Annotated in this window: 49 protein-coding genes (1 of these 49 only partly in view); 17 read left to right on the forward strand and 32 right to left on the reverse strand. The window is 67.4% G+C overall.

What is annotated here, in order from left to right; genetic code table 11:
• On the forward strand, window positions 1-1,501 hold the 3' portion of the coding sequence (locus tag ACIA76_RS28335) for an ATP-binding cassette domain-containing protein (RefSeq protein WP_397155888.1). Its footprint begins 734 nt before the window's first position; only the last 1,501 of its 2,235 coding nucleotides appear in the window; its start codon lies off the left edge, out of view; its stop codon occupies window positions 1,499-1,501.
• A gap of 3 nt (window positions 1,502-1,504) precedes the next feature.
• Here ACIA76_RS28335 and ACIA76_RS28340 read toward each other — a convergent pair whose 3' ends face one another.
• Window positions 1,505-2,185, reverse strand: a complete 681-nt coding sequence (locus ACIA76_RS28340; protein WP_397155890.1) for a TrmH family RNA methyltransferase — start codon at window positions 2,183-2,185, stop codon at window positions 1,505-1,507.
• Between the two features lie 139 nt (window positions 2,186-2,324).
• Here ACIA76_RS28340 and ACIA76_RS28345 point away from each other — a divergent pair, with 139 nt between their 5' ends.
• From ACIA76_RS28345 to ACIA76_RS28355, 3 genes are read left to right on the forward strand one after another with little or no spacing between them, the layout of a single operon-like run.
• Window positions 2,325-3,698, forward strand: coding sequence for a sensor histidine kinase (locus ACIA76_RS28345; RefSeq protein ID WP_397155892.1), 1,374 nt, complete (start codon window positions 2,325-2,327; stop codon window positions 3,696-3,698).
• Window positions 3,695-4,357, forward strand: a complete 663-nt coding sequence (locus ACIA76_RS28350; RefSeq protein ID WP_397155893.1) for a LuxR C-terminal-related transcriptional regulator — start codon at window positions 3,695-3,697, stop codon at window positions 4,355-4,357. Before ACIA76_RS28345 ends, ACIA76_RS28350 begins: the two co-directional genes overlap by 4 nt.
• Window positions 4,358-4,414: 57 nt before the next feature.
• Entirely contained in the window at window positions 4,415-4,861 is a 447-nt protein-coding gene (locus tag ACIA76_RS28355) for a hypothetical protein (protein WP_397155895.1), read from the forward strand.
• Here ACIA76_RS28355 and ACIA76_RS28360 read toward each other — a convergent pair.
• From ACIA76_RS28360 to clpB, 7 genes are all read right to left on the reverse strand, one after another.
• Window positions 4,858-5,556, reverse strand: a complete 699-nt coding sequence (locus ACIA76_RS28360; protein WP_397155896.1) for a lysoplasmalogenase family protein — start codon at window positions 5,554-5,556, stop codon at window positions 4,858-4,860. The two genes, ACIA76_RS28355 and ACIA76_RS28360, sit on opposite strands and share 4 nt — an antisense overlap.
• Window positions 5,557-5,563: 7 nt before the next feature.
• Window positions 5,564-6,580 (reverse strand): beta-ketoacyl-ACP synthase 3, encoded by a 1,017-nt coding sequence (locus tag ACIA76_RS28365; protein WP_397156160.1) that lies wholly within the window; start codon window positions 6,578-6,580, stop codon window positions 5,564-5,566.
• 172 nt (window positions 6,581-6,752) lie between these two features.
• A complete protein-coding gene (pyrE, locus tag ACIA76_RS28370) occupies window positions 6,753-7,298 on the reverse strand; it encodes an orotate phosphoribosyltransferase (protein ID WP_397155898.1) in 546 nt (181 codons plus the stop codon).
• 2 nt (window positions 7,299-7,300) lie between these two features.
• Window positions 7,301-8,107 (reverse strand): SDR family NAD(P)-dependent oxidoreductase, encoded by an 807-nt coding sequence (locus ACIA76_RS28375; protein ID WP_397155900.1) that lies wholly within the window; start codon window positions 8,105-8,107, stop codon window positions 7,301-7,303.
• On the reverse strand, window positions 8,104-9,174 hold the full coding sequence (locus ACIA76_RS28380) for a hypothetical protein (protein WP_397155902.1): 1,071 nt from the start codon (window positions 9,172-9,174) through the stop codon (window positions 8,104-8,106). Before ACIA76_RS28380 ends, ACIA76_RS28375 begins: the two co-directional genes overlap by 4 nt.
• Before the next feature lie 66 nt (window positions 9,175-9,240).
• A complete protein-coding gene (locus ACIA76_RS28385) occupies window positions 9,241-10,065 on the reverse strand; it encodes a DUF5666 domain-containing protein (RefSeq protein ID WP_397155903.1) in 825 nt (274 codons plus the stop codon).
• A 136-nt stretch (window positions 10,066-10,201) separates the two neighbouring features.
• Complete coding sequence (clpB, locus tag ACIA76_RS28390) at window positions 10,202-12,757, reverse strand: ATP-dependent chaperone ClpB (RefSeq protein WP_397155905.1); 2,556 nt, start codon at window positions 12,755-12,757, stop codon at window positions 10,202-10,204.
• Window positions 12,758-13,022: 265 nt separating this feature from the next.
• Between clpB and ACIA76_RS28395 the strand changes: the two genes are divergently transcribed.
• The 3 genes from ACIA76_RS28395 to ACIA76_RS28405 all read left to right on the forward strand — a co-directional run bounded on the left by ACIA76_RS28395 (window position 13,023) and on the right by ACIA76_RS28405 (window position 16,048).
• Window positions 13,023-13,961, forward strand: a complete 939-nt coding sequence (locus ACIA76_RS28395) for an NADP-dependent oxidoreductase (protein WP_397155907.1) — start codon at window positions 13,023-13,025, stop codon at window positions 13,959-13,961.
• Window positions 13,962-14,091: 130 nt separating this feature from the next.
• Window positions 14,092-15,252, forward strand: coding sequence for an FAD-binding oxidoreductase (locus ACIA76_RS28400; protein ID WP_397155909.1), 1,161 nt, complete (start codon window positions 14,092-14,094; stop codon window positions 15,250-15,252).
• 13 nt (window positions 15,253-15,265) lie between these two features.
• A complete protein-coding gene (locus tag ACIA76_RS28405; RefSeq protein WP_397155911.1) occupies window positions 15,266-16,048 on the forward strand; it encodes an FAD-binding oxidoreductase in 783 nt (260 codons plus the stop codon).
• 19 nt (window positions 16,049-16,067) lie between these two features.
• Here the strand turns inward: ACIA76_RS28405 and ACIA76_RS28410 are convergent, their stop codons facing one another.
• The 6 genes from ACIA76_RS28410 to ACIA76_RS28435 form a co-directional block, all read right to left on the reverse strand.
• Window positions 16,068-17,237 carry a globin domain-containing protein gene (locus ACIA76_RS28410; RefSeq protein ID WP_397155913.1) on the reverse strand — a complete coding sequence of 390 codons (1,170 nt, stop codon included), beginning with the start codon at window positions 17,235-17,237 and terminating at the stop codon, window positions 16,068-16,070.
• A gap of 629 nt (window positions 17,238-17,866) precedes the next feature.
• Window positions 17,867-18,253 carry a heat shock protein transcriptional repressor HspR gene (locus tag ACIA76_RS28415; RefSeq protein ID WP_397155915.1) on the reverse strand — a complete coding sequence of 129 codons (387 nt, stop codon included), beginning with the start codon at window positions 18,251-18,253 and terminating at the stop codon, window positions 17,867-17,869.
• Entirely contained in the window at window positions 18,253-19,428 is a 1,176-nt protein-coding gene (dnaJ, locus tag ACIA76_RS28420; RefSeq protein WP_397155916.1) for a molecular chaperone DnaJ, read from the reverse strand. The genes ACIA76_RS28415 and dnaJ overlap by 1 nt, the downstream gene beginning before the upstream one ends.
• Before the next feature lie 21 nt (window positions 19,429-19,449).
• Window positions 19,450-20,145 (reverse strand): nucleotide exchange factor GrpE, encoded by a 696-nt coding sequence (gene grpE / locus ACIA76_RS28425; protein ID WP_397155917.1) that lies wholly within the window; start codon window positions 20,143-20,145, stop codon window positions 19,450-19,452.
• Window positions 20,142-21,983, reverse strand: a complete 1,842-nt coding sequence (gene dnaK / locus ACIA76_RS28430; RefSeq protein ID WP_397155918.1) for a molecular chaperone DnaK — start codon at window positions 21,981-21,983, stop codon at window positions 20,142-20,144. The genes grpE and dnaK overlap by 4 nt, the downstream gene beginning before the upstream one ends.
• 181 nt (window positions 21,984-22,164) lie before the next feature.
• Window positions 22,165-22,326 (reverse strand): hypothetical protein, encoded by a 162-nt coding sequence (locus ACIA76_RS28435; RefSeq protein WP_397155919.1) that lies wholly within the window; start codon window positions 22,324-22,326, stop codon window positions 22,165-22,167.
• A 43-nt stretch (window positions 22,327-22,369) separates the two neighbouring features.
• Between ACIA76_RS28435 and ACIA76_RS28440 the strand changes: the two genes are divergently transcribed.
• Window positions 22,370-23,530 (forward strand): zinc-binding dehydrogenase, encoded by a 1,161-nt coding sequence (locus ACIA76_RS28440; RefSeq protein ID WP_397155920.1) that lies wholly within the window; start codon window positions 22,370-22,372, stop codon window positions 23,528-23,530.
• Window positions 23,531-23,536: 6 nt separating this feature from the next.
• Here the strand turns inward: ACIA76_RS28440 and ACIA76_RS28445 are convergent, their stop codons facing one another.
• Genes ACIA76_RS28445 through ACIA76_RS28455 form a run of 3 tightly spaced genes read right to left on the reverse strand, consistent with a single transcriptional unit; the run spans window position 23,537 to window position 28,894 of the window.
• On the reverse strand, window positions 23,537-25,063 hold the full coding sequence (locus ACIA76_RS28445; protein ID WP_397155921.1) for a dynamin family protein: 1,527 nt from the start codon (window positions 25,061-25,063) through the stop codon (window positions 23,537-23,539).
• Between the two features lie 41 nt (window positions 25,064-25,104).
• Window positions 25,105-26,931: a dynamin family protein gene (locus ACIA76_RS28450; protein WP_397155922.1), complete on the reverse strand. Its 1,827-nt coding sequence runs from the start codon at window positions 26,929-26,931 to the stop codon at window positions 25,105-25,107.
• Between the two features lie 34 nt (window positions 26,932-26,965).
• The gene (locus tag ACIA76_RS28455) at window positions 26,966-28,894 is read right to left on the reverse strand and encodes an IniB N-terminal domain-containing protein (protein ID WP_397155923.1); all 1,929 of its coding nucleotides are present in this window, start codon (window positions 28,892-28,894) and stop codon (window positions 26,966-26,968) included.
• A 255-nt stretch (window positions 28,895-29,149) separates the two neighbouring features.
• Between ACIA76_RS28455 and ACIA76_RS28460 the strand changes: the two genes are divergently transcribed.
• From ACIA76_RS28460 to ACIA76_RS28485, 6 genes are all read left to right on the forward strand, one after another.
• Complete coding sequence (locus tag ACIA76_RS28460) at window positions 29,150-30,754, forward strand: Hsp70 family protein (RefSeq protein ID WP_397155924.1); 1,605 nt, start codon at window positions 29,150-29,152, stop codon at window positions 30,752-30,754.
• Window positions 30,755-30,763: 9 nt separating this feature from the next.
• Window positions 30,764-33,292 (forward strand): LuxR C-terminal-related transcriptional regulator, encoded by a 2,529-nt coding sequence (locus tag ACIA76_RS28465; protein WP_397155925.1) that lies wholly within the window; start codon window positions 30,764-30,766, stop codon window positions 33,290-33,292.
• 58 nt (window positions 33,293-33,350) lie between these two features.
• Window positions 33,351-34,484 (forward strand): hypothetical protein, encoded by a 1,134-nt coding sequence (locus ACIA76_RS28470; RefSeq protein WP_397155926.1) that lies wholly within the window; start codon window positions 33,351-33,353, stop codon window positions 34,482-34,484.
• Between the two features lie 173 nt (window positions 34,485-34,657).
• On the forward strand, window positions 34,658-36,016 hold the full coding sequence (locus tag ACIA76_RS28475) for a S1 family peptidase (RefSeq protein WP_397155927.1): 1,359 nt from the start codon (window positions 34,658-34,660) through the stop codon (window positions 36,014-36,016).
• Between the two features lie 77 nt (window positions 36,017-36,093).
• On the forward strand, window positions 36,094-37,434 hold the full coding sequence (locus tag ACIA76_RS28480) for a S1 family peptidase (protein ID WP_397155928.1): 1,341 nt from the start codon (window positions 36,094-36,096) through the stop codon (window positions 37,432-37,434).
• A 99-nt stretch (window positions 37,435-37,533) separates the two neighbouring features.
• Entirely contained in the window at window positions 37,534-38,376 is an 843-nt protein-coding gene (locus ACIA76_RS28485) for an NRDE family protein (RefSeq protein ID WP_397155930.1), read from the forward strand.
• Between the two features lie 64 nt (window positions 38,377-38,440).
• Here the strand turns inward: ACIA76_RS28485 and ACIA76_RS28490 are convergent, their stop codons facing one another.
• Complete coding sequence (locus ACIA76_RS28490) at window positions 38,441-39,244, reverse strand: hypothetical protein (RefSeq protein WP_397155932.1); 804 nt, start codon at window positions 39,242-39,244, stop codon at window positions 38,441-38,443.
• Window positions 39,245-39,693: 449 nt separating this feature from the next.
• On the opposite strand from ACIA76_RS28490, the gene ACIA76_RS28495 reads away from it, so the two are divergent.
• The 3 genes from ACIA76_RS28495 to ACIA76_RS28505 all read left to right on the forward strand — a co-directional run bounded on the left by ACIA76_RS28495 (window position 39,694) and on the right by ACIA76_RS28505 (window position 45,505).
• Window positions 39,694-42,582, forward strand: coding sequence for a heterodisulfide reductase-related iron-sulfur binding cluster (locus tag ACIA76_RS28495; RefSeq protein ID WP_397155934.1), 2,889 nt, complete (start codon window positions 39,694-39,696; stop codon window positions 42,580-42,582).
• Between the two features lie 439 nt (window positions 42,583-43,021).
• On the forward strand, window positions 43,022-43,792 hold the full coding sequence (locus ACIA76_RS28500; protein ID WP_397155936.1) for a lytic polysaccharide monooxygenase: 771 nt from the start codon (window positions 43,022-43,024) through the stop codon (window positions 43,790-43,792).
• Between the two features lie 840 nt (window positions 43,793-44,632).
• Window positions 44,633-45,505, forward strand: coding sequence for a glycosyltransferase (locus ACIA76_RS28505; RefSeq protein ID WP_397155938.1), 873 nt, complete (start codon window positions 44,633-44,635; stop codon window positions 45,503-45,505).
• Between the two features lie 31 nt (window positions 45,506-45,536).
• On the opposite strand, the gene ACIA76_RS28510 is transcribed toward ACIA76_RS28505, so the two are convergent.
• The 14 genes from ACIA76_RS28510 to ACIA76_RS28575 all read right to left on the reverse strand — a co-directional run bounded on the left by ACIA76_RS28510 (window position 45,537) and on the right by ACIA76_RS28575 (window position 57,203).
• A complete protein-coding gene (locus ACIA76_RS28510; protein WP_397155940.1) occupies window positions 45,537-45,941 on the reverse strand; it encodes a hypothetical protein in 405 nt (134 codons plus the stop codon).
• 59 nt (window positions 45,942-46,000) lie between these two features.
• A complete protein-coding gene (locus tag ACIA76_RS28515; RefSeq protein WP_397155942.1) occupies window positions 46,001-46,456 on the reverse strand; it encodes a hypothetical protein in 456 nt (151 codons plus the stop codon).
• Window positions 46,456-47,760 carry a hypothetical protein gene (locus ACIA76_RS28520; protein ID WP_397155944.1) on the reverse strand — a complete coding sequence of 435 codons (1,305 nt, stop codon included), beginning with the start codon at window positions 47,758-47,760 and terminating at the stop codon, window positions 46,456-46,458. The genes ACIA76_RS28515 and ACIA76_RS28520 overlap by 1 nt, the downstream gene beginning before the upstream one ends.
• 40 nt (window positions 47,761-47,800) lie before the next feature.
• On the reverse strand, window positions 47,801-48,844 hold the full coding sequence (locus ACIA76_RS28525; RefSeq protein ID WP_397155946.1) for a hypothetical protein: 1,044 nt from the start codon (window positions 48,842-48,844) through the stop codon (window positions 47,801-47,803).
• A gap of 32 nt (window positions 48,845-48,876) precedes the next feature.
• Window positions 48,877-49,959 carry a hypothetical protein gene (locus ACIA76_RS28530; RefSeq protein ID WP_397155948.1) on the reverse strand — a complete coding sequence of 361 codons (1,083 nt, stop codon included), beginning with the start codon at window positions 49,957-49,959 and terminating at the stop codon, window positions 48,877-48,879.
• 10 nt (window positions 49,960-49,969) lie between these two features.
• Window positions 49,970-51,016, reverse strand: coding sequence for a hypothetical protein (locus tag ACIA76_RS28535; protein WP_397155950.1), 1,047 nt, complete (start codon window positions 51,014-51,016; stop codon window positions 49,970-49,972).
• Window positions 51,017-51,040: 24 nt separating this feature from the next.
• Complete coding sequence (locus tag ACIA76_RS28540) at window positions 51,041-52,663, reverse strand: phage tail protein (protein ID WP_397155952.1); 1,623 nt, start codon at window positions 52,661-52,663, stop codon at window positions 51,041-51,043.
• A complete protein-coding gene (locus tag ACIA76_RS28545; RefSeq protein ID WP_397155954.1) occupies window positions 52,663-53,559 on the reverse strand; it encodes a phage tail protein in 897 nt (298 codons plus the stop codon). The genes ACIA76_RS28540 and ACIA76_RS28545 overlap by 1 nt, the downstream gene beginning before the upstream one ends.
• Entirely contained in the window at window positions 53,556-54,872 is a 1,317-nt protein-coding gene (locus ACIA76_RS28550) for a hypothetical protein (RefSeq protein WP_397155956.1), read from the reverse strand. Before ACIA76_RS28550 ends, ACIA76_RS28545 begins: the two co-directional genes overlap by 4 nt.
• 70 nt (window positions 54,873-54,942) lie before the next feature.
• Complete coding sequence (locus ACIA76_RS28555; protein WP_397155958.1) at window positions 54,943-55,356, reverse strand: DUF5361 domain-containing protein; 414 nt, start codon at window positions 55,354-55,356, stop codon at window positions 54,943-54,945.
• The gene (locus tag ACIA76_RS28560; protein ID WP_397155959.1) at window positions 55,317-55,607 is read right to left on the reverse strand and encodes a hypothetical protein; all 291 of its coding nucleotides are present in this window, start codon (window positions 55,605-55,607) and stop codon (window positions 55,317-55,319) included. Before ACIA76_RS28560 ends, ACIA76_RS28555 begins: the two co-directional genes overlap by 40 nt.
• A 114-nt stretch (window positions 55,608-55,721) precedes the next feature.
• The gene (locus ACIA76_RS28565) at window positions 55,722-56,315 is read right to left on the reverse strand and encodes a hypothetical protein (RefSeq protein ID WP_397155961.1); all 594 of its coding nucleotides are present in this window, start codon (window positions 56,313-56,315) and stop codon (window positions 55,722-55,724) included.
• Between the two features lie 75 nt (window positions 56,316-56,390).
• The gene (locus tag ACIA76_RS28570; RefSeq protein ID WP_397155963.1) at window positions 56,391-56,870 is read right to left on the reverse strand and encodes a hypothetical protein; all 480 of its coding nucleotides are present in this window, start codon (window positions 56,868-56,870) and stop codon (window positions 56,391-56,393) included.
• 15 nt (window positions 56,871-56,885) lie between these two features.
• On the reverse strand, window positions 56,886-57,203 hold the full coding sequence (locus ACIA76_RS28575) for a hypothetical protein (protein ID WP_397155965.1): 318 nt from the start codon (window positions 57,201-57,203) through the stop codon (window positions 56,886-56,888).
• Window positions 57,204-57,671 lie beyond the last annotated feature (468 nt).

The raw sequence follows: 57,671 nt of genomic DNA on the forward strand, positions 1-57,671 counted from the left end.
CCTGGACCGCTTCACCCATTCCCAGCCCTGCCCGGACTGCCACGGCGACCGGCTCGAACCGGCGGCCCGCGCGGCACGGGTGCTGGACCGCACGATCGGCGAGATGACCCGCATGGAGGTCGAGGAGCTGGCCGAACTCGTTCTGGGCGTCCGCAATCCGGAGGTCGCCCCGGTGGTGTCGGCGCTGCACGACAAGCTCGCCGCGATGACCGCGATCGGACTGGGCTACCTGTCGCTGGCCCGCCCGACCACCACCCTGTCCGGCGGCGAATCGCAGCGGATCAAGACCGTGCGGCACCTGGGCAGCAGCCTGATCGAGATGCTCTACATCTTCGACGAGCCGACCGTCGGCCTGCATCCACACGATGTACGTGCCACGACCGGACTGCTGAAATCCCTGCGGGACAAGGGCAATACCGTACTCGTGGTCGAACACGATCCGGATGTGATGCGGGTGGCCGACCATATCGTGGAGGTCGGCCCGGGCGCCGGAGCGGCGGGCGGGCGGGTGATCTTCGAGGGCGAATTCGCCGGTCTCGAGGCGGCCGACACCCCGACCGGACATGCGCTGCGCTCCCGCCGCACCCCGCGCTCGGCACACCGCGTCCCCACCGGAAAGGTGCGCATCGAGAACGCCACCCGCAACAATCTGCGCGATGTGAGCGTCGACATCCCGACCGGCGTGCTGACCGTGCTGACCGGCGTCGCCGGCTCGGGCAAGTCGAGCCTGGCCGCCGAGCTGGTGGCGCAGCATCCGGCGACGATCGTCGATCAGCGCCCGGTCACCACCAATCGGCGCTCCACCCCGCTCACCTACTCCGGCATCGCCCCGGCCATTCGAAAGCTGTTCGCGCGCACCAACCATGTCAGCGCGCAGCTGTTCAGCGCCAACTCGGCGGGCGCCTGCCCGGTCTGCAAGGGCCTCGGCGTTATCTTCACCGACCTCGCCTTCATGGACGGTCAGGAGACGGTGTGCGAGACGTGTGGCGGCCGCCGCTTCATCCCCGAGGTGCTCGCCTACACCGTCGACGGCCTGAGCATCGCCGACGTCGACGATCTCACCGTGGCCGATGCCGTGCGCCGCCTGTCCGATCCGGCCATCGCCCGCGGCCTGCGGCACCTCGAGGAGGTCGGCCTCGGATATCTGCGCCTGGGCCAATCGCTGACCACGCTGTCCGGCGGCGAATGTCAACGCCTGAAGATCGCCAAGGAACTGGCCCGCCCCGAGCGGCACGACCTCTACGTCCTGGACGAGCCCACCACGGGCCTGCACCTGTCCGATATCGACACACTGCTCGGCGTTCTGGACCGGCTCATCGATCAGGGCAACACCCTGGTCGTCATCGAGCACAACCTCGACGTCATCCGCGCCGCGGATCATGTGATCGATCTCGGCCCCGGGGCGGGCCGCCGGGGTGGCGCCATCGTGTACGAGGGCACACCGGAAGACCTTGCCCGGCAGGAGGATTCGCTGACCGGGGCCGCGCTGCGCAGGGACTGACCGCTACCAGGCCGTGGTCAGATCCGCATGTTGCCGTATCCAGGCATGCATCGCGATTCCGGCCGCCACGCCCGCGTTGATGCTGCGCGTCGAGCCGAACTGGGCGATCGACACGGTCATGACCGCGGCCCGTTTCGCATCGTCGGTGACGCCCGGACCCTCCTGCCCGAACAGCAGCAGACAGTTGCGGGGCAGCCGGGCGGTCTCCAGCGGGATCGAGCCGGGCACGTTGTCGACCGCGACCACCAGCAGATCCTCGCGTTCGGCGAATTCGAGCAGATCGGCGACCTCCGCATGGTGCACGATGTGCTGATAGCGGTCGGTGACCATGGCGCCCCGGCGATTCCAGCGGCGGCGGCCGACGATGTGGACCGCGGCCGCGGCGAACGCGTTGGCCGTGCGCACGACCGTGCCGATATTGGCGTCGTGTCCGAAGTTCTCGATGGCGACGTGGAAGGTGTGGCGGCGGCGATCGATATCCTCGACGATCGCGTCGCGCCGCCAATACCGGTAGGCGTCGACCACATTGCGCCGATCGCCGTGCGCGACCAGTTCCGGATCCAGCCGCGGATCCTCCGGCGGCGGCGCGCCGAACTCGTCGAGCCACGGCCCTACTCCGTGCGGATGTTCACCCCATTCGGTGGGGCCGGGCAGCTGGTGATCCTCGGGCACGGCTGTGCTCATGACGGCCGGGGCTGGGGATGACTCACGGGCGTCATCGTAGCGGCGGGCTAGGCTCGTGCCCGGGGTGTGGCTACCTCTACCACCGATTCGGTGGGCTGCTCACTCGATCGCGGCCCCCGCCCAGACCAGCATGGAAGCTATGACCGAGACGTATACCGAGCCGATCGTCGCGCCGACACCGGCCGAGGGGTCGACCGCGGGGCGGGTGACGCGCGCCGTATTGCTCGCCCCGCTGCGCGCGCGGACCTGGAAGGAGTTCATCTTCCTGGTGCTCGCCGCGCCGCTCGGTTTCGTGGCCATGGGTTATGTGGTCCTCGGATACGGCGGTGCGAGCCTCGCGTCGATATTCCTGTTCGGACTGCCGGTGCTGGCGGGTGTGCTGCTGTCCGGACGGATCTGGGGCATCCTCTATCGAGGTCTGGCCCGATTCCTGCTGGACGCCCCGATTCCGGCGCCGCCGCCGTTCGCGCCGAAGCCCGGCCTCGTCGCCTGGCTGCGCGGCGCGTTCACCGACCTCACCGCCTGGCGGGCGCTGGCGTTCCTGGTCTGCGAGGTCGCGCTCGGACTGTTCGGCGGCTACTTCGTTCTCATCGGCATCGCGATCACCGGATTCGTCGCCCTCTCGGTGATCCCGTGGGCGCTGTTCCATCCGACGAACGTGGATCCCCAAGGGCAGATACATTATTCGCTCGCCCAGTTCGGCGACTACTACATCGACACGTGGCCGAAGGCGCTGGGCTTCTCGGCGATCGGACTGCTGGCCTGCTGGTTCGTGCTGCCCTGGGTGATTCGCGGCGTGTGCTGGGCGCATCGGCAACTGGCGCTGGCACTGCTCAGCCCGACCGGCAACGATCGCCGCATGGCCGAACTGCAGGAGAGCCGCCGGGTCGCCGTCGAGGATTCCGCCCTCACCCTGCGCCGACTCGAGCGCGATCTGCACGACGGCACCCAGGCCCGGCTGGTGACGATCGCCATGACCCTGGGCCGCGCCGAGGAACGCATCGCCGACGGCACCGACGCCACCGCGCTGATCGCCGACGCCCGGGCCAGCTCCAAGGAGGCCCTCACCGAACTGCGCGAACTCGTGCGCGGAATCCATCCGCCCGCACTGGAACTCGGCCTGGAACCGGCGCTCGAGACGCTCGCCGCGCGCTGCGCCGTGCCGGTCGAGCTGCGGGTGTATCTGCCGCAGCGCCCGACGCCCGCGATCGAGGCCATCGCCTACTTCTCCGTCGCCGAACTGCTCACCAATGTCGTCAAACACTCCGGAGCCGACCGGGCATGGGTCACGGTGCTGCCCGCCGGTGCGGGCGCCATGACGGTCGGCGTGCGCGACAACGGCCGCGGCGGCGTGCTGCAACCGGCCGTGCCGCACGGGGAAGCCGTTGCGGCGGGCGGCCTTTCGGGTTTGGCCGCGCGGGCTCGGGCGGTCGACGGCGGCCTGCTCGTGGACAGTCCGGTGGGCGGTCCGACCTTCATCACCATGACACTGCCGATTGCGGGACCACAATGAACGCACCGAATCCTGCCCTGCGCATCGTGATCGCCGAGGACAGCGCGATCCTGCGCGACGGCCTGGCCGGACTGCTCACCGATCGAGGACATCAGGTGGTCGAGATGGTCGGGGACGCAACACGTTTGAGTGAGGTCATCGCCGAACATCGACCGGATGTGGCGGTGGTCGACGTGCGGATGCCGCCGTCGTTCACCGACGAGGGCCTGCTGGCCGCGATCGAACTGCGCCGGAAGTTCCCCGACACCGGGGTGCTGGTGTTCTCGCAGTGGGTCGAAACCCGGTATGCCACCGAACTTCTCGCGGGCGGCGCGAGCGGGGTCGGCTATCTGCTCAAGGATCGAGTGGCCGACGTCCGGGAGTTCGTCGACGCCCTGCACCGGGTCGCGACCGGCGGCACGGCGCTGGATCCGGAGGTGGTGAGCCAGCTGATGGGCGCGGCACGACAGCAGGATTCACTGACCCGGCTGACCCCGCGCGAACGCGAGGTGCTCGAGCTCATGGCCCAGGGGCTGTCCAACGGCGCGATCGCCCGGGGCATGACCGTCACCGAACGCGCGGTGGAGAAGCATATCGGCAACATCTTCATGAAACTGGAACTGCCGCCCTCGGATACGCATCACCGCAGAGTGCTCGCGGTACTGCGGCTCAAGTCGTAACCATATCCCGCCCCCACGCCCTATCCTGGAATTCCGGAAGCGGCGGCGGAGGCGGTCATGGACCACACGCGCATTCTTCGCACCGTACTCGGCGTGACCGCCGGGTACCTGATCCTTCTCGGGCTCTGGCTGGGGTGGATCGTGCGCCACACGCCGCCCGGCTCGCTGCCGTATCAGCTGGTGGCGCTGGTGGGGATGTTCGGCTCCTGCGTCGGATTCGGGATGGTGCTGGCCCAGCGCCCCTCGCGCGCCGATCGCCGGTTGCTGCGCCACGGCCTGGAGGGCTGGGCCAGGATCGAGGCGGTGCATCCGCTCGAGCCGACCGACCACCACACCGAATTGACCGAACTGGATCTGCAACTGACCGTCCCCGGCTCGGAACCCTACCGCGGCACCATCGTCTTCGATGTGGCGCCGATCGATCAGCCGAGAATGGTTGTGGGCGAGACCATTTCGATCCGCGTCGATCCGGCGGACCGGGACCGGATCATGCTGTGCCTCTAGGTCCCCCGATTCGCGTGGACGCGCGGATCGGTCAGAAAGTATTGGGCCGCAGCGTATGTCGACAGAATGACGCCCTCGGTGACGCGCCGCGAACGGGCGCCGCGAGCGAACAGCCGACGCAGCACGATCAGCGCGTCCGAGAGGGTGAACAACAGCGCGCCCACACCGAGGCGGCTGCGCGGATCGCGAGACGGAACAGCGGTTCCCGCAACGGTTCTCGCACCGGGCGCCAGTTCCGGATCGGAGGCGAGCACGGCCGCGGTCCCGAGCGTCACACCATAGAACGACAGCGGCACGACCAGATTCGGCGCCTGGGCCCGCAGCAAGGCCGCGACGGCGAGCCAGGCCGACACCCGCGGCACGAGCACCGCCGACCGCGGCCGGGCCCCACGCCGCAACCACAGCGCCGAATACCCGGACTGCATCACCGCGAAAGCCGAAGCGCCCGCGGTCAACCGGCGATCGTCATCGGGATCGATGAGCAGCATATCCCCGACCGTCGCGGCGGCCAGCGCGCCGAGCAGCAGCGCGCGATCGGTCGGCGCGAGCGCGCGGCCACTGTGGCACATATCGGCCGCCAGCAGCGGCATCAACAGCGGCTTCGAGATCCATTGCAGCCGTTCGCGACCGCTCACCGCGCCGTAGACCGTGACCGCCGCGGCGCCGACATAGGCCGCGCGGAAGGGACGAGGCATCGGGCTTTTAGAAACTCGGCTCGGCAGGAGCGGGCGGCAGCGTGACCACCTGACCGGCATAGCTGAGCCCGGCGCCGAAGCCGAGCGCGAGCGCCAGCTGCCCGCCCTTGGCCTTGCCGGTCACCAACATCTCCTCCATCGCCAGCGGGATCGAGGCGGCCGAGGTGTTACCCGTGTTCTCGATATCGTTGGCCATCGGAATATCGTCGGCGAGGCCGAGATTCTTCTTCATCAACTCGTTGATCCGGGCATTGGCCTGATGCGGGATGAAGATCTCGATGTCCTCCTTGGCCACTCCGGACATATCGAGCGCGGTCGACAGGGCCCGCGGCAGCGTGACCGCCGCCCAGCGGAACACCCGTTGCCCCTCCATCCGCAGCGACATCCGGCCGACCGGATCGACGGCCGGATCGGTGCCCTGCATGGCCTGCGCCTTGTTCATGAACTCGAGGAAGTCGACATCCTGTGAGATCGCCCCGGCGTTCTCGCCGTCGCTACCCCACACCGTCGGGGAGATGCCGTTCTCCTCGCTCGGCCCGACCACGACCGCGCCCGCGCCGTCACCGAAGATCATCGCGGTGCCGCGGTCGGTCGGGTCGAGGCCGACGGTCATCGTCTCCGCGCCGATCACCAGCACATACTCCGCGGATCCCGCGCGGATCAGATCCGCTGCCACGCCGAGGGCGTAGCCGAATCCGCCGCAGCCGGAGGTCAAGTCGAAGGCGGGAATGCCGTTGATGCCCAGGTCGTAGGCTACCGAGGGGGCGCCGTGCGGGGTCAGCATCAACCAGCTGGAGGTGGCCAGGATCAGGGTGCCGACCTTGGATCGATCGATACCGCTGTTGGCCAGGGCCCGCTCGCCCGCGGCCGCCGCGATCGAGCGCAGTGTCTCATCGCCGCTGATCCAGCGCCGGTTGCGGATGCCGGTGCGCTCGAAGATCCACTCCGGCGTCGAATCCAGCACCTGGCAGACATCGGCATTGCTGACGATGCGCTCGGGGCGGTAGGCGCCGATGCCGAGCATCGCCACGTTCTCGTGACCCCTGCGTTTTGCAATGCTCACCACGGTGTCTCACACGACCCTTCACCACTGACGGACCAACAGCGTCCAGGCTAACCCAGCATGGGAAATCGGCCCAGCACATGATGGGTTTCTCACGCCCGCCACAGACGCTGTCGGCTCAGCTGAGGCGGGTTCAGCCCAGCGCCAGATCCTTCAGGCTGAGGATCGACCGGTATTCCAGACCCTCCGCGGCGATCACCTGATCGGCGCCGGTCTCGCGATCCACCACGGTCGCCACGCCGACCACGGTTGCCCCCGCGTTGCGGAGCGCGCGCACGGCGGTCAGGGGCGAATTGCCGGTCGTGGTCGTATCCTCCACCACCAGTACGCGTTTGCCGGATACCTCGGGGCCCTCGATCTGGCGCTGCATGCCGTGGGTCTTGGCGGCCTTACGCACCACGAACGCGTCCAGCGGACGCCCCGGCGCATGCAGTACGGCCAGCGCCACCGGGTCGGCGCCCATGGTCAGCCCGCCCACGGCGTCGAACTCCCAGTCCGACACCAGCTCTCGCAGCAGCTTGCCGATCAGCGGGGCGGCCTGATGCTGCAGGGTGGCCCGGCGCAGGTCCACGTAGTAGTCGGCCTCCTTGCCCGACGACAGGATGACCTTGCCGTGCACGACGGCGAGCTCGCGGACGAGCTCGGCCAATCTATCTCGGTCAGCGGTCGACTCGATCATGTTTATATCCTTCCGGATGCGTTGAACATGCCTCGGTTGAGGCGGCCCTGGACGGACCGCGGGAGCAGTCCGGCGACCGCCGTCAGCGCTTTGTACTGCATACCGGGCACGCTGATCACCCGGTTCTTCTCCAGGTCGCGCAGTGAACCGGCCACGACCCGATCGACGCCGAGCCACAACGGTTTCGGCAGCGACGAGACCTCGATACCGGCACGCCGGTGGAATTCGGTGTGCACGAATCCGGGGCACAGTGCCTGCACCCGAACCCCGGTCCCGGCCAGTTCCCCGGCCAGGCCCTCGGTCAAGAATATGACGTAGGCCTTGGACGCCGAATACGTCGCGGCGCGTCCCGGGACCAGGCCCGTGGCGCTGGCCACATTCACGATCGTGCCCCGCGCGGCCGTGACCATCGGGGGCAGCGCGGCGCGCGTGAGTTCCATCACGGCGGTCACATTCAGATCCAGTTGGGCGCGCAGCGCGGCGGGTTCGGCCGAGCGGAACTGTCCGGCCGATCCGATTCCGGCGTTGTTGACCAGGAAGTCGACGCCCTCGGTCAGGCGTGCGGTGACCCGATCACGGTCGGCGGCATCGATGAGGTCGGCGCGCAGCACCTGAGCGCGGGTGCCGAGGTGCAGTTCGACGTCGGCGGCCAGCGCGGTCAGTCGCTGTTCGTCGCGGGCCACCAGGACGAGGTCATAACCCAGGGCGGCGAGCCTGCGGGCATAGGCCTGCCCGATGCCGGAGGTGGGACCGGTGACGAGGGCGACGGGACGGGCGGTGCCGGGCAGACGCGCGGCGGGGTGGGTCACCGGGGTGTGGGGCCCTGATACGGGCGGAATCCGGGATGGAACGGGCCGCCGGGTCGATCGGGCACCTCATCCTCGACGAAGGTGTCCTCGAATTCGCCTGCGGCCGAATCGTCCCGCTCATCCGGCAGCTCCTCGGCCGGCGGCCAGTTGCGCCGGACGCGGCTGCGGGGATCGGGTACGACGGCCAGAGCGGGGCGGCGCGGCGGCTCCGAATCGGACTCGCCCGCAATGTCTTTGACCAGCGGGGTGTAGTCCTCGGCGTCCTCGTCGCGGTATTCGTAGCGATAGTTGGTGTCGTCGTAGTCGGGTTCGGGCTCCTCCGACCGCGGGGGCAGCACGCGGGCGGCACCGACCGCATGGGCCGGGGCCTCGTCCTCCTCGGCCGCCGCGGCGGCGCGGGTGCGCGGGCGGCCCGGATCGTGGCCCTCGGCCTCGACGCGGCCCTGATCACCGGCCACCGGCGGGAGCACATGCAGCAGACCCGACAGCCGCAGCACCACATCGACTGCGGCCTCCCAATCCTTCGAGGAGGTGCCCACGGGGAGCATGCCCAGGGTCCAATTGCCCTCGCTCCACAGCTGCTGCACCGTCTCCGGCAGGGTTTCGATGAATGCGACCATGCGCTGATCGACGGCGTGGCGGGCGATATCGGGATTGGTGGCGAAGACGACCCGATCACCGATCGCGCCGAGCAGTTCCAGATCGGCGTCCTTGGGCGGCGAGGCGGTCTTCAGGCGTAGGTCGATATCGATATCGGAGCCGATCTGGCGGCGCACCGCGACCAGTGTCGCGGCATCCTCGAGATCGAACAGCACGAACTTCTCGCCGCGGCGGTTACCCGAGACCACGTCGACCGCGGACAGATAGCCGAGTTTGGCCATCGCGCCCCGCCGCCAGGTCGAGGCCAGCGACGGCTCGACCGAGACATAGGTGTAGCCCTGCGATTTCGCCCACACCTGACGCACATGACCGGTCCGCTGCCGCTGGAGCCGATCGAAATACAGCAGCACGATCGCACCAACCAGTGCGATCGCCGCCAGCCCGAACCACATCGCCGTCATCGCCATCACCGACGAGTCTAGATTGCGTGGTGACAGCAGGGGGCCTCGCGGCACCCCGTGTTCGAGCCGGAACTAGCGGGGCCCGGTCAAGGCGGTGCTGATGATGATCTTGGCGAGGATGGAACCGTCGGGCGACTTATCGCCCTGGACCACGACCATATCGCCGGGATGCAGGTCGGCGACCTTCGCCGAAGTCGAGGTGATCACTTGGGTTTTCGAATCGGTGTGCACGGTGACACTCGCGCCGAGCAGCGAGTCGATGACCAGCGTCGAGCCGTCGTTGGACCTGATCGTGCCCATCGTGGCACCGAGATTATCGATATCGCCGAGGCCGGGCAGCGGCGGAACGGTCGGCTGCGAGCCACCCGGGCCGCGCGGCGGGATGATCGGAACCCGAGTCGTCGGAACGCGGGTGGTGGTGCCCGAGGCCGACGACGAGGAGGTCGAATCGTTACCGGCCAGCACCAGACCCACGGCGATGCCACCCAGTACGACCAGCGCGAAGATGCCCAGCGTCAGGCCGATCCACAGCCCCGTGCGACGGCGCCGGGGCGGCTCCACAGGCAGCCCCGTCGGCCCGTACGGACCGCCCGGACCGACCGGCCCACCGCCCCCGGGCGAATTCCATTGCTGTTCATACCCTCCGGGCGCGCCGTAACCACTCTCGTAGGCGCCCCACTGCGTGTCGTACGGCGGCAGCTCGCGCGTGGCATTGGGCCCGGGTGACTGACCGAAGTACTGATAGGACTCGGTCGGCGCGACACCGTACGCGTACGCGTCCGAGTACTCCGACGTGTGCACATGCGCATCTCCCGGGCGGCCCGGCACGCCGACCTGCTCGGTCGGCGCGTCGGGCGAATCCGGTCGCTGCGCCCACGGGTCGCTCGGATTCGTCATGCGAACCAGGGTAGGTGCAGATGTTGAATACGGGCCGCCTTTGCGGAGGCGCCCCGGGGCCTTTATGCCCCCGGGCACACCTCGCCTGCTCCCGGCGCGCACCCCCACCCGGTCCCGGCGCGCTCTTCGCCGGGACTTACCGGCCGACGATCAACCCGTCGCCATCCGGGGAGACGTTGACCTTCACCAGATCCCCGTCGGCCACCTCACCGGCCAGCAGTTCCTTGGCCAGCGAATCGCCGATGGCCTGCTGGATCAGCCGCCGCAGCGGACGCGCGCCGTAGACCGGGTCGTAACCCCGCACGGCCAGCCAGAACCGCGCCGAATCGCTCACATCCAACCGCAACCGCCGCTGTGCCAGCCGCTTCTGCAGCTGGGCCAGCTGAATGTCGACGATATCCTCGAGCTGCTCCTCGTTCAGCGGCTCGAACATCACCACATCGTCGAGCCGGTTCAGGAATTCCGGCTTGAACGCCGCGCGCACCGCATTCATCACATGGTCACGCTCGCCGCCCGCACCCAGATTCGAGGTGAGGATGAGGATCGTATTGCGGAAGTCGACCGTGCGGCCCTGGCCGTCGGTCAGCCGTCCCTCGTCGAGCACCTGCAGCAGGATGTCGAACACATCCGGATGGGCCTTCTCGATCTCGTCGAACAGCACCACCGTGTACGGCCGACGCCGCACCGCCTCGGTCAGCTGACCGCCCTGGTCGTAGCCGACGTAACCGGGCGGCGCACCGACCAGGCGGGCCACCGAATGCTTCTCGGAGTACTCGCTCATATCGATGCGGATCATGGCCCGCTCATCGTCGAACAGGAAGTCCGCCAAGGCCTTCGCCAGCTCGGTCTTACCGACACCGGTCGGACCGACGAACATGAACGAACCCGTCGGCCGGTTCGGATCGGCGACACCGGCCCGCGCGCGGCGCACGGCATCGGAGACCGCGGTGACGGCATCGGACTGCCCGACGACCCGCTTACCCAGCTCCTCCTCCATGCGCAGCAGCTTCTGGGTCTCACCTTCGAGCATGCGGCCCACCGGAATTCCGGTCCAGGCCGACACCACCTCGGCGATATCGTCCGGGCCGACCTCCTCCTTGAGCATGACCTGCCCGTCGGGAGCGGCCCCGGCCTTGCGCTCGGCCTCGGCGTATTCCTTCTCCAGCTGCGGGATTCGGCCGTAGCGCAGTTCGGCGGCCTTACCCAGATCGCCGTCGCGTTCGGCGCGCTCGGATTCGCCCTTGAGCGATTCGAGCTGTTCCTTGATGACGCGCACGGAGTCGATGGCCTGCTTCTCGTTCTGCCAGCGGGTCATCAGCTGGTTGAGCTTCTCGCGGTCGTCGGCGAGTTCGGAACGCAACTTCTCCAGCCGCTGTTTGGAGGCCTCATCGGTCTCCTTGGCCAGCGCCATCTCCTCGATCTCGAGACGACGCACCGCGCGCTCGATCTCGTCGATCTCCACCGGGCGCGAGTCGAGTTCCATGCGCAGCCGCGAGGCCGACTCGTCGACCAGGTCGATCGCCTTGTCCGGCAGGAATCGCGAGGTGATGTAGCGGTCCGACAGCGTGGCCGCGGCCACCAGCGCGGAGTCGGTGATGCGCACGCCGTGGTGCACCTCGTAACGCTCCTTGAGCCCGCGCAGGATGCCGATGGTGTCCTCCACCGAAGGCTCGCCGACGAGCACCTGCTGGAAGCGGCGCTCGAGGGCCGCGTCCTTCTCGATGTGCTGACGGTATTCGTCGAGCGTGGTCGCGCCGACCAGCCGCAATTCGCCGCGGGCCAGCATGGGCTTGATCATGTTGCCCGCGTCCATGGCCGACTCGCCGGTCGCGCCCGCGCCGACGATGGTGTGCAGCTCATCGATGAACGTGACGATCTGTCCCGCACTGGATTTGATGTCCTCCAGCACGGCCTTGAGCCGCTCCTCGAATTCGCCGCGATACTTCGCGCCCGCGACCATCGCGCCCAGATCGAGCGAGATCAGCCGCTTACCGCGCAACGACTCCGGCACATCGCCGGCGATGATGCGCTGGGCCAGGCCCTCCACGATCGCGGTCTTGCCGACACCGGGCTCACCGATCAGCACCGGATTGTTCTTGGTGCGGCGGCTGAGCACCTGCACGACGCGGCGAATCTCGGTGTCGCGGCCGATGACCGGATCGAGTTTGCCCTCGCGCGCCAGTGCGGTGAGATCGGTCGAATACTTCTCCAGGGCCTGATAGCTGCCCTCGGGATCGGGCGAGGTGACCCGCGCGTTGCCGCGCACGGCCGTGAACGCCTCGCGCAGCGCGTCGGTGGTCGCACCGTACTTCAGCAGCAGCTGGGAGATATCGGAATCCCCCTCGGCCAGACCGACCATCAGATGTTCGGTCGAGACGTATTCGTCGCCGAGTTCGGTGGCCAGCCGCTGTGCCGCGGTGATGGCAGCCAGCGCCTCGCGGCCGAGCTGCGGGGTGGTGGTCGCGCCGGATGCCCGCGGCAGCCGATCGACGATGTCCTGGGCCTCGCGCCGAACCGTTGCCGGGTCGACACCGACGGCCTTCAACAGGGGGGCGGCGATGCCGTCGGTCTGATCCAGCAACGCCACCAACAGATGACCCGGACGAATCTCCGGATTGCCCGCGGCCGAGGCCGCCTGCAGTGCGGCGGTCAGGGCCGCCTGGGTCTTGGTGGTGGGATTGAACGAGTCCACTGTCACCTTCCTGCTGGTCGCTTACGACACATCCAACGTCGTAGGAGTTGAGTCTGTTCCGCTCAAGTCTGATGAACTTCCGCGTTCTCCGCAATGCCCACACCCGCCCCCGGCCGAACCCTACGCGCCGAAACAAACCGACAACCCTCGCTTACGTAACGATCCGGTCCTCGCCGCATACGATGTGCCAGATCATCTGAGAAATCCTCAACCACTCTGACCAGTGAGTTTCCGTCCGGAAAGGATCGGAGCGACGATGCGCGCGATGGTGGTACGCGAGTTCGGCGGCATCCCGGAACAGGCCGAGATGCCGACCCCCGACGCCCACTCGGGGCATATGTTGATCCGTCTCGCCGCCGCCGGGCTCACCGCCTACGACCGGATGCTCATCGACGGCCTGCTCGCCGACAGACTTCCACACGACTTCCCGATGATTCCGGGCATCGACGGCGCCGGAACGGTCTCGGCGATCGGCGCGGATGTGACCTCCTTCGCCGTCGGCGACCGCGTGGTCGGCACCTTCCTCGCACCGCGGGTCGGACACGGCACCTTCGCCGAATACACCACCGCGCCCGCGGACGGCACGATCGCGCGCATCCCCGAGAGCATCGGCACCGTCCAGGCCGCGGCGCTGCCCACGGCCGGGCTCACCGCGCAACGGCTGGTCGACGCGGCCGGACTCGCCGCGGGCCAGTGGGTTCTGATCAATTGCGCCGCAGGCGATGTCGGAACGTTCACCATGCAACTGGCCGCCGCGGCCGGCGCGCGGGTCATCGCCGTGGCCCGGCCCGAGGACACCGATCGGATGATCCGGCTCGGCGCGACGCGGGTCGTCGACTACGTCGAGGCGCCCGTGGTGGATCAGATTCGCCAGCATCATCCCGAGGGTGTGGACGTGCTGTTCGATCCGGTCTCCACACCCGCGACGCTGACGCATCTGAGCCGCATCGTCCGGACCGGCGGCAAGGTATTCAGCACGGTCGGCGCCGCCGACGCCGAGGCATTGCGGGCCCGTGGGTTACGCGGCGGCAACGTCGAGCCGACCGGGGACGCGGCGGAGCTGCGACGAGTGTTGCAGCGAGTGGTCGAGGGTGAGATGGTGGTGCCCGTCGATATCGCCCGTCCGCTCGTCGAGTTACCCCAGATGCTCGACGCGAAGTTCGACGTCGAGGACCGCGGCGGTAAGGCGGTACTCGTCATCTGAGGCCGACGTGACTTAAGCAATCCCTCCATAACCGTGCGACCACGGTTTTATCGGGGATACTTGACCGCGAAGGACCGCCGATCGGCGTGCGGTCCCCGGGCAGGTACATGCAGAAAGGAAGCTCGACGTCGTGGATGCGCGTTCGGCAGCGCTGGTCCGCGCCAACTTCCGGTCGATACTCGAGGCGCCCAACGGGCCCGAACGGTTGATCAGCGCGTTCTTCGGTCATATGTTCGCCGAGAATCCCCACCTGCGTGAACTCTTCCCGCCCGCCATGGACATGATGCCGAAGAAGGTGGTCACGGCCATCCAATTCGTGCTCGACCATCTCGAGGACTGGGACAGGGCGCAGCGGTTCCTGGAGCAACTGGCTCGCGATCATCGCAAGTACGGGGTCGAGGCGGCCCATTACGACATCGCGGGGCGGGCGCTGCTCGCCGCGTTCCGGACCTATCACGGTGCGAGCGGGTGGAGTCGCGAGCTGGAGGAGGGGTGGCGCGATATCGGCATCCTGATCACCGCCTCGATGGCCATCGGCGCGAATTCGGACAAATCGCAACCGTATTGGGAGGCCACGGTCGTCGGGCACCGCCGTGTCCTGGACGATCTGGCGATCGTGCGGTTGCAGTCGGACAGCCCGATCCCCTATCAGGCCGGGCAGTACGTATCGGTGTCGGTCCCGCAGCGGCCCAAGATGTGGCGGTACCTGTCCCCCGCGATTCCCACGAATCCCTACGGGGAGATCGAATTTCACGTCCGCAAGGTGCGCACGGGCTGGGTGAGTCCGGCGATCGTGAACGAGACCCAGGTCGGCGACCGCTGGTCGATCGCGGGACCGATGGGCGGCCTGCATGTGGACCGCGACAGCCGCCGCGATGTGCTGCTGATCGGCGCGGGCACCGGCGTCGCCCCGCTGCGCGCCCAGTTGATCGAGATGGGCCGGCGCGGGATGAATCCGCGGGTGCACTTCTTCATCGGCGGCCGCTACCCGTGCGATCTCTACGATGTGGAGAACATGTGGCAGCTGTCGCTGAGCAATCCGTGGCTGACCGTGGTTCCGGTGTGCGAGAACGAATCCAACCCGTGGTGGCATCCGTATCCGCCCGCCGACCCGCCGTTCGGCATGCATCGGCGGTTGATCGGTAATCTGGGCGCGGTGGTGGCCAGCTTCGGCGCCTGGGCCGACCGGCAGATCCAGATCGCGGGTTCGGCGCGCATGATCGCCGACACCAAACGCGCGCTGCTGGCGGTGGGAACGCCGGAGCACATCATCATGACGGATCCGGTATAGGGAGGCAGAGGCAGTGACGATCGGCCCCGGGGAGACCGGTGAGCTCCGGCTCCACGCTCAGCAGTGGTCCTCGACGGTGGTCGGCCATCATCGGCTGCGCCACGACATCGCGGTGATCCGGCTGATCGGGGAGTTCGTGCCGTTCGAGGCGGGCCAGTCGGTGGAAGTGCAAGTGCCGCAACATCCCGGACTGCGCCGCCGGCTGTCCCCGGCCCTGCCGCCCTCGCTGGACGGCAAGCTGGAATTCCATGTGCGCACGGTGCCCGGCGGCTGGTGCAGCGGCTCGATCGTGGCCGATACCCGTCCCGGCGACCAGTGGTTGATCACCGATCCGGCCGGCTGGATGTCGGTCGACGATTGGACCACCGATGTCGTGCTGATCGCGGGCGGAACGGGTTTGGCGCCGCTGCGGGCGCTGCTGCTGGACCTGGCCCGCCGCCCCGAGCCCCCGCGCACCCACCTGTTCATCGGCGGCCGCTCTCCCCGCGATCTCTACGCCTCCGACATGCTGTATCTGCTGGCGGGCGAAATGCCTTGGCTGACAGTCGTTCCGGTGGTCGAATCCGGCGACGATCCGAACTGGATCGACGAATGGCACGAGAACTGCCGCGTGGATATCGGTTTCGAGGTCGACGAGATGCTCGAGGGCACCCTGGCCGATGTCATCGGCGATATGGGTCCCCTGCTCAACCATCAGGTCCTGGTCTGCGGCTCCCCCGCCATGACCCGAGCCACGGTCGACCGCCTCATCCTCACCGGCACCCCCGCCGAAGCCATTCGCTACGAAGGGGTTTGAGGCTCGTCCTTCGCCGGGATCAGAACAGAGGATCGTGCCGAATGTTCTTCGTCGGAGTCCCCGCCGCCATCAACCGGAACTTGGTGGTCTGCACCATCGAGGGCGAGCCGACGATCTGCACGTCATGGTCCTTCCACGGCCCCTCGGCGGCGATCACCTTGCCGATCTGACCGGTGCGCCGGGGCGCCAGGCCGGGGAGTTCCGCGGCAGTATGCTCGGATTCGTCATGCCACCAAGGGTTTTCGTCGCTCTCGGTGACGGGGGTGACGGTAAGCCACTTGTTGGCGGCGGCCAGATCGCTCAGCGCCTGCAGATCGTAGAGGTCGCAGGGATGATGGCCGCCGACGAACAGCCGCACCTTCGGATTCGAACGCCGCTGGGTCATCGCCATGAGTTGTGCTCGCAGCGGGGCGATTCCGGTACCGCAGCCGATCATCAACATCTTGCGCCGAGTATTGCGCGGCACGCCCAGCCCACCCAGCGGCGAACCGAGCAGCCACTGATCGCCGACGCGGGTATGCCCGATCATGGCCGGACTGACCCAGCCGCCGGAGACGCCGCGGATATGAAACTCCACCTCGCAGTGGGGATTCGCCGGAATCGCCGGGGACAGATAGCGCCACATGCGCGGCCGGGCCGGGATCTGCACGCTCATGTACTGCCCGGCCGCGTACTGCATGGGCTGATCCAGCCGCAGCCGCACCACGGACAGATTGCGCAGCACCTCGCGCTGTTCGATCACGGTGCCGGTCCAGTACGGGGGCGTGTCCTCCTGCGCGGCGGCCTTCATCATGGTGTCGGCGATGACGCCGATGCCCTCCTGCCAGGCCCGCTCCACCTCGTCGGTCCACAGCTCGGTCCCGGCATAAGCGCGCAGCGCGGTGCGCAGCGAGGAGCCAACGGCCGCATAGTGTTCCGGCTTCACACCGTATTTGCGGTGGTCGCGCCCGAGTTGAGCGAGGAAGGGTAGGAGCTTATCGGGCTCCTCGAGCCGGTCGATCGTGTAGCCGATCGCCTTGACCAGCCGATCACGCTGGGCGTCCAGGGCTGCGGGGAAGAAATCCCGCACCTGTGGATAGTCGGTGAACAGGAGAGCGTAGAACGAGCGGGCTAGCTTCTCCGGTCCCCCTTCCTCCGCAGCAACCGCCTTGAACGTCGTTCTCATCAATGCGACGGTCCGCGAATCCATATGTCTCACAACCCCATTTCGCACGGGAACGCAGGCAGGGCCGCGAGTGAGATGCTGCGAGACACTCGACAGCAGCCGATGTCAAACGAGTGTAGGCGAGGTTTGCCAGCAGTGGAACGCGTCCTTTGAACAACACGTCTGTAATTCCCCTAAAACAGGCCACCTGCGGGCGAATTCGACCAGAAACCAACCGATTACCCAGGACACGCCGGGTGTTCCGCCATGCGGCTCAATGGTTTTGCATGGTTCCATTTGAAAACCTCGGATTTGCGGCGACTGTGCGGCAACCGATCTCGCTTTCTCGCGGACCTCCGGTTCGAGACGAAACCGACCTTTCGGCAACTTTTGCGCGACCCGATCGGCCCTTTCGGGACGAACGTCCCAGTGTCACAGAGTGTTCGGCACAGATGAAAGCGCAGCACATCGCACGCAACAATCGCCCTCTCCAGTTCCCGGATTGCCCTCCCCCAGTTCCCGGATTGCCCTCCCCTAGTTCCCGGCATTGCCCTCCCTCAGTTCCCGGCATTGCCCTCCCTCAGTTCCCGGCGCAGCCGGGATCGCCCGGAAGGGCAATGAAAACAGCGCCCCTGTCCCCAGAGGCGCTGTCTTCCAATTGTTTCCGTGTAGAACTACCGGCGCTTGTTGCGCGGCTGCCAGACCACCAGGGCCGTACTGCGCTGGGGCGGTGAGAGTTCGGGCAGATAATGGGACCGGAGGCGTTCGACCTCGGACGTCAGGTCGCGGACCCGCTGTTGCAGCTCCTCGACCTGATTGGTGAGTTCGATGATCCGTTTGATGCCGGCCAGGTTGACGCCCTCGTCCTGGGACAGCCGCTGCACCTCGCGCAGCAGCTCCACATCGCGGGTCGAATAGCGCCGACCGCCGCCCGAGGTGCGTTGCGGCGTAACCAGACCCAGTCGGTCGTAGGTGCGCAGCGTCTGCGCGTGCATACCGGCCAGTTGAGCCGCCACCGAGATCATGAAGTACTCGGCACCGGTCGTCCGGTCACCGTTCATCACGCACCTGCCCATCCGGCACGCGGGTCGAACCCGCCTTCCTTCTCCGCCTCCGCATAGTGGCGTAGCGCCTCGGAGGCATTGTCGTCCAGCTTCTGCGGAACCGCGACCTTCACCGTCACCAGCAGGTCACCGGCGCCACCGCCGCGCTTGGGCACACCGCGCCCCCGCACCCGCAGGGTCCGGCCGTCGGCGGTGCCGGGCGGCACCTTCACCCCGACCCGGCCGTCCAGTGTCGGCACCGAAACCGTTGTGCCCAGCACCAATTCGGCATAGCTGACGGGCAGCACCAAGGTCAGGTCCTCGCCGTTGCGGCCGAAGACCTTGTCCTGGCTGACATGGACGGTCACGAACAGGTCGCCCGCCGGGGCGCCGCGCAGGCCCGCCTCGCCCTGACTCGCCAGCCGAATTCGCTGGCCGTCACGCACCCCGGGCGGGATGCGCACGGTGATCGTGCGCGTGCGGTTCTGGATGCCGGTGCCCCGGCAGTCCGAGCACGGATCGTCGATGATCGACCCGGTGCCGCGACAGTCCTCGCACGGCTCGCTGAATCCGAACGCACCCTGGTTGCGGCTGATCACGCCGGTTCCGTTGCAATGCGGGCAGACTCGCGGGCTGGTGCCCGGCTTGGCGCCGCTGCCGTGACAGGTCGTACACGGCGACGGGCTGGTCATCCGCAGCGGGACGGTCACGCCCTGGGCGGCCTCGCGGAAGCCGAGGGTCGTCTCGGTCTCCACATCGCTGCCGCGCCGCGGCCGCGACGATGCCCGGGTGCCCGCGCCGCCACCGCGATTGAACAGGCCGCCCAGCAGATCACCCAGACCACCGTCGGCGGTGGCCGCGCCGCCGCCGAAGATATCGCCCAGATTGAACTCGCTGAAACCGCCCTGTCCGGTGTACCCGCCGCCCGGCGAGAATCCGCCGCGGCCGAAACCGCCGCTGGCGAACAGCCGCCGCGCCTCGTCGTACTCCTTGCGCTTCTCCGGATCCGACAGCACGGCATGCGCCTCGCTGACGGCCTTGAACCGCTCCTCGGCCTTGGTATCTCCCGGATTCTTATCCGGGTGCAGATCACGGGCCATTTTGCGGTAGGCCTTCTTGACCTCGTCCGGCGTGGCGCTGGAGGAGACACCCAGCTCCTTGTAGAAGTCCTTTTCCAGCCACTCCCGATTCACCGGGCATCTCCTCCTCTCTGCTTACTGCTCGCCTGCGCCGGCATCCGTGCCAGCGTTCGTCGCATCCGGCGCGCCCGCCGGATCCGCCACCGCATCGGTGACGCCGACCAGCGCGTGCCGCAACACACGGTCACCGAAGCGGTAACCCTTGCGCATCACCACACCGATCACCGGATCATGTCCGTCGCCCTCGTGCTGCACGGCCTCGTGCAGGGTCGGGTCGAAGGGCTCGCCCTCCAGGCCGAACTCCTCGAGACCCTGCTTGCGCAGCGCGTCGGCGAGCTTATCCGCCACCGACTTCAGCGGTCCGGAGTCGAGATCGCCGTGCGCGCGGGCCCGGTCGAGATCGTCGAGCACGGCGAGCAGATCGGTGACCACCGCGGCCTTGGCCGTCTCGACGGCGGCCTTGCGGTCGCGCTCGACGCGACGGCGATAGTTGGCGTATTCGGCGGTCAGCCGCTGCAGATCGGCGGTGCGCTCGGCGAGCTCGCCACTGATCACATCCGCCAGGGTGTCCGAGCCGTTCTCCGAGACGGCGGAAGACGAATCCTGGTTCGCTCCCACGGAATCGGCCGCGGCCGCGGCGGCATCCGCCGCGGCCTCACGAACCTCGCTCCCAGGAGCGGAGCCTGCGGAGCGACCTTCAGACACAGTTGGATCCATCTTCCGGTTGTCCACGATGGTGACGGGCTCCTGATCTGGGCTCTTGTTCGTCACTTCTTCTCCGGCTCTTCCACGACCTCGGCGTCGACGACGGTGTCATCGGAATCCTGGTGCGGGGCCGCGCCGTTGCCCGAGGCGGCCGCATCCCCACCGGACTGCTCGTAGATCGCCTGGCCCAGGGCCTGCGACTCGGTGGCCAACTTCTCCACCGCGGTCTTGATGACCGCGAGGTCGGTGCCCTTCAGAGCCTCGGTGGCCTCGGCGATGGCCGCCTCGACCTTGCCCTTGATATCGGCCGGGACCTTGTCCTCGTTCTCCTTGATGAACTTCTCGGTCTGGTGCACGAGCGATTCGGCCTGGTTGCGGGTCTCGGCCTCCTCGCGACGCTGCTTATCCTCGGCGGCGTGCGCCTCGGCGTCCTTGACCATCCGGTCGATCTCCTCCTTGGACAGGCCGGAGCCGTCCTGGATCTTGATCGTGTTCTCCTTGCCGGTGCCCTTGTCCTTGGCGGTCACGTGGACGATGCCGTTGGCGTCGATGTCGAAGGTGACCTCGATCTGCGGCACGCCGCGCGGGGCCGGCGGGATACCGGTCAGCTCGAAGGAGCCGAGCAGCTTGTTGTGCGAGGCGATCTCGCGCTCACCCTGGAAGACCTGGATCTGCACCGAGGGCTGGTTGTCGTCCGCGGTGGTGAAGGTCTCCGACCGCTTGGTCGGGATGGTGGTGTTGCGCTCGATCAGCTTGGTCATCACCCCGCCCTTGGTCTCGATGCCCAGCGACAGCGGGGTCACATCGAGCAGCAGGACGTCCTTGACCTCACCCTTGAGCACACCGGCCTGCAGGGCGGCGCCGACGGCGACGACCTCGTCCGGGTTCACGCCCTTGTTGGGCTCCTTGCCGCCGGTCAGCTCCTTGACGAGGTCGGAGACGGCGGGCATACGGGTCGAACCACCAACGAGCACAACGTGATCGATATCGCCGACCGAGATGCCGGCATCCTTGATGACCGACTGGAACGGCTTGCGGGTGCGGTCCAGCAGATCCGAGGTGATCTTCTGGAATTCGGCACGGGTCAGCTGCTCGTCGAGGAACAGCGGGTTCTTATCCGCGTCGACGGTGATGTAGGGCAGGTTGATCGAGGTCGACTGCGAGGACGACAGCTCGATCTTGGCCTTCTCGGCGGCCTCGCGCAGACGCTGCATGGCCATCTTGTCCTTGGTCAGGTCGATACCCGAGCTGCCCTTGAACTTGTCGACGAGCCACTTCACGATGCGCTCGTCCCAGTCGTCACCACCGAGGTGGTTGTCACCGGAGGTGGCGCGGACCTCGACGACGCCCTCGCCGATCTCCAACAGCGAGACGTCGAAGGTGCCGCCACCGAGGTCGAAGACCAGGATGGTCTGTTCCTTATCGCCCTTGTCCAGGCCGTACGCCAGCGCGGCCGCGGTGGGCTCGTTGACGATGCGGAGCACGTTCAGGCCCGCGATCTGGCCGGCCTCCTTGGTGGCCTGGCGCTGCGCGTCCTCGAAGTAGGCGGGGACGGTGATGACCGCGTCGGTGATCTCTTCACCCAGGTAGGCCTCGGCGTCGCGCTTCAGCTTCATCAGCGTGCGCGCGGAGATCTCCTGCGGGGTGTACTTCTTGCCGTCGAGCTCGACCGACCAGTCCTCGCCCATGTGGCGCTTGACGGACCTGATGGTGCGGTCGACGTTGGTGACGGCCTGATTCTTGGCGGGCTGACCGACAAGCACCTCACCGTTCTTCGCGAACGCGACGATCGACGGGGTGGTGCGCGATCCTTCCGAGTTGGCGACGACGACCGGCTCGCCGCCTTCGAGAACGGCGATCACCGAGTTCGTGGTCCCGAGGTCGATACCGACCGCACGAGCCATTGTGGGTTCCTCCTAGTTGACGTCCATTACCAGCAACACTGAGCGCAGTCCGCTCAATCCTGCCCGTCGACCCTATCCGAGTCAACCGCAGACTTGAGCCTAGCGCACTCAATCTCACATCGATCAGCTCAACGGACGGCATGCGCCTTTGATTCCCGATCCGGGAAACTTTGTTCCCGGATCAGGTCCGGGTGTTCTGGACCGCACACGCCGAGCAGGGGAGGTCCTCGGCATCGGCGGGCCGCCCGGCCAGTCGCGACACCAGCCGATACGGCGAATCCCGCAGCAGCTGAACCACTTCGGTGACTGCTGCGCGATGCCCGCCCAGCCCGCGACAGCGCATCGAAGTGACCTCCGCCACCACCGTCGCGCGGTACCGTGCGGATATGAAGGCTGTGGTCTGTTCCGAAGGCAAGCTGGAGGTCGCCGATATCGCGGCGCCCACACCGGGAGTCGGGCAGATTCTGATCAATGTCATCCGTTGCGGCATATGCGGTTCGGATCTGCATGCCCGGGTTCACTGCGACGCATTGGCCGATCTGGCGCGCGCGACCGGCTACGACCAGTTCATGCGGTCCGATCAGCGCGTCGTGCTCGGCCATGAATTCGTCGGGGAGATAGCCGAATACGGCCCGGACTGCCGCCGGCGCTGGAAGCGGGGCACGCGGGTGGTGGCGCTGCCGATCCTGCGGCACGGCCGCGAACCGCATCTGACCGGATTGTCGCAGGCCGCGCCCGGCGGCTATGCCGAACAGGTCGTGGTGCAGGAGTCGATGACCTTCCCGGTGCCCAACGGACTGTCGTCCGAACATGCCGCGCTCACCGAGCCGATGGCGGTGGCCTGGCATGCCGTGCGCCGCGGCCGGGTCAACACGAAACAGCGGGCCTACGTCATCGGCTGCGGGCCGATCGGCCTGGCGGTGATCACGATGTTGAAGGCCGCGGGCGTGAAAACCGTCGTCGCCAGCGATCTCTCACAGCATCGCCGGGAACTCGCCACCCGCTGCGGCGCCGATGTCGTGGTCGATCCGGGCGTGACCGAACCCTGGACCGTCGCGCCGCACAAGGGCCGCATCACCGGGGTCACCGATGTGCTCAACCTCGGCTTCGATGCCATGGAACGGCTGCGCCGGATCCCGAATCTGCCGTGGTGGTACGGCTTTCGACTGGCGCATACGCTGGATGCGGGACCGTCGGGTGCGGTCGTATTCGAATGCGTCGGCGTGCCGGGCATCATCGATCACATCCTCGCCGCCGCGCCCCCGCGCTCGCGCGTGGTGGTGGTCGGGGTGTGCATGCAGGCCGACACCATCCATCCCGCGACGGCCATCAACAAGGAGATCGATCTGCGCTTCGTCCTCGGCTACGACCCGGGCGAATTCCGCGACACCTTGCATATGATCGCCGACGGTAAAGCCGATCCGGCCCCGCTGCTCACCGGCACGGTCGGCCTGGACGGTGTCGACAATGCCTTTGCCGCCCTGGGTAATCCGGAACATCATGCCAAGATCCTCATCGACCCGGCGAGTTCGGTGGCCTCCGTCTGAGTCCCCTCAGATCAGGCCCTCCGCGCTGCGGGCGGCGGTGAGGCAGGCATTGGCGGTGAACTGATCGGCCAGCGGATGCCGGGCCCGAGCACGCCATTTGCGCACGGCGGCAAGGGCTTCCGCGCGCAGCGTCGCGGGATCGGCATCGGCCGCGAGGCCCAGGCGCAGATGAGCGGCGACGCCCGAACCGCCGATGAGGCGATTGAGCTCGGTGAGATCGTCCGCGGGCAGCGGAAGTTCGTCGGTCCGCAGCCGTCCCAGCAGCCGCAGTTCGGCGAAGCCGTGCACGTCCGCGAGCAGCGTGCGCACCCGGGGCAGCAGCCGATCGGCGGAGGTGCCCGGATGGGCGGACAGGATGCGATCCAGCGCCGTCAGCGCCGAATGGGCCTGCAATTGATCGGCGCGCTGGGCGAATTGGATATCGAGTACCGAACGCAACTCGTCGAGGCCGCTGCGCTGGGTCAATTCCGTTGCCAGCGAGGCGGAATCGCGGACTCCGAGCCGAATCAGCGTGACGGCAGTGCGAATTCCGAACAGTCCGAAGCGGGCCGCCAGATGTGCGCGCAGCTCCGGGGCCACCGGTAGCGGCAGATCCGGGCGCGCGAAGCGGTCCGCTGACAACAGCGCCGCGGTCAGCTCCTCCGTCGGCGCGGCGGCCAACGCCTCGAACGCGTCGTATTCGCGCTGTCGCAGCGTGGCGGCGGCGAAGGCGAGCAGGCCCGCCACCGGAATCACCGACTGGCACAGGCCCGTTCGCTCGAGCTCCCCGGCGAAGCGGGCCGCGACATCGCGCGCGGAACGCAGGGCATCGATGCGCCCCGCGCCGATCTCGTCGGCCCGCGAGACGACACCGATCACCCCGAGGGGACCCGAATGCCCCGTGGTCGCGCCGACCCGCTCCAGGAAACCCACATCGGCGGCGTCCAGGCGGCGCAGCAGATAGACGATTGCGTCCGCGCCCGGCGGCGGCGCGGCCGTCCCGGAATCGTCCGGGATCAGCAGCCGCGCGGTCCGCATCGACACCTCGCGCGACAGCGACGAGGTGCCCGGGGTGTCGATGATCGTGGTGCGGTCCAGCGCGGCGGCGGGCCATTCGACCTCGAGATGGTCGACCTCGCGGGGCGCACCGCCGTCCCAGCGCAGGGCCGACAGATCGAAGGTCAATCCGTGCGCGCCGGGCAGCCCGTCGGCGCCCGGCTGCCGCCGCACCACCACATTCGCCTGTGACCCGTCGGCGGCGCGGGCGGTGACGCGCGGCGCGGAGCCCCGGCGATACCAGGTCACCATGCGCGTGCACTCGGTCGCGTCGGTGGGCGCGATGTCCTGGCCCACCAGGGCATTGAGCAGCGTCGACTTACCCGCCTTCACCTGACCCGCCAGCGCGACCCGCAGCGGCTGATCGAGCCGCCGGGCGCAGTCGTCGAGCAGCGCGGCCGGGCGGGAACGCGGGGCGAACGCCGGGCGCGCGGCCGCGACCAATCGACGGGCCTCGGGCGCGATGCCCTGGGCCACACCGGCGACCTCGAAACTCACGCGGTCACCGTACCGGAGCAGGCTGGGAGCCTTCCTCGGCACTACTGCGGCAGCATCACCTCGGCGCGGCGGCGCAGTTCGGCCACGATCCGCAGCTGTCGCTCCAGCTCGGCGCAGCGTTCGTTGCGGCGGGCCACCTCCACCCCGGCCGCGTCCTGGGCAGCCTGCAGCGAATCGTTGATCGAGCGCAGGCTGCGATCGGCGATACCGGTGAAATGGTCGCGCAGCATCCGATGCACCCGGTGCAGCCGATCGCGCGATTCCTTCCCTGCCTCGAAGCTGACATCGTCGAGATAGCGTCGGACCGCCGCCTTCGCCTCGGCGCGCCGCCGGACCAGCCGTTCACGCTTGTCGTCGCGGAAGGCCTTGCCGCCCAACAGGACTCCCGCACCGAGCGAGACGGGATTGATCAGCGCCAGACCCGCGACGGTGCTGGCCAGGCCGACCATCACCATGCCGCCGTAGGAGCCGCGCATGCCGACCAGCAGTTTATGTCCGAGCCCCAGATCCGGCTCCAGATCCGTGAGGGTCACCGCATCGACGCGCGAGCCCGCCGGATCCGGTCCCGAGCGGACATTCGGCAGGTCGACCGTGCCGAATTCGACGAAATGCGCGGCCACCCGCTCGCCGAGATGCAGTCCGCGGGCATGCGTCCACAGCAGGTTGTCGCCGACGGCGGTATCGACGGTCGCGGTGAGCCAGTCGGCCATCTGCTCCCAGAGCCGGGCGGGATCGTTCTCGTCGATCCAGTCCTCGGCGGTCCGGCCGATGGCGCGCAGGCGATCTCGCAGATCATGGTCGATATCGCCGGCCAGATCGGTGATGCCGTCGCCGAGGGTCTGCTGCCAGGCGGCGGTGCGGCGGTGCAGATCCTCGGCTTGGGCCTTGGCCGTGCGCAATTCGCGGATCGCGGCGGCACCGCGTTCCGGATCACGCAGGGCGACCAGCTCACTACCCAGTGCCAGGGCCACATGCTCCGCGGCGGAGGAGATGTCGAGGGCCACGGCGCGACGCGTCTCGACCTGGTCGCGGGCGACGACCTGTTCACGCAGGAAATCGAACAGGGCGCCGAAACCGGACTCGCGGCCGAGTTGTTCGTCCCGCAGCCGCATGGCGTGGGCGCGCAGCAGCGCGGAGACCGGGATGATCGGAAGCTGAAGGTTGTGGCGCAGCAGATGATTCCGATCGGCCTCCAGGACCTGACGCCAATGCGGATACAGGTCGATCTTGCTGAGCAGCAGTGCGACCGCCGGGCACAGCTGCCGCACCTGGCGCAGGAGGTCGACCTCGGGTTCGGTGAGTTCGGTGGAGGCGTCCGACAGCACGAGTACGGCATCGGCGGTGGGCGCCAGGGCGAGAACGGCTGTGGCGCCGGGGTTTCCGTGGCCGCCCAGGGGCGGCGTGTCGACGAGTACGATCCCGTCGGCGAGCAGGGGGTTGGGCGCCTGCAGTTCCAGGCGCAGGACGTGACCGTGCGGAGAATGCGGTGTCACCGCGGCTATCTCGGTGAGCGGCACCGCAATTCGCCGGCCGTCGGCCTCGGTCCCGGTCGGTCCGGCGATCACGAGTTCGGCCCGCGGTTGCGGACCGTGGCGGAGCAGGACGGGGACGGTGGTGGTCGCGTCGTCGCCGACCGGGCAGACCTCGAGATTCAACAGGGCGTTGACGAATTGGCTCTTGCCCTGATTGCCCAACCCGGCCACCACGATTCGACGCCGCGGATCGCGCACCCGGTCGGCCAGCTGCTCCAGCCGGCCGACCAGGTCGCCGCGGCGCGCGGTCCGTGCGGCGGTGATGGTCTCCGCGAGCACCGTCAGTAATGGCAATGCCGGTGCGTTGGTTGCGGTTTCGGCCACCACGGCTCCCATACCCGTTCTCACTCGCGCTATCGATCCGTTCCGATCAGTGCAGCAGTCCGCCGGTGATATCGCCGCCGACATGGGTGTCCGCGGCCCCGGTGACCGAGCCGCCGGTATCGCCGAACAGGCTCGTCGATCCGTGGCCCGCCGTATCCAATCCGCCGCCGAGCGAGCCGTGACCGCCCGTATCCAGCGTGCTGTCGATCCCGCCCTGCGTCGATCCACCGACGGATCCGCCGAGCCCGCCCGCACCGAACGAGGTACCCACCCCGCCGCCGAACGCATGCGAAACATCCACGCTGGACCAGGTATTCGCGGCCCCCGTCACCGAGGACCCCAGCTCGCCACCGAGGCTCGAGGCCCCCTGCGCCGCACCGTCGACACCACCGGCAACCGATGTCCCCAGCCCGGTGCTCAGATCCGCACCGGTATGCAGACCGCTGTCGACCGCACCACCGACACCCGCGGAAAGACCGGTCTCCAACCCGCTCCCGGCCTGCGCCGCACCCCCGAGCGCACCGCTGACACCGGAGGACAGATCGCCACCGGCATGCAACCCACCATCCACAGCATTACCCACACCCGCGGAAAGCCCGGTCTCCAACCCGGTCCCGGCCTGCCCCGCACCATCGAGAGCCCCGGTGATCCCCGACGAAAGTCCGCCCCCCAGTGAGCCACCGAGATCGGTACCGACATGCGCCGAATTACTCAGGGACGCACCGAGATCCGAACCTGCACTCGCGGCGCCACCGAACGCCGCACCCAGACCCCCGCCCGCACCGGCAGCCCCACTCAACCCGGCCTCGAGACCGCTGTTCACCGAACCACCCAGCGACGCACCCAGATCCGAACCGGCACTCGCGGCGCCACCGAGCGCCGCACCCAGACTCCCGGCCCCACCGGCAGCCCCACTCAACCCGGCCTCGAGACCGCTGTTGACCGAACCACCCAGATCCGAACCGATACTCGTAGCGCCACCGAGCGCCGCACCCAGACTCCCGGCCGCACTGGTCGCACCCTGCAACCCGGCCTCCAAGCCACTACTCGCCGAACCACCCAGCGACGCACCCAGATCCGAACCGACACTCGCCACACCACCAAGGGCCGTACCCAGGCCCCCGGCCACGCTGGTCACACCCTGCAGTCCGGCCTCCAAACCAGTGCTCACCGAACCGCCCAACGACGCACCCAGATCCGAACCGACACTCGCCACACCACCGAGCGCGGCACCCAGACCCCCGGCCACGCCGGTCGCACCCTGCAGTCCGGCCTCCAGACCACTGCTGACCGAACCACCCAGCGACGCGCCGAGATCGGAGCCCAGATGGGCGGCGCCGTTCAGGTCGGTGTTGAGGCCGGCCGAGAGGTCCGTGCCGAGGTGGGCGGCCGTGTCGGTCACGCCGCTGAGGGTGGTGGTCAGGGCCGCACCGATGCCGGTCGAGAGGTTCGCGGCGGCGGAGACGGTTTCGCCGAGGCTCGCAGCGGTTCCGGCCAGTGCGCCGATTCCGGTGGCGAGGCCCGCCTCCACTCCGGCGACGGCTCCGGTGCCGGCCGCGGCGGCCGCGCTCAGGCCCGTCGACAGGCCCGCGCCGAGGGTGGCGGCGGTCTGCAGACCGGCCGACAGGTCCGCGCCCAGATCGGCGGCCGTCGAACCGGACAGGCCGATATCCAGGCCGGACCCGGCCTGCGCGCCCGCGCTCAGATTCGCCGCGGTCGCGACGTTCGCGACGGCGCCCAGGCCGACGCTCGCCGCGGCCCCGGCACCGGCGGCCACGATCGCCGCCAGCTGGGCGCCGCCGCTGACCAGGGCGGACTCGGCGACCATCGGCGCCACGGCGGCAATATCCTCCGGCGTCACCGCCTCCAGACCCACGGCGCTCAATGCGTGGGCCGGATTGGCGCAGTAGCTCGCCGCGGCCTCCTGGTCGCTGAGCAGGTTGAGGATGAACTCGAGAATGGCATTAGGACTCATCGCGGATCGTCTCCTGGTTCGGCGGACCATGTCCCGGTCCGCGGTAGTCGAATTGCCATTCACGTTAGGAAGGCGAACCGTTTCGTGAAACGGGGTGAACTCCCCTGTTCGCGAAGCCGAGCGCGTTGGGGGCAAGCGGGGCATTAGGGGAATTTCCCCATATTCATCTCGATCCGAGTAACGAGGAACCCCCAGCAACCGACAGGCCCATTAGGTCACGACGACCTCACCCGCGCAACCGACAGGGGATCTCGCATGACTCAGGGCCTAGCGCTCGGCATCACGGTCGGGTCGTCGAATACGGTCGTGGTGACGACCTCGTCGGGCAGCGGCGACCTGCGCGGCGCCACCACCTCGGTCCGGCCGAGTGCGCCGGGAGCGGAGAACTTCCTGTCCCGGGTCGGCGATCCGGTCGATATCCGCACCGACGACGGCGGCTCGATCGCCGCCGCCGATCTGGTGGCCGAACTGGTCGGTCGTCTCGTCGACGGCGCCGCACCGGCGGCGACCGTGCTCGGATATCCGGCGTGGTGGTCGCGCCACACCGTGGCCGCGCAGCGCACCGCCCTGGATCGGGCCGAGCTGAGCGACATCACACTCATCCCCGAACCGGTCGCGGCCGTGCGCCGGCTCGAGGCAACCCACCCCGCCACCGATGCCGCCCCCGTGGTCGTCTACGACCTGGGGACAACGGGTGTGACCGTCTCGGTCGTCGACACCGGCCCCCACGGCGGACTGCGCGGCGAACCGCTGCGTTCCACCGAGATCGGCGGCGCCGAATTCGATTTGTTGACAATGCGTTACGTGCTGGCAAACGTTGCGGGGGACAACGATTTCGACCCCTTCGACCCGATGATCGAAAGGGAATTGACCGCACTTCGACTCCGCTGTGCGAAGGCGAAAGAAGACCTTTCCGGAATTACCGCGACGGTGGTTCCGGTCCGACTGTCCGGTAGCGTCCGCGACGTCCGCCTAGTTCGCGGCGAGCTCGAGGACCTGTTCCGCGCGCCGCTGCGGGCCTCACTCGAGCTGATCCATCAGGCCGCGCGCCGCGCGGGCATCGGCACCATCGATCGAATCCTGCTGACCGGCGGCGGCAGCGCGATTCCACTGCTGACCGAACTGGTCTCGACCGAATTCGGCACGACCGTCCTCTCGGCCGGCGATCCCGCGCACACCGCCGCGGGCGGCGCCGCGCTCCTGGCCGCCGAGCTGTCGGTGACCGCACCCACCGAATCCATTCCAGCACTGCCGCAACCGATTCCGGAACCAGACCGGGCCCCCGTCCTGCCGCCGCTCCCGCGATCCTCACAACCCGAACGCCCCGGCAAGTGGCGGCGACCGGCCTTCATCGCCGGCGCGGCGGTGGCGGTCGCCGCGCTCGCGACCGGCACCCTCGCACTGGGCACGGCCGTGCAGTCGACGCCGACCTCGAATTCGTCCGGCACATCGAGCAGCAGCCCCGCGGCCGCACCGGCCGCCGAGGCAGGTTCCGTCGCCGCGCCGGTCGCGAACAACGATGCCGCACAGGGCAATCGGGCCACGGGTGCCATGACACCGGCCGCCGGAAAGGCGCCCGCCGGTTCCCCCGCGCCCCGCGATGCGACCGGTGGCCAGCCCGCCCCGCCCGCCGACAATCCGGTCGCCGCGCCGCCACCAGTCAACATCCCCATCCCACAACCGATCCCGGTGCCCGAGGTACCGACGATCCAACCACCGGTCATCCAGCCGCCACCGCCGCCCACCGTGCCCGGCGGCACGCTCGGTAACACCGTGAACAACGGCTTGGACCAGGCGGGCAACACCCTCGGCACGGTGCTGCAGGCGCCGGGCCAGGTACTCGGACATACCGGCGGCTGAGACCGAAACATGTTCGCCGACAACGTAATCGCGCTGGATTCACTCCCGGGCGCGCGAGATATACTCCGAGAGCTGGACTCCCCGAACCGCGAACCCCGGATCTATCTGATCCGCGGCCGCTCCGGCACCGGCAAGTCCACCCTCCTGGCCGGTATCCGAAATCGCCTGCGCGGCCGCGCTATCGCCTCCTGCGACGATCTCGCCGCGGCCCGAGACGACGCCCCCGCCCTGATCATCGACGACGCCCACACCCTCGACCGGACCGAACTCGGCAAGCTCATCGCCGCCGTGGAATCCGGCTGCTGCACGATCGTCACCGCGGCCCGCCCGAGCCCGCACGATGCCGACCTGCGCACCCTGGCCGACGCCGTATCCCGCCGCGGCCGCGTGCTCGATCTGCGTGCCCTGGGTGTGGCCGAGATCGCACCCTTCGCACGGGAATTGGGCATGATGGTCCCGCGGCCGGTGGCCCAGCACATCCACCGCCAGACCGCGGGCATCCCCGGCGGCGTGGTGGCGGCCCTGACCGCCGCATGCGCCACGCGATTGGATGCGGGCATCACCGCGGTCGACGAGGCCGTCACCACCTGGGCGCGCACGCTGCTCGACGGCACCGACCCGCGGCTGCTCGATATCTTCGTGGTCGCCACCACCGGCGCGGGACTCGATCCGGGCGAACTCGGCGAGATCCTCGACGTCGACCACGACACCGCACTGGGCCTCATCGACCGCGCCCGAGCGGGCGCCCTGATCACCGACGCGGATCTCCTGCTGGCCCCCGCGGTCGCACCGCTGCGGACGCTCGTCGGCGACCGCCGATTCCTGACCGTGCAGCGCCGACTGCTGCAGGCCCGGCTGGACGCCGGTCTGCTGGGCGATCACACCGCCCTGCTCCTGGCCGAATCCGGGGTACGCGATCCCCGGCTGGCCGAATTCCTCTGCGCCACCGCCGAAAAGGCGGGCGAGGAGGCTGTTCGCTACTACGCCGCCGCCGCGGCCGCGGGCGCCGATCGACAGGCGGTCGCGGTGCACTGGGCCGAGGCCGCCGCCCGCGCCGGCGACGGCGACACCGCACTACGCCTGGCCGAACCCGTACTCTCCTGTCCCGCCGCGCCCGCCGCGGAATTGGCCGCGGCCGTCCGCATCTGCGCCGGTGTGTGGACCCGGCGCGGCCTGGCCGACCGTGCCGCCCAGCTGTATTCATGGCTGGGCGCCGCGCGCGTCGGTCCGGATTGGGCGATCGGCGCGACCGTGCAGTATCTGGCCGGTGCGGTCGAGGCCGCCGCCACACTCTCGGCCTCGGCCGCGCACTGGCCGCCCACCGAGGCCACCGCCCGCGCCGGACTGATCGCCACCGCCCTGGCCCACACCGTGACCACGCACGCCGCGGGCGAATCCGCCCGCGCCACGGCCGTTTCGGCGGCCTCGGCCCTGATCCAGGCCGCCCGCGCCGACGCGAGCCCGGCCACCGGACCCTTCCTGCCCTGCACCGCGGTCTCGATCGCCACCCTGTTGTGCCTGAGCATGGGTGAGCCCCGCCGCGCCGCCGACGCCCTGCGCGGCCGCTCCGATCGTGATCCACAGCTGGCGGTGCTGACCGCCTGGACCGCGATGCTCGGCGGCGACGAACAGGCCGCCGCGACGATCATCGCCGCCCTCGATCTGCCCGCCCTGTCCGAACGAGACCGTCTGCTGGCGCACGGCGTCGCGATCGGCCTGGCCCGCCGCGGCGGCGATCACACCGCCCTCGCCGTGGCCTGGGAGGCCGCGCATCCGCTGTTCGACGACGTCGACGCGGATCTGTTGACGCTGTTGCCGATCGGCGAACTGTGGCTGGCCGGAATCCGGCTACGCGACGAGGGCCGGGTGAGCGCGCTCGTCGACGCGGCCCGAGAGTTGTTGCGCCGCTTGGACAATCCCCCGGCCTGGGCGAACGCCTTCCACTGGTACGCCATCCAGGCCGCGATCGCGCACGAACGCCCCGACGAACTGCTGCCGCCCGCCCAGCGGCTGAAGGCCGCCGCCCTCGCCGGGGACGCCCACGCCGCGGTACTCGCCGACGCCGGTCGCACCTGGGTGCTGGTGCTGCGCGGCGAGGTCGCCCAGGACGAGGTGACCGCGGCGGTGCGCCGGCTCGCCGAGATCGGGTTGATCTGGGATGCGGCCCGCCTCGCCAGCGAGGCCGCCCTCGCGGCCGGCGATTCGACGGCCGCGACCGCACTGCTCAAGCTGGCCCGTTCGATACGCACCGAGGCCCGGCCGCAGCAGCGGATCGTCCCGATGGCCGATCCGGCGCCGCGGCAGCGGCCCGAACAGTCCACCCCGACGCCCGACGCCCTGCTCAGCGACCGCGAGCGCGAGGTGGCCGAATTGGTACTCCTGGGACTGACGTACCGGGAAATCGGCGCTCGGCTGTACATCTCGGCGAAGACAGTGGAGCATCATGTCGCGCGGATCCGGCGTCGCATCGGAGCCGGTTCCAGGTCGGAGCTATTGTCGATGCTCCGCGCCATGGGACACGGTTCGCTGCTCGTGTGAGGTCGGGCGCGGGACGATGTCGGCGGGGGCGCACGAGACGCGAAGCGAGGTAATAACGATGGCCACAGGGGTGGGCCTACGGATCGCCGACGACGAGTGCATCGCGACGATTCTCACCGGCGGGATCGAAGACGCCCCCGAACCTCTCTCCATCGTGCGCGAGTCGGTGCTGCACATGTCCGACGAGGGCGACGCGACCCTCGGCGGCGATCAGCCGCCGAGCCATTCCCACTCGATCACGGGATTCTTCGCCGCGGTCGGTGATCCGGCGGGCATCTCGGTCGACGACGGCGAGGCCTATCGCGCCGAGGATCTGGTGGCCACGGCGCTGTTCTGTCTGATCAATCTCGCCGCCGAATATCTCGAGGGCGCCGCCGAGTTCTATGCGACCCATCCCCCGGACTGGCCCGAGCAGCAGGTGTACGCACTGCGCGAGGCGCTGGACTATCTGGGCCTGCGCGCGGTCGTGCTGGTCAGCGAGTCCGATCTGCCGGGTTCGGACAACGGCAGCGGCTACGGCTATTCGTACGACGCCGCCCGCGCGGCCCTGGCGGCCGTGCTGGCCACGCCCGCCGGATCGACGCCGCCGGATCCCACTCATGCCGAGAACGCGCTGATCGTCACGGATATCCTGCCCGCGCTCCCGAATTCGGATACCGCGATGCAGGCCTATTCCGCGGCGTTCCCGGTGGCCCAGCCGACCGAATCCCTGGCCACCGAGCAGACTCCCGCCGCATCGGCGCCGACGAAGCGCAAGGTCCGCCGCATGCCGGTGTTGATCGCCGCGGCCGCGATGGTCGGCCTGATGCTCGGCGGCCTGGGCGTCGCCCTATTGTTCCGCGGCCACACCACCACCCCCGTGCCGCCGCTGCCCGACGCGCATTCCCAGCTGGTCACGACGACCCCGCCGCTGCCCGTCACGACCCCGCCCGCGCCGCCGACCACGACCATCCCCGAGCCGGCTCCGGTGCGGCCCCCGGAGACCACGGAGCCGACGACCACCCCGCCACCACCTCCGCCGCCTCCCACGACCACGATCGACCCCCCGCCGACGACCACCCGCCCCAGCACGACCACCCCACGGCCGACGCGGACCACCCCGCGCCGCACCTCGCCGACGATCCCGAATCCGTGGGACCCCATCCCGGGACTGCCCTCGATACCCGGGATGGAGGTGTCGCCGAATCCGTGATCATTTCGTAGCGAACTTTGACCGTTTGTGCCCTAAAGTGAAGCGCTGACCGGTGTTGCCGGATACCCCATCGGAAACACCAGGCAGAGACTCTCGACGAGGGCTGTTGCCGCACAACGGTTTTACCGCCCGTCGGATCTACCCGGCACATCGGTGCCTGACGAAGGGACTTCATGCGCAAGATGCCGGCGCGTCGCGCCACGGTCAAAGCCGCCGCCGTCGCATTCGCTTCGACCGTTCTGCTCGGCCCCCTGTTCGCCGCCCCCGCGCAGGCGTCCCCCGTCCCGACTCAGCCGACCGCCGATCAACTGCCGCCCGAGCTGGCGCAGGCGATCTCGCGCGATCTGAAGATGACGCCCACGGAATACCTCGATCGCGCCGCCCAGGCGCAGCAGCTGCGCGATTATGCCCGGCAGTTCCGCGCCGAGCGCCCCGACGAATTCGCCGGCGCCTGGCTGGGTCCCGACGGTAAGCCGATCATGGCCGTCACATCCCTCGACGCCGCCCGTATCGCCGCCACCGATGGTTATCAGACGCGGCTGGCGCCGATTTCGGCGAACAGTCTGGAGACCTCGCTGGATCAGCTGGCCCAATGGATCGGCGGGCTGCCGCGCGACCTGTCCTCGGCAATCAATTCGGTCGCCGTCGACTTCCTCAACAGCCAGCTGGTGGTCAGCGTCGCCAATACCCCCGCCGGACATGTGCTGAATCTGCCCACGCTGATCGCGAACATCAAGGTGGTGCTGTCCCCGAATGGCGGCGGCCCGGTGGAGCGCCGTCCGATGGGCGGCGACACCTATATCAGCGCGCCGACCTCGCTCGAGGATGAGGCGCTCAAATCCGTCGACGTGTGCTCCTTCGGCTTCAACAGCGTCGATTCCGCCGGTAACGCGCTGAATATCAGTGCGGGACACTGCGATCCGAATATCGGCAAGGGTAACGAGCAGGCCGATGTCTGGGTGCCCAACGTGCACGACATCAAGGCCAGCCCGCATGTCGGCTCGTTCGTGCGCGCCCAGCTGGGCGGACGCAGCGGCCTGGATTACTCGGTGATCAAACTCAACGACCGCGCGGTGAAGGCGGGTATGGACCAGCCGTCGGTGCGCGGCGCCAACGGCACCACGCTGACCGTCACCGGCGTCGCCGATCCGATCGTGGGCGCACCGGTCTGCAAGTCGGGCCAATCCTCCACGTTCACTTGCGGTTTCGTGGTCGCCGACCGGGTCGAGACCCAGCTCTACACCGCCGACGGCGAGTCGAAGACGGTGCGCGGCTTCGCGAGTTCGGCCTGCACCCTCGGCGGTGACAGCGGCGGCGCCATCGTGTCCGGCACGCTCGCCCTGGGCATCACCAGCGGCTCCAATGCGGCCGACGCACCCGACTGCGGGGAGGCCAATGTCGGCCTGGCGCAATACGGCGGCACCGCCTCGCTGGGCATTCCGGTCCGCGCGATCCTCGACGATATCGACGCCAATTCCGACGGCGGCCTCGGTTCGGGGATCACCGTGCGAACCCGCTCGAACGCGGGATGAACCCGAACACGAGATGAATTCTGGTGACAAGTCCGCGACGAGTAGGCATAACCATGCGAACCCCATATAGTCGCCTCATGCTCCTGCCACGCATCCGTTTGTCCGCCGCGGGATCGAGCCCGCGGAACCGTCTCCGCACAGCGGCGGTCGTCGCCTCCGCTGCCATGCTGGTCCTCGGCCCTGTGGCGGGGTCGGCGTCCGCGGATCCGGCTCCCGCACCGGCGCCGAATCTGCCGGCCGAACTGATCGCGGCGGTACAGCGCGACCTGAAGATCTCCCCCGAGGAGTACCTGCACCGCGCCGATGTCGCACAGAAGGTGGCCGCCTTCGCGACCAGCGCCCAGCGGCAGTATCCGCAGGCCTATGCGGGCTCCTGGCTGGACGGCGCCGGCAATGCCGTGATCGCGCTGACCCAGGGTCAGGGACTGGACGAGGCCCGCAAGGCCGCGCAGGACGCCGGCTTCCAGGTCAAGGACGTCGCCAAGAGCGAGACCGTGCTGCGCGGCGAGAAGAACGCCTTCCAGCAATGGCTTTCGGGTCAGCCGGAATCGGTGGCCAAGTCGGTGCGCGGCGTCGCGATCGACACCATGAACAACAGCATCGCCGTGCGCGTCGACAAGGCCGGCCTGCAGATGCCCGGCTTCGTCGATCCCGCCCGGGTCATCGTGATGCCCGCCGCGCCGGTGGGTCCGGAGCAGGCCGACGACGCCGCCCAGCCGATCGCGGGCCAGGGCAACGGCGCGGTGGCCGCCGGCGACGGTTACGCGTCGGTGGCCGGCCGCATGCAGCTGATCTGCTCCTCCGGCTTCAACGGCCTGGACCGCGCCAACAACCCGGTGAACATCACCGCGGGACACTGCGATCCGAACATCCCGGCCGCGGGCACCCCGAACGCCCCGGGCATGTTCGAGCTGCTGCCGGGCAACCACCTCGGCAACCAGCTGGGCACGTTCCAGAAGTCGGTGCTGGGCAGCCAGGACTATTCGATCGTGTCGATCAACGACGGTAGCCGGGATCGCTTCGGTAACAACCTGGTTCGCGTTCAGGGCCAGGCGCCCATCGCCATCACCGGCGTGGCCGATCCGGTGGTCGGCGCCCCGGTCTGCAAGTCGGGCGCGCGCACCGGCTTCAGCTGCGGCGTGGTCAACGCCGTCGATCAGACCGTGCAGGTCGGCGATCGCGAACTGACCCAGTCGTTCTCGGCCAACATCTGCGCCCTGCCCGGCGACAGTGGCGGCCCGATCGTCACCGGCACCCTGGCCCTGGGCATCTCCAGCGCCTCCTCGGTCGCCGACTACCCGCACTGCATCATCCCCGAGGTGATCGGCATGATCACCGGCGACGCCCCCCAGCTGTTCGCGCAGCCGGTCAACGTCGTCCTCTCCGACAACCCCGGGCTGCGGGTCCGCACCAACTGACACCCGCGCTCCTGCGAAAAGGGCCGACAGCCACGCGCTGTCGGCCCTTTTCCTGCCTCTGCTGTTCCCGGCGGGCTAATCACCGGGCATTCTGGTGGCATGTGTCTGGTGTTGATCGGGTGGCGCGCGCATCCGGAGTATCGACTGATCGTGGCGGCCAATCGAGACGAGTTCTATACCCGGTCGACCGAGCCCATGCGATGGTGGGACGAGACACCCGGATTGCTGGCCGGACGGGATCTGGGCAACGCGACGCGCACACCCGGCACCTGGCTGGGATGGCTGCCCGCCGCCCATCGGTTCGCGACGGTGACCAATGTGCGCAATCCGGCCGAGAATCGCGCGGACGCCCGATCCCGCGGCGCACTGCTGCTGGACTCACTGCGCGGCGCCGAGGGCCCGGAGAAGTTCGTGCGTACGCTCGCCGCGGCCCCTGACGACTACAACGGCTACAACCTGGTCGTCTCGGATCTGGAATCGCTGTGGTGGCACAGCAATCGCAGCACACTCACCCCCACCGAACTCCTGCCCGGACTGCACGGGGTGTCCAACGGCGCACTGCTGGGTTCGGGAGATATCCACGGCGATATCGCCATTCGCACCGATACCGGCTCCCCGGCCTGGCCCAAGGTACGCGACGGCCTGACCGCGCTGCGCGAGGTGATCCGCACCGACCCCGCCGACACCTCGGCCTACTTCGGCGTGCTGGCCGATCGCACCATCGCCCCGGACGACCAGCTGCCCGACACCGGCCTGTCGCGTCGGCGGGAGCGCGCCGCCTCGGCCCGCTTCATCGCCGCCACCGTGCACGGAACACGTTGCAGCACAGTCCTGCTCGTGCGCGAGGACGGCTCCTTCCAGATATCCGAGCGTTCGTTCGGGCGGCTGGGCCGGCGTCAGGGCGAGGTATCGTTCAGCGGTTCAACGACATTGCCCAGTTGAGACACGACAACGGCCCGCACTCTCGCGAGTACGGGCCGTTCGATGCGGAAGGCTCGGGCGCAGACTAGTTCTGCGGGGCCGGAGCCGGAGCCGGCTGCAGCTGTTGCTGCTGCTTGGCCATGGCCTCATCGCTCCACTGCGTGCTGCCCGGGGCGGCGGTCATGGTGTTGACCAGGTCGACGGCGGTGGCGATCAGTGCGGGACCGCCCACGGCGATCGTGCCCAGAATGCCGCCGATACCCGCGCCCAGCGGAAGACCCGCCAGACAGCCGACACCGAACAGCGGCAGGCCGAAGGCGCAGCCGACGACCGCGCCGATGGCGGTGCCGACGAAACCACCGATGGCCGTGGCGATTCCGAACTTGCTGGCGAAGTCGTTCATCGCCCGCTGATTCTCGATCGGGGAGGCGACATCCTTGAGTGCGATCCGGTTGCCGTCACGCGTGACCTGCTGGGCCTCGACCTGCTGGCCGGCCACGGGCGTCACGGTCTTGTCCGGAGTGAGCTCGAGCTCCTTGCCCTCGCCCTTGATCTCCGGCTTCACCTGCACCTGCTGGCCGGCGAAGTTGTAGCTCAGCGGCAGCGTGACCACGGTCTTGCCGTCGGGATCGCGCACATCGACGGTATCGACCTGCTTCGCCTCTTCACCGGGCTTGACCGCGACATCGGTCTTGGACAGCTGGAACGTTCCCCCCTGCAGGCGCGTCACCACGGACTTCGGCGTTCCGGGCTGCTGCGCATCCACCAGCAGGACCGAGTAGTTGATGCCCTTGGCCGGAGCGGCTGGTTCAGCGTGGGCAGTTCCCAGCCCAACGGTCATAGCGCCGATGACCAGGGCGCCCACCGCAGTACCTCTGCGGAACTTCATTCGGTTATCCAATCCATCATCAGGTTTCGCCGCGCGCGTCGCCCCGCGAGAGCCCACGCATCCCTCAGGTCGGAGACCTGCGGGAACCCTCCCCGAGCGGGGTAAAGACACACACAGCAAGCAGGACGACTGGAGCCTAGTCGAATAGCTGGCGAGAAGCGAGATCCGTTTCCCGCCAACCCAACTAAGCATGTCCTGGGTTCAATACTCCATTTGCCGGGTTTTACGGTGATAGCGAACCGCACTCACACATATCCCCAGGAAACCGCGTGAGCGCGGTCACAATACGGAGTGGGTCAAGCCCCCGCAAGCTGTGGCGGGCCGATCGGCCCGCATATGATGGACAGATAAGTTACCGGCGGGTAACTTACTGCCCGTTAGGATACGAACAACCGCGGTGGCACCAGCCCTGCCACCGAATGCTCGTTGAACCGAAGGAAGGTCGCGACATGAATGCCCTGACAGTGACGCTGGGCACGATTGGGGTGGCGTTCAGCCTCATAGGCTGGGCGTCATTCTTCGGCGGCGTCGGCAAGATGGCCCGCGCCATCATGATCGGACAACCCGCGCCGGACCGGTGGCGGCCATTCTTCCCGCGTCTGAAGACGATGATCGTCGAGTTCCTGGCGCATACGCGGATGAACAAGTTCCGCACGGTCGGCTGGGCGCACTGGCTGGTCATGATCGGCTTCCTCGGCGGCATGATCCTGTACTTCGAGGCGTACGGACAGACCTTCGATCCCGAATTCCACTGGCCGTTCTTCGGTGACTGGCACATCTATCACCTGTGGGACGAGCTGCTCGGCATCGGCACCGTCATCGGCATCGTCGTGCTGATCGCCATTCGCCAGCTCAACCACCCGCGCGTGCCGGAACGCCTGTCCCGCTTCAGCGGTTCGAAGTTCGGCCCGGCCTACACGATCGAGCTGATCGTGCTCATCGAGGGCCTGGGCATGGTCCTGGTGAAGGCGGGCAAGATCGCCACCTACGGCGAGTCGACCGCGTGGACCGACTTCTTCACCATGCAGGTCGCCAAGCTGCTGCCCTCCAGCGTCGGGATGGTCGCGGTATTCGCGTTCGTCAAGATGGTCTCGGGCAGCTCGTTCCTGCTGCTGGTCGGCCGCAATATCAACTGGGGTGTCGCATGGCACCGGTTCGCGGCGTTCCCCAATATCTACTTCAAGCGCGAGGACGACGGCGGCGTCGCACTGGGCGCGGCCAAGCCGATGATGTCCCAGGGCAAGGCGATCGATATGGAGACCGCCGATCCCGATAACGACACCTTCGGCGCCGGCCGCATCGAGGACTTCTCCTGGAAGGGCTGGCTGGACTTCACCACCTGCACCGAATGCGGTCGCTGCCAGAGCCAGTGCCCGGCGTGGAACACCGGAAAGCCGTTGTCGCCCAAGCTGCTGATCATGTCGCTGCGCGACCACGCCGTGACCAAGGCCCCGTATCTGCTCGCGGGCGGCCGCAAAGATATGGGCGGCGACGAGGTCGGTCTGGTCGATGCCGAGGGCAAGCCGGACGAGGCCGCGCTGGCGAAGATCGCCGAGTCCGCGCGCGCCGAGGCCGAGCGTCCGCTGGTCGGGCCCGAGGATGTGCACGGCATCATCGATCCCGAGGTGCTGTGGAGCTGCACGACCTGTGGTGCGTGCGTGGAGCAGTGCCCGGTCGATATCGAACACGTCGACCACATCATCGATATGCGCCGCTACCAGGTGCTGATCGAATCGGAGTTCCCCTCCGAGCTGGCGGGCCTGTTCAAGAATCTGGAGAACAAGGGCAACCCCTGGGGTCAGAACGCCAAGGACCGGCTCAACTGGATCTCCGAGGTGGACTTCGAGGTTCCGGTCTTCGGCCAGGACGCCGAGACCTTCGACGGCTACGAATACCTGTTCTGGGTCGGCTGTGCGGGCGCCTACGAGGACCGCGCCAAGAAGACCACCAAGGCGGTCGCCGAGCTGCTGGCCACCGCGGGCGTGAAGTTCATGGTGCTCGGCCAGGAGGAGACCTGCACCGGCGATTCGGCCCGGCGCGCGGGTAACGAATTCCTGTTCCAGCAGTTGGCGACGCAGAACATCGAACTGCTGAACTCGGTATTCGAGGGCGTCGAGCAGGCCAAGAAGAAGATCGTCGTCACCTGTGCGCACTGCTTCAACGCGCTGAACAACGAGTATCCACAGGTGGGTGGCACCTACGAGGTCGTGCACCACACGCAGCTGCTGAACCGCCTGGTGCGGCAGAAGCAGCTGGTGCCGGTGTCGCCGGTGTCGGAGAAGGTCACCTATCACGACCCCTGCTATCTGGGCCGCCACAACAAGATCTACAACGCGCCCCGCGAACTGATGGCCGCCTCCGGCGCGGCCGTGGCCGAAATGCCGCGCCACGGCGAACGTTCCATGTGCTGTGGCGCCGGCGGCGCGCGCATGTGGATGGAGGAGCAGCTCGGCAAGCGCGTCAATCTCGACCGCACCGACGAGGCGCTGGCCACCCTGGACGGCGGCAATTCCCCCTCGCTGATCGCCACCGGCTGCCCGTTCTGCCGCGTGATGCTCACCGACGGCGTCACCGCGCGTAAGGATTCCGGCGAGGTCGGCCAGGCCGTCGAGGTCGTCGACGTGGCGCAGCTGATGCTCAATGCCATCGAGCGGGTCGAACCCGCGACACTGTCGGCCAACCTGAAGGTGATCCAGGAGCCGAAGCGGGTCGAGGCCGAACCCGAGCCGAAGCCCGCGCCGACGGCACCCGCGGCCGAAACCCCTGCGGCGGAACCGAAGTCGGCTCCGGCCGCGGGCAAGGGGCTGGCCATGAAGGGCCCCGCGAAGGCACCGGGCGGTAAGGGACTGTCGATGAAGGGCGCCGCCAAGGCCCCCGGAGCCCAGGCCGACGCTCCGGCCGGCGAGAGTACCGAGACCCCCGCGACGCCCGCGGCCAAGCCCGGTGGCCTTGCCATGAAGGGTCCGGCGAAGGCACCGGGCGCGAAGCCCGCCGCGGCCGCTCCGGCCACGGAAACGCCTGCCGCGCAGCCCGAGACCACCGCGGCGGAAACGGCTTCGGCCGAGACCGCCACGGAGTCCAAGCCCACGGTCGCCCCGAAGGGGCTGGCGATGAAGTCCGGCTTCAAGCGTCCGGGCCCGAAGGCGCCGGGCGCGCCGAAACCGGCCGCCACCGAACCCGTTGTGAGCGAGGAGGCTCCGGCCACTCCCGCATCGGATGAGGCCACCGAGGCGACCGAGGCCCCGGCCACCGGCAACGGCGCACCGAAGCCCCCGGCGGCCAAGCCGGGTGGACTCGGCTTCAAATCCGGAGCCAAGGCGCCGGGCCGTAAGGATTGAGTACCTCGTAGTGACGCCCGAGGGCGGTGTTGCCAGAAGTTGGCCGCACCGCCCTCGGCGTTTTCCGGGCCCGCCGAGCAGGTCCCGCCGGTTCTATTGCCAGGAGTTTGCGAAGCTTCCGGATGGAATTCCCGAGCATCGGACCGGTCGGCTCGATGAGCGCGAGGCTACCCTTCCGCACCACCGCCCCATATGATGGAACGAGATCGAAATCGATTGGGGCAGAACGTATTTCGATCGACATCGTATTAAGAAACCGACCGACCGGGGTGGCTCAAACACGCCGTGGCTACTTCCTTCTGGAAGGTTGACCGACTCCGGCCGACGGGCTTACCGTTATGTCCTCTTTCACTTCTAGCCGATCCGGATCGGATAACGGAACCCCTATCGGGGCGGTATGCCGGCCCCTGCCGTCCTTACCTCGGCAAGGAGCATCCCCATGTCTCGTCGGAGAATTCTGTCGTATCTCGGCGCCGCCGGTCTGGCGCCGCTACTCGTCGCCGTCCTACCCGCCGGTCAGGCGAGCGCACACGGCTACATCTCCTCGCCCGCGAGCCGTCAGGCTCAATGCGCGCAGAACCAACTACCCTGCGGCCCGATCAAGTACGAACCCCAGAGCGTGGAGGGCCCGAAGGGCCAACTCAATTGCAGCGCAGGCGATTCCCGCTGGGCCGACCTGGACGACGATACCAAGCCCTGGCAGGTCTATCCGGTCGGCGACTCGATGGACTTCACCTGGACCTTCACCGCGCGGCATGCGACGACAGACTGGGAGTACTGGGTCGACGGCCAGCGCGTCACCACGGTCGACGGCGGCGGTCGCCAACCCGACCAAACTGTCACTCACACAGTGAATTTCGGCTCCCTCACCGGCCGCCACAAACTGATCGGCATCTGGAACATCGCCGACACCCCCAACGCCTTCTACTCCTGCGTGGACCTCCAAATAGGCAGCGGCCCAACCCCACCCACCACCACGCCGCCACCGACCACGACACCGCCACCGACCACGACACCGCCACCCACCACGACGACCCCGCCGCCTACGACCAACCCCAATCCCCCGGCCCAGCAATGGAAATCGGGCACGACATACGCCACGGGTGACATCGTGAGTTACGACGGCGTCCGGTACCGCTGCCTGCAGCCCCATACGGCCCAGGACGGGTGGACTCCACCGTCGACTCCGGCCCTCTGGCAACAGATCTGATCGACGCCGCCGAGCGGGCGCATGGGTGAGGGACCGCTCGGGGAGATGAATACATAAAAAAAACTGCCCTCGCCGCATGAGCGGCGAGGGCAGTCCTCCTGCAGGGGAGTCGGTGTGGAGATCAACTGTCGAGAACTACCCCACCTCCCCCGAGGTGAGGCCGATGGTTCCCGTGAACTGCCAGCGGCAGGGTTGGCAGGCTTCGGCGTACTGCCGCCGCTGCAGGAACATATCCCCTCGATTGGATCCTCCCGCGAGCACCGCACCCGAATGCGGACTCGCTGGCCGGCAGCGATGCGCTATCGACATCGAATTCCTATCACGCCGTCCGAACGAATTCCTATCAAGGAATCCGCTGAACGAATCGCACATCGATAGCGGCTCGGTAACGGGTATTCCACCACGGAAGCTTCACTTTTCGCCGCCTCGCGACCGCAGGGGCAGCGCACCGACCCCCGCGCGCAAACGATAGCTGCGATCATGCGCTCGCACCAAGCGGCCGAACCGACTCCGCCGAGTCGATTGTCATCATCGACGCCAGCCTTCAGGCAGGCCGGGAGCAATCAGCGGGCTAATTTGAGATTTAGATCACAAGCCATTCTTCGTAACGCCGAGTGCGGCCATCACGATCTTATCTCTAATGCCTTCCTGCCGCATTGCGGGCGCGATTGTGCGGTGTACCCACAAGGACGACTCACCGACCCCGATCAGTTTTCCCGCACCGCGGCGGCCGAAACCTCCAGTTGCAAAGATCCGGGCTTTCCGGCAAGCTCCCCGCACGAGGGGCGGGATCCTCGCTCACGCGACGTCGCCCTGCCGATTCGAACAACAGGATGCACCGTGACTTCGACAGCCATATCCGTCGTCATTCCGGCCCATGTGCACACTGCGGCAGGCGTGGCATATCTCGACGAGCAGCTGCACGCACTGGCCGATCAGGACTATCCGGGTCCGATGGAAGTCATCGTCGCCGATAACGGCTCACCCATCGACCTGCGCACCCATCTGGCCCGAAGTCCCTTGCGGGCCCGGCTCGATCTCCGTTACGCCGATGCCTCCGCGACCCGCGGCGCATCGCACGCCCGCAATGCCGGAGCCGACCAGGCCACCGGGGAAATCCTGCTCTTCTGCGATCACGATGATCGGGTGTACCCGGACTGGGCGAGCAGCCTGATCGCCTTTCTCGACAACGGATACGACATCGTCAGCTCGGCCGTCGAAGGCTCGACCCTGAACACGGCCAACCCGCGCAAGGCCGCCGAGATCCCCGCCCCCGACCAGTTCCAGCCCCAGGGTGTGGTCGCCCCCACCCTGGTCGGCTGCAGCATGGCCTGCCGCACCGAGGCCTATCGCGCACTGGGCGGCCTGGACATCACCTACGCGGCCAACGAGGATGTCGAATTCGGCTGGCGGGCAAGCCTGTCCGGCTACCGAGTCGGCTATCTCCCCACCGCATTGGTGGCATACCGCTACCGCACCGAGTTCCGCGCGGGTTACCGGCAGGGCCGGGCCCGCGGCATCGGCCTGGCCCGGCTACACGCCGAATTCCCGGGAAACGGCCTGCCCGCCATCCGCTTTCCCCTACTCCTGCTGACCCTGGCCGTACTCACGATCAACCCTTGCCTCGTCCGCGAGGAACGCGGACTGCTCATGGGCATTACCGTCGGCCAACTGACGGGCGGATTACGCCACCGAACCCTGCTCTGGCGCTGAACTTTCCGGTCCGGGCCGCTATGCGTTTCGATCAGGCGGGATCGTAGGCGACATAGGTATTCGCGCCCGGCAACACCTGGGCCTTGCGCAACGTCGCGGTGGTGCTCATTCGAACCCAGATCCGGCCACCGGGCGCGACGGTCAGGGGAGCGTCCTTCAAGACCAGCGCGGCCTGGCCGGTTCGGAATTGGTCCCTGGCGAAGGGGGACTCGTTGTACATCAGTTCGACGACCAAGGGCGCCGTGAGGTCGTTCCAGCCGAGCTCGAGCTGAATACCGCAGTGCACGACCACCGAGCCGGAGCCGTTGGGCAGCAATTCCGACTGTGGGCTGATGATGGTCCCGGGATATCCGTCCCGAGGTGTCCACTGGGTCAGTTTCACCGACCCGCCCGACGAATCCACCTGTTGATTCTGGCCCGCCTTGTTCATACCCATCGGGGTCAGCGTCGGGGCCGGCGGCACTTCCGGAGGAGCACCGACGATCAGTAGTGGCATTAGGCGACCTTGACGTAGGTATCGCCGTTGGCGACCACGCTCGACGCCACACCGCCGATACTGGTCGAGCAGATCACCTCCACTGTGATCCGATCGCCGGGATTGACATTCGCGGGGGTGGTGACCGCGAATGTGCCCGAGACGGTCGACACCGGATCCCAGATGTACACCCGTGTGCCGTTGACATTCACTCGCGCCTGCTGCGAAATGCCTTGTAATCCGGCCTTACCCCCGGCGAACGGCAGGTTGACCTGGATCGTCGCGACCGGATTCGCACCCTGGATCTGCAGCTGCTCACTGTTGGATCCGGTCACGACCGAATCGGGGAATGTGGTGTCGGCGATCCAGTTCGTGACCGGCTGCCAGTTCGATGTCATCTGCTGCGAACCGCTCTTGATCATGCCGACCGGAGGAAACGGCACGATCGGATTCCCCGCCACAACCGTCAACGACATCAGGCGGTCACCCCTTTGAGACTGGCCTGCAAGCCTTTGCCGGCCGAGCTGTCGAGGGTGGTGATGTTCACCGTGAGCCGATCGCTGGGCAGGAACGTCCAGGGCGTGGCCGGTGTGATCGTCGTATCGCCGGTCTGATTCGCCGGGACGATGGTCGCCGACGAATTCGGCACGGCATTGCCGTTCTGCCGCAATTCGACGACCACATTGCCGCCGCCCGCGGTCTCGCAGCGATAGGTCACCGAGCTGACCGCGATCTTGCGTTCGATCCGCAGCCCCTCCGGCATCACGTTTCCCGTACCGGCGGCACGGGTTCCGGTGTGGGACTTGAAGGCGATGTCATAGGCCTGGCCGTCGGGCGTCGGCTTGCGCGGATCGGTGAGACGGGCATCGCCATCGGCGATGGCGCCCAGGGCCGTTCGCACGGTGGTGGTGTCCGCCGCGGTGAGGATCGCGCGGCCGGTGGCGGTGGCGTCGGAGAGCTGGCTCACCGAATGCGTATGCGCCAACGGGATTCGAGCGTCGGACAACCGGGAGTCGTTGCCCGCCACGGCCGTGGTCGCGGTGCCGCCGATCGCGGGCGGGAAGGTCGCCGGCTTGTTGGTGATTCCGGACCAGTCGGAGGATCCTGGCGTTCCCGGTGTTCCCGCCGCGCCGCGGATCACGATGCCCTGGCCCCTCGGAGTCCAGCCGCCCGCGGTGTGGAAGACGTAGAGCAGGCCATCGGCCTGAACCACGTACTGCGCGCCCTCCTTCGGCGAGGCGGGCAGTACGTCGTAGGTCGCGACCTGGCCGTCGATCTGCAGCCCGGCGCCGCGCTCGCCGCGCACTATGGCCGTTCCCGGCGCGGCGGGCACCGGTGCGGCGAGAGTCAGATCCACCAGACCCGTCGAGCCCGCGTCCGGATTGGCAGCGTCCGGGCCAGGCACGTACTCACCGACGGTGAAGCTGAACGGGTCCATGGGAACTCGTTCACCCTCGTAATACAGATCGAATGTCACCTGCCAGGTCCAGTTGGCCGGATTGGTGTCCTTACTCGGTGCGACGAGGCGAATACCGCGCTGGCCACGCCAGGTGATGTAGCCGAACTGGTCCAGCTCGCAGACGTAGTGGGTGGGCAGCTGGACATAGGTCACGGGCGGTTGTGCGCCGGCCACCAGCACCTTCGGCGCGGCGGCGGTGAAGGTGAGAGTGCCGCTCAGAGCGGGGAATTCGGGAAGGTCACCGACCAGGGGCCCGTCGGCGATATTCGCGAGAAAGCGCCCGACGACCTTTCCGTATTTCAAGGGGAGCAGATCGGCCATGAGAGTATGCCTTTCTAAAACGATTGTGCCGCAGTGGATGTCAGACCGGCAGCGCGTACACGATGAGTTGGGCGTCGTCGGTGCGGACGGTGTAGCGCGCGGTGCCGAGCGTGCGACGTGCGGCGACATAGAGCGTCGCGGTCTGGTTCGCGGCCACCACACCGGTTCGGGAGCCCGGCTGGACGGGGTTCGTGTAGTCGGCGCAGATGCTGACACTTCCCCAGATAGGCGAGGCGCTACCGTGCCCGTAACCGATGCGTTCACCATCGATGTTGCCGATAGAGACCGAGACGTCGCATCTCGATTGCCCCGCACTGCCTTCGGTGCGCACCTGGATCCACCCGCCCACCACGGGCCGCCAATCCATCGGCTGGGCCGGAATGGTGATCGTCGCCAGCAACTTCTTCTCGTCGCTCAGATGGGCGCCGCCGGCGAACTGGCCCTGTCCGATCGCCCACGGTCCGCCCAGCTTCGGACTCGGCCTGGGCACGAACTTCTGGCGCGCGGCGTCCCATGCGAGGACGAAATCCTGGGCGAGCCGGTGCTGATCGTCGATGAGCACGTCGGCGGCGTCCTGGATGCGACCAGCCTGGCCGGGATCGCCAGGATCGCCGATGTCACCGCGCGGGAAGACGATTCGCAACTGTTGCCGTGGCGCATCGCCGGTGATCTCGGCCGCGGCGGCAGCACCGGCCGGGACAGTAGTGGCGGCGCCGACCAACCGGGTCGTTGCGCCGGTCGCGCCCGGACGGCCGAAAGCTTCTGCGAACGGGATGAATCCGACCCCGGTCCAATAGTGGATCGCGTTGTCGGAGACGACCCGCCAGGCCTTGCCGACATCGGCCGCGCCGAGGCGCAGTGCCTGCAGCGCGGCCTGATCGGCGATATCGCCCTGCCAATCCCAGGGCCAGGCCGAAGCGCCGTCGGGTCCGATCGGTCCGGCCGGACCCTGGCGCAGTTCGATCAGCATGTCGCGGTCCACGAGTTCGACCGGATTTACCGTGTGCGGCAGTCCGATCGAGTCCGCGACGCCCCGCATGCTGATCATCACGTCGTTTTCGTGGATGATGGGTGTATCAGTCACTGTGCTGTCTTTCGTACTCGAGCCCCGACGGCCTACGGTGCGACCGGCAGGCCGACCGGTCTTGCCCAGCAGAGGAGCTGAGTGTCCGTCTGCGCATAGTTGTAATTGGCCTGGCCCACACTGCGACGCACCACGACGTAGAACACCGCGGGCTGCCCGGCCGGTACGACGCCGATGGTGCTGTCGGGTGTGACTCGAGTGCCGTAGTACTCCTGGAAGCAGCAGAAGATATCGACGCTGCCCGGAAACCCCGTACCCAACGCGACGATCTGGCCGCTCTCCGAACCCATCCGGACCTCGCAGTCGACCCGGGTCTTGAAGCTGTTCGGGCCCTCCAGGTTCGCCAAGAAGACGCCGCCGGCGATCACCGGCCGCCAGTCGCAGTCCTGCGCGGGGATCGACAACCGTGCCACCGTCATCGGGCTCGCGGACACATTCCATTGCGAGGGGGCGAAACCGTTGCCGCCGTCCCATGCCTGCGACCCGACGAGGGACCAGGGGCCCCGCAGACCCGGATCGGGTCGCGGACGCCATTTCTGCGTTGCGGCATCCCACGTCGGGACCGCTCGATCGATGTGTGTGGCGTCCGCATAGTCGCCCGCACGTCGAATCGGGCCGGGCCCACCGGGATTGCCTCGGCGGCCCTTCACACCACGCGGTACCGTCAGACTCAACGTCAGGTTCGGTGGCGTTCCGGTCACGATGGCCTGTAGCTTCGAGCCGACGGGGCCGGTGGTGACGGTGCCGAGCGTGATCGTGCACGCGGTTCCGTCCGGTCCGACCGCACCGAACGCATCGGCGAAGGTATCGAAACCGCTGCCGTTCCAGTAGACGAGCGTATCGGTGGACCTCACGCGCCACGCCTTACCGGCGTGGGCTGGGCCGAGCTTGGTGGCCAACGCTGACAGCGCGGCCTGGTCGGCGATATCGCCTTCCCAGCGGAACGAGTGACAGGGTTCCCCGGCGGGCCCCTGCTTCCCCGGCGTTCCCGTCAGCAGTTCCAACGAGCCATCTCGGGGCGTGGCGTGCATGGACTGCACCAACCCGGGCGTGCCGATCCCTTCGTCGATTCCGCGGATCAGCGTCGAATCGAAGTATTCACCAACAGTGGACATGTCACCTCCTTCAGAGGGGCTGTGCGTAAACGATGAGCGACGCGTCCGAAGGATTCACGCCGATGTTGTCGGTACCGGTGCCGTCTCGTTCGGCCGACACGACCAGCGTCGCCGACTCTCCGGCCGCGACTTTGGCATAGGTCGACGACGGCGCCAGCGTCTTGGTCGACTGCTCGTCGCGGTACGACTGGAAGATCGATAGGTAGAAGTATTCGGGGCCTGCGACACCCACCGATGCGCCCACCACCGGGCCTTGCGAGTGGAACAGTCGGACCGTGGCCACCGCACTCTGTCTGCTGTTGTTGACGGAGTAGACCCAGAGCTGCCCTTGGACCACCGGTCGCCAGGCGTACGGCAGGGCGGGAACGGTGAACGTCCCCACGATCAGTTGGGACGTCGACGCTTCCTGTTTGGCGCCGAAGTCACCGGGTCCGGTCCACCCCCACGGCCCCGCGCCGAGCGGCGGCGGAGTGGCGTGGAACTTGGCGCCCGCGCGACTGTAGGCGAAGACGGATCCGTGGACCGGTCCATCGGTGGTGGCGTCGAAATCCGTTGCCTCGTTGATCTTTCCGGAACTTCCCGGCGGCCCCTGCGGCCCCGCTTGGCCCGCGGGTACGGTCACTTTCAGCGATTGCTGCGCACCGCTGCCGATGAACTGCACGGCCCCGGTGGTCAGATTCGGATCGTTGAGCGTGTCGATATCGGTAATCGAGAGAGCGGGACCCACCGGACCCCGCGGCCCGACGGCATTCGTCGAATGCTGCCAACCGCTTCCGGTCCAGACGTCCATGCCGTTGTCGTCGAGTCGATGCCACCACTTGCCGCGGTCGGCGGGTCCCAGACTGGTGGGACGTGCTGCGACACCGGCGATTTCGCCCATCTTCCGGAATGTGGTGCGCGGCGTACCGCGCTGTCCCTTCGGGCCGAGCGGGCCTGTGGGCAGGTCGAGCCCGGCCACCTCGCCCGAGATGTCGACGTGTGTGGCGAGAATGGGCAAACCGTCGGTGTCCCGTTCGCGCCGCACGCTGATATGAGCGGGAAAACTGATGTCCCCCATGGTTTTTACTCCTCCTGCGAGAGGTCAGAAGATGAGCAGATCCAGATCGGCGCCGACATCGGTGGACAGATCCTTCACCGCGCGGGCGACCCGGCCCAGCCGCTGCCAGGCCTTGACGATCGAATCCTCTTCATCGGAACCGTCGCCCACGGTGATCTGCCACCTCGCCGCGGTCTCGCGGTCGTCGGTGAAGGTCAGTTCGGTCACGTAATCGGTGAAGACCAGCTGATCCATCGCGAATCCGATCTGATCGCCGAGGCCGAAATCCTGGCCGAGGATGTAGGGCGCGTTATCTTCGACAGTGACCTTGTGACTGGTGTAGCCGCGGGTCAGGTGCAGTCCCTGGCGGGCCGCGACCAGACCGTCGAGATTGAACGCCTTATCGCTCCCGGTGATGTACAGCTCTCGGAACGCATAGGGACCGGCTTTCTTCACCCGATCCATATCCCGATACACATTCCAGGCCAGGAAGACGTCGTTGAGCTGGCCGCGATACAGCCAGCCCAGGCCGATCAGCGATAACAGCCCCTTGATCACCACCTCGATACCGGCATTCACCCAGCCGGGCGATCGGCCGCCGACGATGATGTCGGTGGCGGTCGGCTTGTGCAGCGCGACCTCCGATGCCCCGATGCCGGAGTATTCGCCCTCGAAGTACCAGACCCAGGGGAAGTTCTTGAAGGTGCCGAACTTGCCGGGCTGCCCGTAGACGGCCTCGTATTCGTGGGTCGAGTTGAAGTTCGGATACCGCACCGGGGTGGTGCCGTCATCGGCGAATTCCTCGAGCCACGAGGTGATTCCGTCGAGCAGGGTGCCGGTTCGACCCGTCACACCCGACTTGTCGACGGTATCGAGCACCACGGTCGGGCGGTCGAGGTAGAACCACTCCGGTGCGGGCTGTTCATCCTCGCCCGGAATGAAGAACCGCGCGGTCAACATCACGCCGGAATCCTCGAGCATGGGCTCGAAAAGCTTGTCCGCCATATCGAATCGGGCCGATGCCGCGCTCCAGCGGCTGGTATCGGTCTCGGCCTTCACCGGCACGACGGCGATCGGGAACAGCGCATTGCCGATCCCGCCCCAACGCGGATCGCTCTCCAGGCTCGGCGGCACCCAGCCCGGCCGCTGCAGGCGCATGAGGTTGGCCATGAGATAAGAGGTGACCAGGGTCCGCACCGGACCGAAACCGATCATATGGCGCGGGAACTGCGCGAGGATCGGTGCGAACGGCGAGGCCCAGCAGCAGATGGTCGAGATGTGATTCCAGCAGTGGATCGCCTCGATGTCGACGGTCTCCACACCGTTCTCATCGCGCACGATGGACGCCTTGGTGACGTACCCGTCCCAGCGAAAACCCCTGGTGTTCACCGTAATCGGGATGGTGGCGTTCGCACCGTCCTCGGTGTTGTTGAACAGATGATCGAAGTGCACCATGTCCCGCGGGCAGATCATCTTCAACCCGCCCGCGGCATTGCGTGGATAGGTGAATTCCAGCGACAGATAAGTGTGCTCCTCACCCACCTCCTGCATGAACTTGTCCCAGAAGCGCACCAGCACTTCGGGATTGCGCAGTCGCTCCTGTTCGTCCCGGGCGATCCCGTCCATCCGCTGCGATTCGGCATGCGGATCCCACGTCGGCGCGGCCATCAGAACGGCCTCGACGATCGCGGCGTGACCGACACGATCACACTCGACCGAGCGTTACCACCATCGACCTTCACGGTGAGATCGGTGGAACTCCACGGCGGCAGCGCCGCGAGCCAGCGCCGACCGGCCAACTGACCCCAGACATTCCTGGGTTCCGAACCATCGTCCGTGTACAGCCGCGCGGTCCGGTGCCGCGGATGAGTATCGATCCGCAACGTCTCCCCCGGCCCCAACCGGGGCGTCTGCACCGGCGGCCGAGGAGTGGCGCCACCGACCGGATCCTGAATCTCCCACTGCCCCGGACCATTCATGGTGTAGCGCGGCCAGGCCGGCTGATCGGCGGCATTGCGAGCACGAACGATGCCCTGATCGCGACCGGCGGTATTGGTCCAGACGAAGGTCTCCTCGAAGTGGTGTTCGAGGGGGTCCATGGCGGCGGCCGACATCTTGTACAGCACAACCGCGTTGCGAGCCGGGTCTACATCGCCGATCGGCTCCGGCGCGGCCTCCAGCTGTGCCCGCTGAAACCGCCAACCTTGATGCCGTGTGAAGGTGCCGACCGTGACCGGAATATCGGTCGACCAGCCCCGGAACCATGCATCATGCACGGCGTAGAAGTCCGGAATCGGGTCCACCGCACCGGTTTTCGCGCCGCCTGAGATCACTGCGACAAAGTCCCATGCCTTCTTCGAGCGCACCGAGCGAAGGAATGTCGCGCCGTCCTGACGGGCGCCCTCGGAAACGAGTAGTTGCACGGGAGCGAACATGTAGCCCGACTGTTTGGACAGCCGCACCCCCTCGCGCCCGGCGTTGGCCCCGGAGATATGCCACACACGGCCATTGACATCCCATACGACGACCTTGGTGTCATATGTTTCGAGTAGTTGCCGGCTCACCGACCGAGCCCTCCTCCGCGTTGCTGCGCCACTGTGCGGCGCCTATGGACCCGCTCCACCGCGATCGCGGCGCTCTTCGGGTCCATTCCGTTGAAGTTGTAGATATCTCCCCGTGCGGTATGTCCGCCCGGGCCATTGGCCAGATCGACCAGGCCGAAGCCGCTGCCGATTACTTCCTTCGCGGTCTGACCGGCATAGTTGGCGACCTGTTCAACCGGTTTCATGACGGCCTCCACAGCCGTCGAACCGATTGTCGAGCCCAACATTCCGCCGATGATCGGCGCCAAAGGTGCGGCCGGGCCCAACGCCGGCGCGATCGCCGCACCGATGGCGGTGCCGATCTGACCACCGGCCGCCGAGGCGGTACCGCTGATCGCACCCTTGATCCCGCCGACGAGGCCACCCTGCATCACACCGGAGATGGCGCCCTGAATTCCGGCCGACGCCAAGCCGTTTTGATCGAAACCTTGCCAACCACCTTGCCCGGCGCCGGGGGCTTGCTGAGGCGCCGCAGTGGAATCACCGAGCAGAGTCGAGCCCAGTTGGGCCCCGAGTTCCAGAAAGGAAGACCCGAGCGTCGGAGCAGGAGCGTTGCCCGACTGAATGGCCAGCGGTGCGGGTATCCGGGCGAAAGGCAAGCCAGGACCTGGTGAGTCGCCGACAGCCAGAAGTGGATTCACCCGGAATGGATCAACCAAGCTGGGCAGCGAGAAGTCGCCTCCCTGCGACAGGACCCTCGGCCGCCTATCACCTCGACCGGGAGCGAGCGGATGAGCGGGCTCGCCGGGCAGATTGGCGGCGGGACCGGCAGGTGCTCCAACGGACGGAGCGAGGTAAGGACTACCGCCCGACCCTCGTGAACCGGAGAAGCCGCGGGTATACCCCTGGCTTCTCTCGGGGTTCGACGAGAATGCACGGCCCGATGGGACCGAAGCTGTTGACTGACTGGTGGGACCGGTAGCCGCGCCGATGCCACCGAGGGCGGGGCCGATCGCTGCGCCCAGGGCGGCCCCCATGCGTCCACCGGCCTCACCGGCCGCCGCAATCATCCCGCCGCTCAACGCATTCGACAGTGAATTCAGCTGGCTCAACAGCTCGCCCTGATCGAGGGAAAGACCGGAGGCGGGCAGCAGTCCGACGAGATCCGACAATGTCCGCATCGCCGGATCTCCGGCGAGGGGGGAAGGCCCATCGAGCAGACTGCCCAGGTCGGACATGGTCCGGCCGAGCCCGCTCCCCTGGATCAGCTCTCCAAAATTCGATTCATAGTCCTGCCACGGTGGAGGGCTCAGCATTTCTTTTCGAAAAACCATGCTCTATCTCTTTCATTCATCGATCGTCGAACCCTCCGATGCCATGACGCGAGAGCCGTTGGACGCGTGGTCACTCCCAGCCGAGGAAGTCGTTCATCTCCGCCGTGCTGGCCACTGTGCCGATGCGCTCCGCCCCGCCATTGACCCCGGGGCGGGGGATAGGATCGGGACGATTCCGGCCGTACCTGGCATCGGACGTCTTCGCCCACATGAGCCAGCGCAGCGAATCCGCCATGTCGGCCAGCAACATTGGGCTCAGCTGCCACCGGTGTTCATCGGGGTATCTTGCTCGATTCGTCGCGGAATCCAGAGTCGAGCATGTGACCACGACCTTGAGATCACGCCAGTTCAACTGCTCCGTGCCCAATTGGCGCAGCCGCAGGCCGACGCCGATGAGGTCGTATTCGATAGCCTCGCTGTGCTCTTCGAGCAGAGCAGCGAGGCTCAGGATTCCCCCAGGTCCACTCCCGAATGCACACGCCATTCGTTCATGAGCTGCTGGAAGTCGGCCGGATCCATGTCATCGACCGCGGCGAGCGCGACCGGATCCAAGGTGGATTCCAGTAGCGTGCAGATCGCGTCGGTATCGTTCAATCGCCGGATCCGGCGAATCAGCCCGGGTTTCAGGTAGGCAAGCGACGGCAGTCTGATCTCGACACCGTCCACTGTCCGGACGAAATCGTCCCTTACCAGAGTAGGCTCGTATTCGAGCGAGGGAGCCTTCGGTGAAGTCATTGGGGCGCAGACCCTTTCATGTAGATGAAGATGCGCATATATGGGATGGAAAAGGCCCAGCGGTGGCGGGCGGGCCTGCGCATAGGTTGAATTCCCGCCGCCGCTGGGAGCTTGTCAGGCGCTGGTGGTGCTGAGACCGTCGTCGAGGTAGCGGTACGCCTTCACGCCGGTATCGTCCTTGAACGCCTCAATGGTGATGTTGAAGCCGGCCAGCTCCTTGGACACGAACTTCTTCTCGGTCACCTGGGAGATCTTGGCGTTCGGCAGAACGATCCGCAGCTTCTTGCTTTCGGTCTTCATGTCGAAGATCCACGAGCGTGACGGCAGAACGATGCCGTTCTCGACAACCCTGATCAGATTGCCGGACGTAGGGGTCGCCTTCGTCGGCACGGAAACATTGTCCTGACCGAACACCTCGGAGAGAACGTCCTGATCCCACACCGCGTACAGAGTCAGGCCGTACCGCACCGAATGCTCGGTCTGCAGCTGGGCGATGACGTCGGCATTCCAGTCCTTGACGGCCTCGACGCGACGTTCACCCTTGGACTCGATGCCATCCTCGGAGACGTAACCGAGTGGCTTGAACTTATCGTTGACGGTGTCGTTCACCGTGGCCGGCAGCGGAGTGCCGAGCGGGGCCACCAGGACACCACCGGTCACCGAAATCGGGGTACCGGCGCCGATCAACTTGCTGGAGGGCTTACCCATTGCTGTTCCCTTCGGGATAGTTGCGCAGGCCCGTTGGGATAGAGATGTATTCGGTTGTCTTCTCCCGCAAGGGAGTTACGCGAGGACTGTGCCTCGCACGTACAGGTCGGCGGTGATGAGATACCGCGGAGCGGCCGTCACCGGGTCGGTGACGTTCTCGACACCGACATCCTCGATGTAGTCACACCACACCGGCCCGATGTAGCCGGGAGCGATGGTGGCAAGGATGGTTCGCACCTTCCCCGCCAGTTCCGCTGCCGCACCGGCGTCGTCGTAGCATTCGAAAACCACGCGGGGCCGGTCGATGATCCGCTCCGGCCCTCGGAGCCCTTGGAAGTCCTCCTTGTCGCTGCGCAGCTTTCGATCGTTCCGAATTACGCGAACGACCCGCGACGGACGTGACTCCGGCATCCGTATGACGACCTTCGCCCCATCCGAGAGCGCAGCGAGCTGGGTCGAGAGATAGTCCGCCAAGGTCTTTTCAATATCAGGATAGACAATCTTTTCAGGCATTTTCACCTCCTTTTCAATATCGGACAGAAACCGATCTTCCAAATTCGGATACAGGTATCACCGAGCCCCGGAAGACCACTTTCTGCTGCCGTCGAGTGAGCTGACCACGGCAGGCGGTTCATCCTCAGAAATAATCATTGGATTACCCGCTGGAACGAAACGATCAGCCGGGTCCGATGCTATCTCTATCACATCTACGACCTCTATCACGTCTACGACCCACTCTTCCGTATCCGTACCGGATTCATCAGCAGGCAGGAACGAGTCGTAACGGACGAGCGCAGCACTACCATCAGCCCATTCCATGCGGACATAACCATCCTGGGCGAGTTCTCCCATTGCGCGAAGCGATAAACTGTCAATCTGAATAATCATTTCGACAATTTATCAATTCAACGACAGAACCGCCAGGACTTCGCCATCTACGTCGAAGTTGTTTTCGATTCCCGTTGAGGTGGGCGTTGCGAACCCAGTGGCATCATCCGGGCTGGTGTCGGCACGGAGCACTTCGGAGATTCGCTTCAATACACCAGCTAGCCGCGGGTGGTTACGCGCGTAGATATCAGACTCAGCACGACCATAGAAATCGAACGGTAACTATATGTCCGTGAATGTGATCAGATTGGCGGTCAAGTAAGGAGGCTCATCAGGGAGGGCGTACGTAGCAAATGTAAAGACACAGCCTCGCGTATCGCCCTCATTGTCCGACGGAATGTCGGCAAAGCACTCTGCGTACACGTCGGTCCCTCCGACCTCCCCAGGCTCCGAGCGAGGTTCTATCTGATCCAGGATTGAGCCGATCTCGTTTTCCGAAAAGTCCGATCGCAAGCGGAATTCTCCATC

The sequence above is a fragment of the Nocardia sp. NPDC051570 genome (genome assembly GCF_044454005.1).
In the GTDB taxonomy this organism is placed as follows: domain Bacteria; phylum Actinomycetota; class Actinomycetes; order Mycobacteriales; family Mycobacteriaceae; genus Nocardia.

Excerpts from the sequence above, each read along its gene's own strand:
- ACIA76_RS28395 (WP_397155907.1), top strand. The coding sequence starts at position 13,023 with ATGGTGGTACGCGAGTTCGGCGGCATCCCGGAACAGGCCGAGATGCCG.
- ACIA76_RS28410 (WP_397155913.1), bottom strand. The coding sequence starts at position 17,237 with ATGGATTCGCGGACCGTCGCATTGATGAGAACGACGTTCAAGGCGGTT.
- ACIA76_RS28540 (WP_397155952.1), bottom strand. The coding sequence starts at position 52,663 with ATGGCCGCGCCGACGTGGGATCCGCATGCCGAATCGCAGCGGATGGAC.
- ACIA76_RS28555 (WP_397155958.1), bottom strand. The coding sequence starts at position 55,356 with ATGGCGTGTGCATTCGGGAGTGGACCTGGGGGAATCCTGAGCCTCGCT.
- ACIA76_RS28495 (WP_397155934.1), top strand. The coding sequence starts at position 39,694 with ATGAATGCCCTGACAGTGACGCTGGGCACGATTGGGGTGGCGTTCAGC.
- ACIA76_RS28475 (WP_397155927.1), top strand. The coding sequence starts at position 34,658 with ATGCGCAAGATGCCGGCGCGTCGCGCCACGGTCAAAGCCGCCGCCGTC.
- ACIA76_RS28480 (WP_397155928.1), top strand. The coding sequence starts at position 36,094 with ATGCTCCTGCCACGCATCCGTTTGTCCGCCGCGGGATCGAGCCCGCGG.
- ACIA76_RS28450 (WP_397155922.1), bottom strand. The coding sequence starts at position 26,931 with ATGGGAGCCGTGGTGGCCGAAACCGCAACCAACGCACCGGCATTGCCA.
- ACIA76_RS28440 (WP_397155920.1), top strand. The coding sequence starts at position 22,370 with ATGAAGGCTGTGGTCTGTTCCGAAGGCAAGCTGGAGGTCGCCGATATC.
- ACIA76_RS28490 (WP_397155932.1), bottom strand. The coding sequence starts at position 39,244 with ATGAAGTTCCGCAGAGGTACTGCGGTGGGCGCCCTGGTCATCGGCGCT.
- ACIA76_RS28530 (WP_397155948.1), bottom strand. The coding sequence starts at position 49,959 with ATGTCCACTGTTGGTGAATACTTCGATTCGACGCTGATCCGCGGAATC.
- ACIA76_RS28560 (WP_397155959.1), bottom strand. The coding sequence starts at position 55,607 with ATGACTTCACCGAAGGCTCCCTCGCTCGAATACGAGCCTACTCTGGTA.
- ACIA76_RS28365 (WP_397156160.1), bottom strand. The coding sequence starts at position 6,580 with ATGCTCGGCATCGGCGCCTACCGCCCCGAGCGCATCGTCAGCAATGCC.
- ACIA76_RS28485 (WP_397155930.1), top strand. The coding sequence starts at position 37,534 with ATGTGTCTGGTGTTGATCGGGTGGCGCGCGCATCCGGAGTATCGACTG.
- ACIA76_RS28470 (WP_397155926.1), top strand. The coding sequence starts at position 33,351 with ATGGCCACAGGGGTGGGCCTACGGATCGCCGACGACGAGTGCATCGCG.
- ACIA76_RS28345 (WP_397155892.1), top strand. The coding sequence starts at position 2,325 with ATGACCGAGACGTATACCGAGCCGATCGTCGCGCCGACACCGGCCGAG.
- ACIA76_RS28435 (WP_397155919.1), bottom strand. The coding sequence starts at position 22,326 with ATGCGCTGTCGCGGGCTGGGCGGGCATCGCGCAGCAGTCACCGAAGTG.
- ACIA76_RS28455 (WP_397155923.1), bottom strand. The coding sequence starts at position 28,894 with ATGAGTCCTAATGCCATTCTCGAGTTCATCCTCAACCTGCTCAGCGAC.
- ACIA76_RS28535 (WP_397155950.1), bottom strand. The coding sequence starts at position 51,016 with ATGGGGGACATCAGTTTTCCCGCTCATATCAGCGTGCGGCGCGAACGG.
- pyrE (WP_397155898.1), bottom strand. The coding sequence starts at position 7,298 with ATGATCGAGTCGACCGCTGACCGAGATAGATTGGCCGAGCTCGTCCGC.
- ACIA76_RS28415 (WP_397155915.1), bottom strand. The coding sequence starts at position 18,253 with ATGAACGGTGACCGGACGACCGGTGCCGAGTACTTCATGATCTCGGTG.
- ACIA76_RS28355 (WP_397155895.1), top strand. The coding sequence starts at position 4,415 with ATGGACCACACGCGCATTCTTCGCACCGTACTCGGCGTGACCGCCGGG.
- ACIA76_RS28385 (WP_397155903.1), bottom strand. The coding sequence starts at position 10,065 with ATGACGAATCCGAGCGACCCGTGGGCGCAGCGACCGGATTCGCCCGAC.
- ACIA76_RS28515 (WP_397155942.1), bottom strand. The coding sequence starts at position 46,456 with ATGTCGTTGACGGTTGTGGCGGGGAATCCGATCGTGCCGTTTCCTCCG.
- ACIA76_RS28460 (WP_397155924.1), top strand. The coding sequence starts at position 29,150 with ATGACTCAGGGCCTAGCGCTCGGCATCACGGTCGGGTCGTCGAATACG.
- ACIA76_RS28360 (WP_397155896.1), bottom strand. The coding sequence starts at position 5,556 with ATGCCTCGTCCCTTCCGCGCGGCCTATGTCGGCGCCGCGGCGGTCACG.
- ACIA76_RS28500 (WP_397155936.1), top strand. The coding sequence starts at position 43,022 with ATGTCTCGTCGGAGAATTCTGTCGTATCTCGGCGCCGCCGGTCTGGCG.
- dnaK (WP_397155918.1), bottom strand. The coding sequence starts at position 21,983 with ATGGCTCGTGCGGTCGGTATCGACCTCGGGACCACGAACTCGGTGATC.
- ACIA76_RS28350 (WP_397155893.1), top strand. The coding sequence starts at position 3,695 with ATGAACGCACCGAATCCTGCCCTGCGCATCGTGATCGCCGAGGACAGC.
- ACIA76_RS28510 (WP_397155940.1), bottom strand. The coding sequence starts at position 45,941 with ATGGGTATGAACAAGGCGGGCCAGAATCAACAGGTGGATTCGTCGGGC.
- ACIA76_RS28575 (WP_397155965.1), bottom strand. The coding sequence starts at position 57,203 with ATGATTATTCAGATTGACAGTTTATCGCTTCGCGCAATGGGAGAACTC.
- ACIA76_RS28380 (WP_397155902.1), bottom strand. The coding sequence starts at position 9,174 with ATGGCGATGACGGCGATGTGGTTCGGGCTGGCGGCGATCGCACTGGTT.
- ACIA76_RS28520 (WP_397155944.1), bottom strand. The coding sequence starts at position 47,760 with ATGGCCGATCTGCTCCCCTTGAAATACGGAAAGGTCGTCGGGCGCTTT.
- ACIA76_RS28340 (WP_397155890.1), bottom strand. The coding sequence starts at position 2,185 with ATGAGCACAGCCGTGCCCGAGGATCACCAGCTGCCCGGCCCCACCGAA.
- ACIA76_RS28565 (WP_397155961.1), bottom strand. The coding sequence starts at position 56,315 with ATGGGTAAGCCCTCCAGCAAGTTGATCGGCGCCGGTACCCCGATTTCG.
- ACIA76_RS28550 (WP_397155956.1), bottom strand. The coding sequence starts at position 54,872 with ATGGTTTTTCGAAAAGAAATGCTGAGCCCTCCACCGTGGCAGGACTAT.
- ACIA76_RS28465 (WP_397155925.1), top strand. The coding sequence starts at position 30,764 with ATGTTCGCCGACAACGTAATCGCGCTGGATTCACTCCCGGGCGCGCGA.